The organism is Streptomyces acidicola, from assembly GCF_009377235.1.
GTDB lineage: Bacteria > Actinomycetota > Actinomycetes > Streptomycetales > Streptomycetaceae > Streptomyces > Streptomyces acidicola.
Genome location: NZ_VMNX01000029.1, coordinates 1 through 56,603, shown reverse-complemented (window position 1 = coordinate 56,603; position 56,603 = coordinate 1). Strand labels below are relative to the sequence as shown.

The 56,603-nt window shown below is 70.1% G+C and carries 50 protein-coding genes and 1 pseudogene; 28 read left to right on the top strand and 23 right to left on the bottom strand.

Annotated elements, in window-relative coordinates; all coding sequences use genetic code 11:
* Positions 1 to 124: 124 nt before the first annotated feature.
* Together FPZ41_RS48160 and FPZ41_RS11360 are read right to left on the bottom strand one after the other, a co-directional pair.
* Positions 125 to 433 (bottom strand): annotated as a pseudogene (locus FPZ41_RS48160) (hypothetical protein); the annotation flags it as partial.
* Positions 434 to 450: 17 nt separating this feature from the next.
* Positions 451 to 1,176, bottom strand: coding sequence for an ATP-binding protein (locus FPZ41_RS11360; protein WP_322620095.1), 726 nt, complete (start codon positions 1,174 to 1,176; stop codon positions 451 to 453).
* Between the two features lie 246 nt (positions 1,177 to 1,422).
* Between FPZ41_RS11360 and FPZ41_RS11355 the strand changes: the two genes are divergently transcribed.
* The 3 genes from FPZ41_RS11355 to FPZ41_RS11345 all read left to right on the top strand — a co-directional run bounded on the left by FPZ41_RS11355 (position 1,423) and on the right by FPZ41_RS11345 (position 3,464).
* Positions 1,423 to 2,283: a helix-turn-helix domain-containing protein gene (locus tag FPZ41_RS11355; RefSeq protein WP_131570166.1), complete on the top strand. Its 861-nt coding sequence runs from the start codon at positions 1,423 to 1,425 to the stop codon at positions 2,281 to 2,283.
* Complete coding sequence (locus FPZ41_RS11350; protein ID WP_131570168.1) at positions 2,284 to 2,559, top strand: DUF397 domain-containing protein; 276 nt, start codon at positions 2,284 to 2,286, stop codon at positions 2,557 to 2,559.
* A 101-nt stretch (positions 2,560 to 2,660) separates the two neighbouring features.
* Entirely contained in the window at positions 2,661 to 3,464 is an 804-nt protein-coding gene (locus FPZ41_RS11345) for an SAM-dependent methyltransferase (protein ID WP_152861623.1), read from the top strand.
* Between the two features lie 268 nt (positions 3,465 to 3,732).
* Here the strand turns inward: FPZ41_RS11345 and FPZ41_RS11340 are convergent, their stop codons facing one another.
* From FPZ41_RS11340 to FPZ41_RS11330, 3 genes are all read right to left on the bottom strand, one after another.
* On the bottom strand, positions 3,733 to 5,220 hold the full coding sequence (locus FPZ41_RS11340) for a glutamate synthase subunit beta (RefSeq protein WP_152861621.1): 1,488 nt from the start codon (positions 5,218 to 5,220) through the stop codon (positions 3,733 to 3,735).
* A gap of 286 nt (positions 5,221 to 5,506) precedes the next feature.
* Positions 5,507 to 5,986 (bottom strand): anthrone oxygenase family protein, encoded by a 480-nt coding sequence (locus FPZ41_RS11335; RefSeq protein WP_152861619.1) that lies wholly within the window; start codon positions 5,984 to 5,986, stop codon positions 5,507 to 5,509.
* Between the two features lie 105 nt (positions 5,987 to 6,091).
* Positions 6,092 to 6,814 carry a DUF2293 domain-containing protein gene (locus FPZ41_RS11330; RefSeq protein WP_152861617.1) on the bottom strand — a complete coding sequence of 241 codons (723 nt, stop codon included), beginning with the start codon at positions 6,812 to 6,814 and terminating at the stop codon, positions 6,092 to 6,094.
* Here FPZ41_RS11330 and FPZ41_RS49410 point away from each other — a divergent pair.
* The 3 genes from FPZ41_RS49410 (at position 6,805) to FPZ41_RS11320 (ending at position 8,256) form a co-directional block, all read left to right on the top strand.
* On the top strand, positions 6,805 to 6,933 hold the full coding sequence (locus FPZ41_RS49410) for a hypothetical protein (protein ID WP_265584212.1): 129 nt from the start codon (positions 6,805 to 6,807) through the stop codon (positions 6,931 to 6,933). The genes FPZ41_RS11330 and FPZ41_RS49410 overlap by 10 nt on opposite strands.
* A gap of 34 nt (positions 6,934 to 6,967) precedes the next feature.
* Positions 6,968 to 7,609: a nucleoside/nucleotide kinase family protein gene (locus FPZ41_RS11325; RefSeq protein ID WP_152861615.1), complete on the top strand. Its 642-nt coding sequence runs from the start codon at positions 6,968 to 6,970 to the stop codon at positions 7,607 to 7,609.
* 218 nt (positions 7,610 to 7,827) lie between these two features.
* On the top strand, positions 7,828 to 8,256 hold the full coding sequence (locus FPZ41_RS11320) for a CBS domain-containing protein (protein ID WP_131570179.1): 429 nt from the start codon (positions 7,828 to 7,830) through the stop codon (positions 8,254 to 8,256).
* Positions 8,257 to 8,391: 135 nt separating this feature from the next.
* Here FPZ41_RS11320 and FPZ41_RS11315 read toward each other — a convergent pair whose 3' ends face one another.
* A complete protein-coding gene (locus FPZ41_RS11315) occupies positions 8,392 to 9,519 on the bottom strand; it encodes a magnesium and cobalt transport protein CorA (RefSeq protein ID WP_152861613.1) in 1,128 nt (375 codons plus the stop codon).
* A gap of 275 nt (positions 9,520 to 9,794) precedes the next feature.
* Here FPZ41_RS11315 and FPZ41_RS11310 point away from each other — a divergent pair, with 275 nt between their 5' ends.
* Positions 9,795 to 10,589: a methyltransferase domain-containing protein gene (locus FPZ41_RS11310; protein ID WP_152861611.1), complete on the top strand. Its 795-nt coding sequence runs from the start codon at positions 9,795 to 9,797 to the stop codon at positions 10,587 to 10,589.
* Positions 10,590 to 10,613: 24 nt separating this feature from the next.
* Here the strand turns inward: FPZ41_RS11310 and FPZ41_RS11305 are convergent, their stop codons facing one another.
* Positions 10,614 to 11,609, bottom strand: a complete 996-nt coding sequence (locus FPZ41_RS11305; protein WP_407698773.1) for a carbohydrate kinase family protein — start codon at positions 11,607 to 11,609, stop codon at positions 10,614 to 10,616.
* A 47-nt stretch (positions 11,610 to 11,656) separates the two neighbouring features.
* The gene (locus tag FPZ41_RS11300) at positions 11,657 to 12,565 is read right to left on the bottom strand and encodes a pseudouridine-5'-phosphate glycosidase (RefSeq protein WP_322620094.1); all 909 of its coding nucleotides are present in this window, start codon (positions 12,563 to 12,565) and stop codon (positions 11,657 to 11,659) included.
* A 99-nt stretch (positions 12,566 to 12,664) separates the two neighbouring features.
* Here FPZ41_RS11300 and FPZ41_RS11295 point away from each other — a divergent pair, with 99 nt between their 5' ends.
* Positions 12,665 to 13,093, top strand: coding sequence for a VOC family protein (locus tag FPZ41_RS11295; RefSeq protein ID WP_152861649.1), 429 nt, complete (start codon positions 12,665 to 12,667; stop codon positions 13,091 to 13,093).
* Positions 13,094 to 13,164: 71 nt separating this feature from the next.
* Here the strand turns inward: FPZ41_RS11295 and FPZ41_RS11290 are convergent, their stop codons facing one another.
* Together FPZ41_RS11290 and FPZ41_RS11285 are read right to left on the bottom strand one after the other, a co-directional pair.
* Positions 13,165 to 13,719, bottom strand: coding sequence for a methylated-DNA--[protein]-cysteine S-methyltransferase (locus tag FPZ41_RS11290; RefSeq protein WP_152861607.1), 555 nt, complete (start codon positions 13,717 to 13,719; stop codon positions 13,165 to 13,167).
* Between the two features lie 97 nt (positions 13,720 to 13,816).
* The gene (locus FPZ41_RS11285) at positions 13,817 to 14,689 is read right to left on the bottom strand and encodes a glycerophosphodiester phosphodiesterase (protein WP_152861605.1); all 873 of its coding nucleotides are present in this window, start codon (positions 14,687 to 14,689) and stop codon (positions 13,817 to 13,819) included.
* Positions 14,690 to 14,968: 279 nt separating this feature from the next.
* On the opposite strand from FPZ41_RS11285, the gene FPZ41_RS11280 reads away from it, so the two are divergent.
* The 5 genes from FPZ41_RS11280 to FPZ41_RS11260 all read left to right on the top strand — a co-directional run bounded on the left by FPZ41_RS11280 (position 14,969) and on the right by FPZ41_RS11260 (position 22,223).
* Positions 14,969 to 15,850, top strand: a complete 882-nt coding sequence (locus tag FPZ41_RS11280; protein WP_152861603.1) for an MHYT domain-containing protein — start codon at positions 14,969 to 14,971, stop codon at positions 15,848 to 15,850.
* A gap of 40 nt (positions 15,851 to 15,890) precedes the next feature.
* On the top strand, positions 15,891 to 18,020 hold the full coding sequence (uvrB, locus tag FPZ41_RS11275; RefSeq protein WP_152861601.1) for an excinuclease ABC subunit UvrB: 2,130 nt from the start codon (positions 15,891 to 15,893) through the stop codon (positions 18,018 to 18,020).
* 181 nt (positions 18,021 to 18,201) lie between these two features.
* A complete protein-coding gene (locus FPZ41_RS11270; protein WP_131562268.1) occupies positions 18,202 to 18,780 on the top strand; it encodes a TerD family protein in 579 nt (192 codons plus the stop codon).
* A gap of 46 nt (positions 18,781 to 18,826) precedes the next feature.
* Positions 18,827 to 20,911, top strand: a complete 2,085-nt coding sequence (locus FPZ41_RS11265) for a TerD family protein (RefSeq protein ID WP_152861600.1) — start codon at positions 18,827 to 18,829, stop codon at positions 20,909 to 20,911.
* A gap of 286 nt (positions 20,912 to 21,197) precedes the next feature.
* On the top strand, positions 21,198 to 22,223 hold the full coding sequence (locus FPZ41_RS11260) for a TerC/Alx family metal homeostasis membrane protein (RefSeq protein WP_322620093.1): 1,026 nt from the start codon (positions 21,198 to 21,200) through the stop codon (positions 22,221 to 22,223).
* Between the two features lie 221 nt (positions 22,224 to 22,444).
* Here the strand turns inward: FPZ41_RS11260 and FPZ41_RS11255 are convergent, their stop codons facing one another.
* Positions 22,445 to 23,728, bottom strand: a complete 1,284-nt coding sequence (locus FPZ41_RS11255) for an MFS transporter (protein WP_152861646.1) — start codon at positions 23,726 to 23,728, stop codon at positions 22,445 to 22,447.
* Positions 23,729 to 24,080: 352 nt separating this feature from the next.
* Between FPZ41_RS11255 and aroQ the strand changes: the two genes are divergently transcribed.
* Positions 24,081 to 24,554, top strand: coding sequence for a type II 3-dehydroquinate dehydratase (gene aroQ / locus FPZ41_RS11250; RefSeq protein WP_322620092.1), 474 nt, complete (start codon positions 24,081 to 24,083; stop codon positions 24,552 to 24,554).
* Between the two features lie 32 nt (positions 24,555 to 24,586).
* On the opposite strand, the gene FPZ41_RS11245 is transcribed toward aroQ, so the two are convergent.
* From FPZ41_RS11245 to FPZ41_RS11225, 5 genes are all read right to left on the bottom strand, one after another.
* On the bottom strand, positions 24,587 to 25,351 hold the full coding sequence (locus FPZ41_RS11245) for an amino acid ABC transporter ATP-binding protein (RefSeq protein ID WP_194236061.1): 765 nt from the start codon (positions 25,349 to 25,351) through the stop codon (positions 24,587 to 24,589).
* Positions 25,348 to 26,256 (bottom strand): amino acid ABC transporter permease, encoded by a 909-nt coding sequence (locus tag FPZ41_RS11240; protein ID WP_322620091.1) that lies wholly within the window; start codon positions 26,254 to 26,256, stop codon positions 25,348 to 25,350. Before FPZ41_RS11240 ends, FPZ41_RS11245 begins: the two co-directional genes overlap by 4 nt.
* Positions 26,253 to 27,149 (bottom strand): ABC transporter substrate-binding protein, encoded by an 897-nt coding sequence (locus FPZ41_RS11235; RefSeq protein ID WP_152861596.1) that lies wholly within the window; start codon positions 27,147 to 27,149, stop codon positions 26,253 to 26,255. Before FPZ41_RS11235 ends, FPZ41_RS11240 begins: the two co-directional genes overlap by 4 nt.
* Before the next feature lie 365 nt (positions 27,150 to 27,514).
* A complete protein-coding gene (locus tag FPZ41_RS11230; RefSeq protein ID WP_152861594.1) occupies positions 27,515 to 28,171 on the bottom strand; it encodes an MBL fold metallo-hydrolase in 657 nt (218 codons plus the stop codon).
* A gap of 10 nt (positions 28,172 to 28,181) precedes the next feature.
* Positions 28,182 to 28,910, bottom strand: coding sequence for a maleylpyruvate isomerase family mycothiol-dependent enzyme (locus FPZ41_RS11225; RefSeq protein ID WP_152861592.1), 729 nt, complete (start codon positions 28,908 to 28,910; stop codon positions 28,182 to 28,184).
* A 223-nt stretch (positions 28,911 to 29,133) separates the two neighbouring features.
* Between FPZ41_RS11225 and uvrA the strand changes: the two genes are divergently transcribed.
* Complete coding sequence (uvrA, locus tag FPZ41_RS11220) at positions 29,134 to 32,163, top strand: excinuclease ABC subunit UvrA (RefSeq protein WP_322620090.1); 3,030 nt, start codon at positions 29,134 to 29,136, stop codon at positions 32,161 to 32,163.
* A gap of 125 nt (positions 32,164 to 32,288) precedes the next feature.
* Here the strand turns inward: uvrA and FPZ41_RS11215 are convergent, their stop codons facing one another.
* From FPZ41_RS11215 to FPZ41_RS11205, 3 genes are all read right to left on the bottom strand, one after another.
* A complete protein-coding gene (locus tag FPZ41_RS11215) occupies positions 32,289 to 33,200 on the bottom strand; it encodes a carbohydrate kinase family protein (RefSeq protein WP_322620089.1) in 912 nt (303 codons plus the stop codon).
* Positions 33,197 to 34,264 (bottom strand): LacI family DNA-binding transcriptional regulator, encoded by a 1,068-nt coding sequence (locus FPZ41_RS11210; protein ID WP_152861588.1) that lies wholly within the window; start codon positions 34,262 to 34,264, stop codon positions 33,197 to 33,199. The genes FPZ41_RS11215 and FPZ41_RS11210 overlap by 4 nt, the downstream gene beginning before the upstream one ends.
* A gap of 153 nt (positions 34,265 to 34,417) precedes the next feature.
* The gene (locus FPZ41_RS11205; RefSeq protein WP_152861586.1) at positions 34,418 to 35,386 is read right to left on the bottom strand and encodes a hypothetical protein; all 969 of its coding nucleotides are present in this window, start codon (positions 35,384 to 35,386) and stop codon (positions 34,418 to 34,420) included.
* 226 nt (positions 35,387 to 35,612) lie between these two features.
* Here FPZ41_RS11205 and FPZ41_RS47005 point away from each other — a divergent pair, with 226 nt between their 5' ends.
* The 13 genes from FPZ41_RS47005 to pgi all read left to right on the top strand — a co-directional run bounded on the left by FPZ41_RS47005 (position 35,613) and on the right by pgi (position 51,566).
* Complete coding sequence (locus tag FPZ41_RS47005; RefSeq protein WP_194236060.1) at positions 35,613 to 35,777, top strand: hypothetical protein; 165 nt, start codon at positions 35,613 to 35,615, stop codon at positions 35,775 to 35,777.
* Positions 35,778 to 35,866: 89 nt separating this feature from the next.
* Positions 35,867 to 37,936: an excinuclease ABC subunit UvrC gene (gene uvrC, locus FPZ41_RS11200; protein ID WP_152861584.1), complete on the top strand. Its 2,070-nt coding sequence runs from the start codon at positions 35,867 to 35,869 to the stop codon at positions 37,934 to 37,936.
* Entirely contained in the window at positions 37,933 to 38,955 is a 1,023-nt protein-coding gene (gene rapZ / locus FPZ41_RS11195; RefSeq protein WP_152861582.1) for an RNase adapter RapZ, read from the top strand. Before uvrC ends, rapZ begins: the two co-directional genes overlap by 4 nt.
* A complete protein-coding gene (locus FPZ41_RS11190) occupies positions 38,952 to 40,022 on the top strand; it encodes a gluconeogenesis factor YvcK family protein (RefSeq protein WP_131562299.1) in 1,071 nt (356 codons plus the stop codon). Before rapZ ends, FPZ41_RS11190 begins: the two co-directional genes overlap by 4 nt.
* Positions 40,013 to 41,002, top strand: a complete 990-nt coding sequence (gene whiA / locus FPZ41_RS11185) for a DNA-binding protein WhiA (RefSeq protein WP_152861580.1) — start codon at positions 40,013 to 40,015, stop codon at positions 41,000 to 41,002. Before FPZ41_RS11190 ends, whiA begins: the two co-directional genes overlap by 10 nt.
* Before the next feature lie 211 nt (positions 41,003 to 41,213).
* Positions 41,214 to 44,165, top strand: a complete 2,952-nt coding sequence (locus tag FPZ41_RS11180) for a M14 family metallopeptidase (RefSeq protein ID WP_152861578.1) — start codon at positions 41,214 to 41,216, stop codon at positions 44,163 to 44,165.
* A gap of 224 nt (positions 44,166 to 44,389) precedes the next feature.
* Entirely contained in the window at positions 44,390 to 45,394 is a 1,005-nt protein-coding gene (gap, locus tag FPZ41_RS11175; RefSeq protein WP_322620088.1) for a type I glyceraldehyde-3-phosphate dehydrogenase, read from the top strand.
* Between the two features lie 126 nt (positions 45,395 to 45,520).
* A complete protein-coding gene (locus FPZ41_RS11170; protein WP_152861576.1) occupies positions 45,521 to 46,732 on the top strand; it encodes a phosphoglycerate kinase in 1,212 nt (403 codons plus the stop codon).
* A gap of 38 nt (positions 46,733 to 46,770) precedes the next feature.
* Positions 46,771 to 47,526, top strand: coding sequence for a triose-phosphate isomerase (gene tpiA, locus FPZ41_RS11165; RefSeq protein ID WP_228022678.1), 756 nt, complete (start codon positions 46,771 to 46,773; stop codon positions 47,524 to 47,526).
* Positions 47,527 to 47,640: 114 nt separating this feature from the next.
* A complete protein-coding gene (secG, locus tag FPZ41_RS11160; RefSeq protein ID WP_009300451.1) occupies positions 47,641 to 47,871 on the top strand; it encodes a preprotein translocase subunit SecG in 231 nt (76 codons plus the stop codon).
* Between the two features lie 227 nt (positions 47,872 to 48,098).
* Positions 48,099 to 48,434: an RNA polymerase-binding protein RbpA gene (locus tag FPZ41_RS11155; RefSeq protein WP_003957010.1), complete on the top strand. Its 336-nt coding sequence runs from the start codon at positions 48,099 to 48,101 to the stop codon at positions 48,432 to 48,434.
* 163 nt (positions 48,435 to 48,597) lie between these two features.
* Entirely contained in the window at positions 48,598 to 49,860 is a 1,263-nt protein-coding gene (locus FPZ41_RS11150; RefSeq protein WP_407698772.1) for an MFS transporter, read from the top strand.
* Between the two features lie 53 nt (positions 49,861 to 49,913).
* A complete protein-coding gene (gene pgi / locus FPZ41_RS11145; RefSeq protein WP_152861572.1) occupies positions 49,914 to 51,566 on the top strand; it encodes a glucose-6-phosphate isomerase in 1,653 nt (550 codons plus the stop codon).
* Between the two features lie 249 nt (positions 51,567 to 51,815).
* On the opposite strand, the gene pgl is transcribed toward pgi, so the two are convergent.
* From pgl to tal, 4 genes are read right to left on the bottom strand one after another with little or no spacing between them, the layout of a single operon-like run.
* Positions 51,816 to 52,598, bottom strand: a complete 783-nt coding sequence (gene pgl / locus FPZ41_RS11140) for a 6-phosphogluconolactonase (RefSeq protein ID WP_131562315.1) — start codon at positions 52,596 to 52,598, stop codon at positions 51,816 to 51,818.
* Entirely contained in the window at positions 52,595 to 53,782 is a 1,188-nt protein-coding gene (gene opcA, locus FPZ41_RS11135; protein WP_152861570.1) for a glucose-6-phosphate dehydrogenase assembly protein OpcA, read from the bottom strand. Before opcA ends, pgl begins: the two co-directional genes overlap by 4 nt.
* Positions 53,779 to 55,317, bottom strand: a complete 1,539-nt coding sequence (gene zwf / locus FPZ41_RS11130) for a glucose-6-phosphate dehydrogenase (protein WP_152861568.1) — start codon at positions 55,315 to 55,317, stop codon at positions 53,779 to 53,781. Before zwf ends, opcA begins: the two co-directional genes overlap by 4 nt.
* Before the next feature lie 4 nt (positions 55,318 to 55,321).
* Positions 55,322 to 56,440, bottom strand: a complete 1,119-nt coding sequence (gene tal / locus FPZ41_RS11125) for a transaldolase (protein ID WP_152861566.1) — start codon at positions 56,438 to 56,440, stop codon at positions 55,322 to 55,324.
* Positions 56,441 to 56,603 lie beyond the last annotated feature (163 nt).

Below are 56,603 nucleotides of genomic sequence, written 5' to 3'. Positions count from 1 at the left end.
TCTGGTCCCCCGCGGTCCGCCCCGCGATAGTGGCCGTTCGTCGACGATCGGGGGAGGCCCAGGGTGGGGAAAGCGCCCGGCTCGGACAAACGCGCGACGCGCACAGGTGGCAAGAACGGCCGGCCGGGGTGTCGGGCAGGACCGCGCCCGTGGTGTACCGGGCGGGTTCCGGCCACGTCAGGGCGTAGTCGGAGTCGGAGGGCACGAGCCACCACCAGCGCGTCCCGTCGGCGTACACGCATCCCACGCGCGGCAGCCGGGGCAGCACCTCGGGGCCCAGTTCCGCGGGCACCCCGACCGCGTCGCAGCCCATGGGGGCGGTCATGCCCTCGGGCAGGACGAGCCGCCGGAGCGCCTCGGGGGGCCGCTGAGAGCGCCGGAGGCGGACCAGGGTGTCCAGGCATACCACCGGGGCCGTACGACCCGCCGAAATCGCACCGGTCGACGTCGTCACACAGTCCCCCGCTCTCGGCCTCGCCGGGCCGCGGGGACCCCCACGGTCCCCGTCCCCGTCCTGTGCGCAGCCTCCGCCCCGTTGCCGCGGTCCTCGGCCGGTGGCTTCTTCGCGCTCCAGCCCAGGTCGGACCGGGCGGCCGTGTCCTGGCTGCGGCGGTCAGCCGGGGGCGGCACCGTGTTCAGGGGGAGCGCGGAGTCCGCCGGGTGCGACGCCTCCGAGGAGTGCTGAGCCGGGATGACACCACGGGGCACATCCGCCCAGACCAGCAGCCCAGGGCCCGCGTCCTGCGCGCCCCAGGCCCGGCACATGGCCTCGATGAGAAGAAGACCCCGTCCGTGCTCCTCCTCCGGTCGCTGCGACGCGGGGTGCGGCTCACCCGGAGCGCGCCCCTCGTCACGTACGGCTATCCGGACGAGGTCGTCACGGTCGTGCAGCTCGCAGACGACCCGACGGCCGGCCGCGTGCACGATGGCGTTGGTGACCAGCTCGGAGACGACCAGTGTGGCCGTGTCGCAGGTGTCCTCGCAGAGGGCCCAGCCGGACAGCCGGGCGCGCGTCAACCGCCGGGCGTGAGCCACGGAACCCGGGTGTGCGGCCAGCTCGAAGCGGAACCGGCGCCCGGCGGCCGTGCCGGGGTGCACCAGGGCCGCCGGTCCGGGACCGAACCGGTCCCGGGCGGCTTCTATTCCTAAGGGCGCAGGCGGAATCACGCTTGCCACTATCTCCTCGCCTCGAACACTTGGCAAGTGTCACTTTGAAAATTGCAGAGTGCGGTGTGACTCTCTGAACGGTCGTGGCACACTGCTCGGTAACAGCACGTGACGCGGCGCCAGTTGGATCCCTGCACGAGTGCACAGGTGTGTGAGCACGTCGACACACACGGGCACGGCAAGGCTTCGGACGGGCGCCGCAGGGCTGTCGAGACCAGGAGGAGCAGGGCTTACGGGGCCAGGAGGAGGTGCGCGGTGAGCGAGCCAAGGTCCGCACCGACGGTCGGTCAGGTCGTCCTCGGCCGACGCCTGTTGGATCTGCGGGAGCGGGCGGGCCTGAAGCGCGAGGAGGCCGCAGGCATCCTGCGTGTCGCACCCGCCACGGTCCGCCGTATGGAGATGGCGGAGGTCGCGCTCAAGATCCCGTACCTCCAGCTCCTGTTGAAGGCGTACGGCATCTCCGACGAAGAGGCCGAGGGCTTCGTCCAGTTGGCCGAGGAGGCCAACAGACCCGGCTGGTGGCAGCGGTTCCACGACATCCTGCCGGGCTGGTTCTCGATGTACGTCAGCCTGGAGGGCGCGGCGAGCACCATCCGCTCGTACGAACCCCACTTCGTGCCCGGACTGCTGCAGACGGAGGAGTACGCCCGTGGCGTCCTGGAGTCGGGCGCCATCGGGCAGACCAGCCCCGAGGACATCGAGCGTCATGTGGCGCTGCGGATGCAGCGGCAGGGACTGCTGACGCGTGAGGACGCGCCCCGCTTCTGGGCCGTGATGGAGGAGACGGTCCTGCGCCGTCCCGTCGGCGGCCCCGAGGTCATGCGTGCCCAGATCGACAGGCTGCTCGACGCCACGAGGTTGTCCAACGTGACGTTGCAGATCGTGCCGTTCGACCGGGGGCCGCACCCGGGCACGTACGGGCCCTTCGTGCTGTTCCGATTCGCCGTGCCGGAGCTTCCCGACATGGTTTACAGCGAGTACCTGACCGGCGCCGTCTATCTGGACGCGCGCCACGAAGTGGCAACCCACCTCGAAGTCATGGACCGCATGGCGGCCCAGGCCGCCACAGCACATCGCACGAAGGAGATCCTCCGGGATCTCCGCAAGGAGCTGTGAATGGATCGCATCAAGCCCCAGTCCCGCAAGCAGCAGTCGCACATGCGCGCCTACAACGGCATGCCCGCCCGGGAACTGGGCAGTGAGGGCTGGCACAAGCCCTGGAGCGGGGGCAACGGCGGCAACTGCCTGGAGGCGATGAAGCTCGCCGACGGCCGGATCGCCGTACGCCAGTCCACCGACCCCGATGGTCCGGCGCTGATCTACACGCCCGACGAGATGAACGCGTTCATCGAGGGTGCGAAGGCGGGGGAGGCCGACTTCCTGCTGTCTTGAGTCCTTTGTTTACTCAACTTTCCTAATTTTGATAGTGAATTGAGCGTGGGATTGGTGGAATTGATCACCAACTGCCGCACCGACAACTTATGGAGTGCCTCATGACCGGGCAGGGCCCCCTGAAGCTCGACACGAGCAAGCCACATCCGGCACGGACGTACGACTGGTTCCTCGGCGGCAAGGACAACTACCCCGTCGACGAGGAACTGGGCCGCAAGATGCTCGCCCTCGACCCGCGGACACCGGTGATGGCCAGGGTCAACCGCGCGTTCATGCACCGCGCCACGCGCTGGCTGGCCGAGAGCGGGATCCGCCAGTTCCTGGACATCGGCACGGGCATCCCGACCGAGCCCAACCTGCACCAGATCGCCCAGCAGGTCGCGCCCGACGCCCGCGTCGTGTACTGCGACAACGACCCGATCGTGCTGGCCCATGCGGCGGCCCTGCTGCGCGGCACGCCCGAGGGCGTGACCGAGTACGTACAGGGTGACGTGCGGGAGCCGGACGCCATCGTGGAGCGGGCCAAGGAGGTCCTGGACTTCAGCCGGCCCGTGGCGCTCTCGCTCGTCGCGCTGCTGCACTTCGTCACCGACGAGGACGGCGCGTACGACCTCGTGGAGCGACTGATGTCCCAGCTGCCCCCGGGTAGCTGTCTGACGGTGTCGCACGCCACGGCGGACTTCACCCCGGAGAAGTCGAAGGCGGCGGTCGAGACCTACCGGGCCGGTGGCATCAACCTGGCGCTGCGCTCCCGCGACGAGGTCGGCCGTTTCTTCCAGAACCTCGAACTCGTCGATCCCGGTGTCTCGCTGGTCACCGACTGGCACCCCGAGCTGGGCGAGCCCGTGCCGGGGCAGGACGACGACGTCATCCCGGGCTACGGGGCGGTGGGCCGCAAGGCGTGACGTCGGGCCCGCGCCGTATGCGGAGTCGGCTCTGAGGGCTCTGTGTACGGCGCGGTGCGTTCCGCCGGGCAACCGAGCGTGATCACCGTGGGTGGCGGTCGGGGCGGCAGTGGGCGGTAGTGCTCCCGGGGCGGTCGGGGACGGCCGGGACGGCTGGGGCGACCCGGCGAAGGGTGCGCACAGTTCCTTCCACTACTGCCTCCACCGCTCCTTCCACCAGTCCTGGCACGGTCCGCGCGATCCAGCAGCCCTGGCACGGTCCTCGGGGCTACGCCGTCATGGGCCGGTCATACGGCCCGATCGGCGCCGGAAGCCTCATCGCGCCCGTCAGCTGGCGGTCCACGGCAGCTGCCACCGCCCGCCCCTCAGCGATCGCCCACACGATGAGGGACTGCCCACGGGCGGCGTCGCCGGCGGCGTACACGCCGGGCACGCCGGTCGCGAAGTCCGCGTCGCGGGCGATCAAGCCGCGCCGGTCGAGCGCAAGACCGAGCTGGTCGATCAGCCCGTCCGCCCGGTCGGGCCCGGAGAAGCCGAGGGCGAGCAGGACGAGGTCCGCCGGGAGCGTGCGCGCGGTGCCCGGCACCTGGCGTCGCTGCGCGTCCACCTCGACCAGGTGCAGCGACCGCACATGCCCGTCCGGGTCCCCCGTGAAGCGGAGTGTCGACGCCGCGAACAACCGCGCGTCGGCGTCCGCCGCGGGCGCCGTCCTCAGATCGCGCGCCTCCTCGTGCGCCGCCGAGAGCCGGTAGATCTTCGGATACGTCGGCCATGGCTCGGCGTCCTCGTCGCGCTCGGCCTCCGGCAGCGGGTAGATGTCCAGCTGGGTCACCGACGCCGCGCCCTCCCGCACGGCCGTCCCCAGGCAGTCCGCCCCGGTGTCACCGCCCCCGACGATCACCACGTGCTTGCCGGCGGCCGACAGCGGTGACACCTCCAGGTCCCCCTCGCACACCCGGTCGGCCAGCGGCAGGTACTTCATCGCCTGATGGACACCGTCCAGTTCCCGCCCCGGCACGTCCAGCTCCCGCCACGCGGTGGCCCCGGTGGCGATCACCACCGCGTCGTACCGTGCCCGCAGCTCGGCCGCCCCGATGTCCCGCCCGACCGCGGTCGATGTACGGAACTTCGTCCCCTCGGCCCGCATCTGCTCCAGCCGACGGTCCAGGTGCCGCTTCTCCATCTTGAACGCAGGGATGCCGTACCGCAGCAGCCCGCCGATCCGGTCGGCCCGCTCGAACACCACCACGGTGTGCCCGGCCCGCGTCAACTGCTGGGCCGCCGCGAGTCCGGTGGGCCCCGAGCCGATCACCGCGACCGTCCGCCCCGTGAGCCGGTCCGGCGGCCTGGGCGGCGCGAAGCCCTCCTCCCAGGCACGGTCGGCGATGGCGACCTCGACGTTCTTGATGGTGACCGCGGGCTGGTTGATCGCCAGCACGCACCCGGCCTCGCAGGGCGCGGGGCACAACCGCCCGGTGAACTCAGGGAAGTTGTTCGTGGCGTGCAGCCGGTCGCTCGCCGCCCGCCAGTCCTCCCGCGCGACCAGGTCGTTCCACTCGGGTATCAGGTTCCCCAGCGGACAGGCGTCATGGCAGAACGGTATGCCGCAGTCCATGCAGCGGTCGGCCTGCTTGCTGATGATCGGCAGCAGGGCCCGGGGAACGTACACCTCGTCCCAGTCCCGCACCCGTTCCTCGACGGGCCGACGAGGCCATTCCTCACGTGGGGTGTTCATAAAACCTTTGGGATCGGCCATGGCCGTGTCCCCTTACATCACATACGTGTACGGCATGGCCGTATGACCTGCGGACTGCGGACTGCGGACTGCGGACTGCGGACTGCGGACTGCGGACTGCGGACTGCGGACTGCGGACTGCGGTCTCCGGTCTGCGCGAGGCCGTACGCCTTCGGGCGGCACTCTCTACTTCCCGCCACGATACGTCGCGGTCGTCGCATACGCCCCGGCCGGGTGCAGGCCTGTTCGCTCCAGGCACGCGAGCCTGTCCCTCTCAGGCCGCCCGGGTGGCGCCCGCGTATCCGAATCAGGTCAGGGCGAGTATGTACGAGATCGCCGCGGCGGCGGAGGCGATGCCCCGGACGTGGTTCCACGTCGACCACTCGCTCACGTACGTCGGCCAGTACGCTGCGGCCTCCGGTGTGCCCGCGTCCAGCTTGGCGAGGGCGTCGTTGCGCGGGACGTTCGCCACCACCGTGACCCCGAAGCACCCGAACAGATACAGCACACTCCCCAGCAGCAACTCCACCGTCCCCTCATCCGGCCACAGCACGAACGTGACCACCGCCAGCACGGCGCAGAGCACGGCCGACCCGACGAACACGAGCATGAAGCCCGGCCTCAGCGCCGCGACGTTGATCGACTGCATCGCTGCCACCCCCTGCGCGGGCGGCAGCGCGGCGATCCCTCTCATCACGAACGTCGAGAACCCGCAGAACACCCCGGCGACCAGACCCGTACCGAGCACCCCCAGCACCGTCAGCACAAAGTACGGTCCATCGATCATGTCCATTCCTGCCTCATCCCCCGAATCGCTCCCGCCTCATCCCCCGAATCCAAGAGCCTGACCGGCCCTTGGCGTCACTCCCCGTACTCCTCTTGCTCCCCATACTCACTCCCCGTTATCCCTTTCATCCCTGGCCTCCTTGCCCTCTCCGGCCTCCCGCCACTCCCGCAAAGTCATCTCCACCACCGGCGCGATCCGCCGACGTGCCTCGTACCGGGGCACCCCGCTCATCAGGAACTGGTCGTACGGCGTGTCCAGATGCCGCACGGAGGCGATGACCGCCGAGGTCACGGCCGCCTCGGACAGCGCCTGCCCTGCGGCGCTCCGCCCGACCCGCCCGCTGCCGCGCAGCGAGGCGTGCGCCGCGATGGCCCCCGCCCGCCCGGCGGGGCACCCGGGAAACAGCCGCCGGATCTCCGCCGCGAACGCGTCCGTGAACCGCACGTCCTCCTCCGCCCGCCGCCGCGCGTCCCGCACCCGACGCCGTCGCCTCGCCTCCGCGTCCGCCAGGCACCGATCCTCGGCCCGGGCGAGCGCGGCCTCCTCGACGAGGACACCCTGCCGCTCGTACCGGCTCCTCCGCCGGTCGAACCGCACCACCACCGCGGACAGCGAGCTCTCCTCCCGCGACCTCCGCGTCAGCGCGATGTCACCCCGCGGCAGGAACACCAAATGCCCGAGGTCGACGCAGTCGAGACACCGCGGCACACCCTCCTCCAGCACCAGCAACGCCAGCGGCCCGCTGCGGCACTCTGCGCAGTGTTTCTTCCTGAGCGCCTGGATCACGACAAGGCCGGTGCGATACAGGGGAGTTGCTGGTGCTGCCATATGCAGTTCCTTCCCGGCTCGACCTGCACGTCACCAGGTTCGCGCCCCCTTGGCGCGTCTCCGTTCCCCGGCTCCTCTCCGCCCATGCCGCACCCGAGGAGTCCGTCTTCCGCCCCTGACCGTTCTCAGGGCTGGATGGCCTCGCGGGGCATCATGGGCCGTGTGCGACTCGAAGCGATCACCTGGGAGCGGCTCGGCGACCTCCTCGCCGACCGCCTGCTCGACCTGAAGCCGGACGACGGCAGCCCCTGGCCCCGCATCGCCTTCGACGGAGCCCCCGCCGCAGGCCCCGGCGATCTCGCCCAGCGTGTTTCCGATGCACTGCGCGTGCGCGGTCGGCCCTCGCTCGTCGTGGGCGCGCAGGGTTTTCTGCGCCCCGCGTCCCTCCGGTTCGAGTACGGGCACGAGGACGTGGAGTCGTACTACGGCGGCTGGTTCGACACGGCCGCCCTCTGGCGCGAGGTCTTCGGTCCCCTCGAACCCGGTGGTGACGGCCGTGTCCTGCCCGACCTCTGGGATCCCACGACGGACCGCGCCTCCCGAAGTCCCTACGTCCAACTCCCACCTGGCGGGCTCCTGTTGCTGCACGGTCCCCTCCTTCTGAAGCATTGGTTCCCCTTCGACCTGTCGGTCCACGTCCTCCTCTCGGCGGGCGCCCTTCGCCGCCGTACACCCGAGGCCGAGCACTGGACCCTCCCCGCCTACGAGCGCTACACGGCGGAAACCGACCCGGCGGCGACGGCCGATGTCCTGGTACGCGCCGACGACCCACGACACCCCGCATGGAGCGGCTGAGCCCGGGCGCGGCACTCCGCATCGGTTTCTCGGCCTGACTCCTCGGGCCGGTTGAGGCCCCCAGCCCTGGCCCGAGGGGGTCCTGCGGGGTGCGGGGGGTCGGCCGGAGCCGTGACGCTCCGGGTGCGTCCCCCCGGCGGCGCGGCGAGAATGTAGGGGGTCGGGACTAGCGGTGCGTCCCCGCACCGCGCCGGCCGTCCGGCACCGGGAGGTACTTCATGACCACCGCCGGAGACATCATGCACCGTGGCGCCCAGTGGATTCCCGCCCACGAGACCCTGGACCGTGCCGCGCAGCTGATGCGCGAGCTCAATGTCGGAGCCCTGCCCATCAGCGACGAGAACGAACGGCTCTGTGGCATCCTGACCGACCGCGACATCGTCGTGGGCTGTGTGGCCATGGGACATGACCCGTCACGCGTCACGGCGGGCGAGATGGCCAAGGGCACGCCGCGCTGGATCGACGCGAACGCCGATGTCAGCGAAGTGCTCCGGGAGATGACCGGGCATAAGATCCGCCGGCTTCCGGTCATCGAGAACAAGCGCCTCGTCGGCATGATCAGCGAGGCCGACCTGGCCGAGCATCTGCCCGAGGAGCAGATCGGGGTCTGGGTCGAGAGCGTCTACGCGAAGGGCGCCCCGGGCTGACTCCGCCGGTTCGCCCCGGGCTGACTGAGTCCGTCAGTTCACGTCAGTTCGGTCCATGTCGGTCCACTGAGGGCGCGCCCTCGCTCGGTCTCCGGACGGGTCGAGGTACGACCCCTCCGCTCCGGGCGGGGGAGATCACAGCCAGCCGTTGCGCTTGAAGCCCCGGTACAGGGCGGTGCAGGCGACGGCTATGACCACCAAGACCATCGGATAGCCGAGCTTCCACCGCAGCTCCGGCATGTAGTCGAAGTTCATTCCGTACACCCCGCACACCATCGTCGGGACGGCGATGAGTGCCGCCCACGCCGTGATCTTCCGCATGTCCTCGTTCTGCGCGACGCTGACCTGCGCGAGATGTGCCTGCAGGATCGAGTTCAGCAACTCGTCGAACGCGGCTATCTGCTCGGTGGCCCGCAGCAGGTGGTCTGAGACGTCCCGGAAGTAGGCCTGAATCTCCGGGGCGACCACCCGCTCGGGCCGGGTGGCGAGCTCCAGGACCGGGCGGGCGAGTGGGGCCACCGCCCGCTTCAGCTCCAGCAGTTCGCGCTTGAGCTGGTAGATGCGACCAGGGTCCACCCGCGCGCCGTTCTCCGCGAACACGTCCGTCTCGACCTGGTCGATGTCCGCCTGGACCGAGTCCGTGACGGTCAGATAGTCGTCCACCACGTGGTCCGCGATCGCGTGCAGCACCGCGGCCGGTCCCTTGGTGAGCTGCTCGGGGTTCGACTCCAGTTCCTCGCGCAGCGGTCCGAGTGAGCCGTGCCGGCCGTGCCGCACCGTGATCACGAAGTCAGTGCCGACGAAAACCATGATCTCGCCGGTGTTCACCACCTCGCTGGTCGCCGTCAGCTCCTTGTGCTCGACATAGCAGACGGTCTTGAACACGGCGAACAACGTCTCGCCGTAGCGCTCCAGCTTCGGGCGCTGATGGGCCTCGACCGCGTCCTCGACCGCCAGCGGGTGCAGCCCGAACAACTCGGCGATGCTCGCGAACTCGCGCGCCGTCGGCTCGTGCAGCCCCAGCCAGACGAAGCCTTCGTCCGTCTTGCGGACATGCTCGACGGCGTCGACGAGGTCACGGCTGCCGGGTACACGTACCCCGTCCTGGTACGTCACACAGTTGACCACCGCGGAGCCCAGCGGGGAGCGGGCCGGGTGGCTGAGATCGACACGGACGCGGCGCCGTGTCAGCCGTGCCACCCCGCGCAGGCCGCCGACCTTGTCGAGGCCCGTGACCTTCCGCAGATTCCCTGCCATGGACATCTGGATCTCCTCGCGTGGATCTCCCCTTGTGTGCGCAGTTCGCCCCCGGGACGCGCCGCACTCCGTGCCTTGCCGTGGCCAGTCTGCCAGCATGAATCGAGTGACGCGTAAGCCTGTGGGAACGGAACATTCCGCTCCGCTTCCAGGCTGGCCGGCTGGTCGTGCCGCTGGTTTCCGGCGTGTGTGCGTGCCTGCCGAGTTGCTGCCGGGGCGGGGGACGGGAGTCGTGTGGGCGTCAATGTGCTGACATGGCAGTCAAATGGGATGATCGCGCCATGACGCGAACCGACGGGTATCTTCTCGACAACCAGCAGGCCGAGGCGGGCGAGCGTTTCGATGCCTTTGCCACCCTTTTCGATCCCATCACGTTCCGGCACCTCCAGGGCTTTGGCATCGGGTCGGGCTGGCGCTGCTGGGAGGTCGGCGCGGGCGGCACCTCCGTGATCTCCTGGCTCGCCAAGAAGGTCGGTCCGACCGGCAAGGTCCTCGCGACCGACATCGACACCTCGTTGATGGCCTCGGCAGCCCGCCCGCCGGTCGAGGTGCGCGTCCACGACGTGGGCGCGGACGAAGCGCCGGGGGAGGGCTTCGACCTCGTGCACGCCCGGCTGGTCCTGGTCCATGTGCGGGACCGGGAGCGAGCTTTGCGTTCCATGATCAACGCGCTGCGGCCCGGTGGGCGGATCCTGATCGAGGACGCCGACCCGGCCCTGCAGCCCCTGCTCTGCCCCGATGAGTACGGCCCGGAGCAACAACTGGCCAACCGGCTGCGCCAGGGCTTCCGCAGCCTGCTCTCCGAGCGCGGCGCCGACCTCGGGTACGGCCGCACACTGCCCCGGCTGCTCCGGGAGGCCGGTCTGCGCTGCGTCCAAGCCGACGCGTACTTCCCGGTTGCCTCGCCGGCCTGCGCCGCCCTGGAGTCCGCGACGATCCGGCAGGTCCGCGACCAGCTCGTTTCGTCGGGCCTCGCTACCGAACAGGAGATCGACCAGCACCTCGCGAACGTGGCCACCGGCACGATGGACCTTGCCACGGCGCCGATGATCTCCGCGTGGGGAAGGAAGGCATAGGGCCGGGGCGGGAGCCGGAGCCCCTCAAGCCATGGGCCCGGTGGGTCTCGCGTGTCGCTGCCGGTTCGCCACGGGCGGCCGCCCGCCCACTCGTTGCACCGCCAGCGCCCCGGCGCGGCACCCCTCGCCCGCTGCTTCCTCGGGCCCGGCGCCCGCGAGCAGGGCCGCGAGGAAGGCGCCCGTGAAGGCATCGCCGGCGCCCGTGGTGTCGCGGGGCGTAGCAGGGGCGACCTGCACGCGCGCGTGGACAGTGCCGGACCGGGCCACCAGCGCACCGTCAGCCCCCTGCTTGGCGACCACCAACGGAACGTGGCGGCTCAGCTTGGCCGCCGCGTCCGACGGATCGGGCAGGCCTGTGAGCAGACACGCCTCGTCGCGGCTGGGCAGCAGTACCTCGATCCCCTCGACGAGCTCCAGGAAGCGGTCCACACCCAGCTCCGTGAGAAAACCTGCCGACGCCGGATCCAGGCTCACCGGCACGCCACGCGCACGTGCCGCGTCCAGAGCGGCCGCCACCAGCGCCCGGCTCGGCTCGGAAAACAGCAGATAGCCCGACAGATGCAGCCGGGCGACCCCGTTGAGCAGGGTGTCCGACCAGTCGCCGGGGTCGAGCCGCAGGGACGCCCCGCTGTCCGTCAGAAACGTCCGCTCGGCCGCCGCGTCCGTGTCGACCAGGCAGATCACAGTCCCGGTCGGCGCCACCGGATCGACGACGAGGAGCGGCCGTACCCCACAGGCCGTCAGCTCCTGTTCGTGCCACGCGGCCGCATCCGTGCCCGCCCGCCCGAGCAGCCGTACCTCCGCACAGCCCCAGTAAGCCGCCCAGCACGCCACGTTGGCGCCCGCACCACCGGGAAGGGTCCGCACCGACGCGGCGGTGTCGGTCCCGGACGCGAGCGGTCCACGGTGCCGGGCGACGATGTCGGTGACGACGTCCCCTACGACCAGCAGAGCGCCACCGGAAGGAGACGTGCCCGTACCTGACGGCTCCTCGCCCCGGTCGGCAGGCGCCGGAACCACTCCAGGCCCTTCCCCGCCCCGTCTCCCCTCCTGCCCGCCGGGACCGGTCACACCCCGGCCCAGGCCGCCGCGATGCGGGCCGCGAGACGGACGTTCCCGCGCACCGCCGCCAGGTTCGCGCTCAGCGACGCGCCGTCGGTGTGCCGCACCAGATAGTCGAGCAGGAACGGCGTGACGGCCTGCCCCGTGACGCCCTCCTCCTCGCACGCGTGCAGTGCGTCGGCGAGCACGCGCGCGTGGAGTCCGGGATCGAGCTGCTCCTCCTCGGGCACGGGGTTGGCGACGATGAGCGCCGACTCCGGCCCGCGGAGCGCGTCCTGAGCGCGCATGACCTCCGCCACCTGCTCCGGTGACTCCAGCGTCCAGTCCACCGGATGCCCCGAGTCGGACAGGTAGAAGCCGGGAAAGCGGTCCGTGCCGTACCCGGCGACGGCGACCCCCAGCGTCTCCAGTCGCTGCAGTGTCGCCGGCACGTCCAGAATCGACTTCACGCCCGCGCACACCACGGTGATCCGGGTACGCGCCAGCAACCCCAGGTCGGCGGACTCGTCCTGGGTCACCGTCCACTGCCGGTGCACCCCGCCCAGCCCACCTGTCGCGAACACCCGTACGCCCGCGAGGGCCGCGAGCTGCGCGGTCGCCGACACGGTGGTGGCACCGCTCACCTCCGAGGCCACGGCGAGCGGCAGGTCCCGATGGCCCAGCTTGCGGATCCCGTCCTCGTTCGCGACCCGCTCCAGCTGGACCTTGTCCAGGCCGACGTGGGGCCGCCCGTCGAGCACGGCGATCGTCGCCGGGACGGCGCCCTCCCGTCGCACGACCTCCTCCAGCTCCAGCGCGACCTGCAGGTTGCGCGGGCGAGGCAGCCCGTGCGCGATGATCGTGGACTCCAGGGCCACCACGGGACGGCGCGCGTAAAGCGCCTCCCGCACCTCTTCGGACACCACCAGCACCACGTGCCTGCCTCCTGTCTTCCGGTTCTCCCTCATCTCTGGCGGGCGACGCGCCCGGCCAAACCCTTGCGGCTCGTGGGGGACACCACCAGCCTGGCCCACATGACGGACGACACGACACGTCTCGACCATGTGGTCCTCTGGGTCCGCGACCCGATCGCCGCGGCCCACTTCTACGAGAAGGCGATCGGACTGCGGCCAGTGAGGCTCACCGAGTACGCCGCGGGCCAGGTGCCGTTCCCCTCGGTGAGGGTCAACGAGGAGACCATCCTCGACCTCATGCCGCGCACGGTGGCCGGGCACATGACCATGGTGCCCGGGGCGGCCGACAGCGCCGGCCACCCCGTCAACCACGTGTGTCTCTCCTACAAGGCCGACGGCTTCGAGGCCCTGAGGGGCCGGCTGGAGGAGCGGGACGTTCCCGTTTCGGACTTCTCGTACGACGCGTTCGGCGCCCGTGGCATGGCCCGCCGCAGCTTCTACTTCCGCGACCCGGACGGCAATGTGTTCGAGGCGCGGCACTACGAGTAGGTCACGCGGTGCCAGGGCGCGCGAAAAAGGGTGCCCACGCGTGCGCGGGTACTCCTCCACCCTGCGGAACCTCAGAACAACGGCTCCGGGAGCACCCCTTCCAGTGCCAGCAGCTGCCGCTTGGTCTCCAGACCCCCTCCGAACCCGCCGATCCCACCGTCGCTCTCGACGACTCGGTGGCACGGCACCACGACCGGCAGTGGGTTCGAGCCCATGGCCACGCCCACCGCCTGGGCCGCGCCCGGCTGTCCCACCCGCCGGGCCAGGTCGCCGTAGCCGACGACCGCGCCGTACGGCACGCCGGACGCCAGCTCACGCAGCACCTGGCGGTTGAAGCCGGAGATCAGCGACCAGTCCAGGGGCAGGTCGAAGTCGTGCCGCTCGCCCGCGAAGTAGGCCGCGACCTGATGTATCGCCTCGGTCAGCAGCGGGGAGTCCGGCACCTCGGCGGGCTCGGTGCCGAGCCGGGACGCGAGCCGGTCGAGCGCCTTGTCCCGGACCGCCTCCGTGGCGTGGAACACGACGTTCACCAGGCCGTCGCGGGTCGCGGCCAGCAGCAACGGGCCGATGTCCGTGCCGACCACGGCCCACACGACCTGCTGTTCGTTCTGCCCATGGCTGTTCATGCGACCCACCGTACGGCGCGCCACTGACAACGCCCGGGGCAAGGACGCACGCGCACATCCACGCCCCGGGCGGGAACCCGGTCCCAGGGGCCTTCCGTCAGCTCTCCGTCGCCGCCCGGACCACGTCGGGCTTGTTCGTGATGATGCCGTCCACGCCGTACCCGGCGACGCGGCGGGCGTTGTCCGCGTCGTCCACGGTCCAGGTGAGGATCTCCATCGGCTTGCCGTGCGGTCCGTTGAACGCCTGGATGGCGGCGACGTAGCCGCGGGAGATCGTGGTGTACGACGCGTTGATCTGGTCGGCGAACGCCGCGTACTCGGACAGGTCCGTGACCGCGGGAGTGCCCAGGAAGGCGGTCTTGACGCCCGGACGCAGCTGGTGGACGGTCCGCACGGTGTCGGCGCTGAAGCTCTGGACGACCAGACTGTTCTTGAGGTGCGCCGGGCTGAGCCAGCCCTCGTTGCTCAGCACCTTGAGGGTCTCCCGCTCGATACCGGGGTAGAGGGCGGGATTCTTGATCTCCAGGACGAGCTTCTGGTGGTTGTGCGACACACGGTTCATGTACTGCTTCAGCGTCGGTACGCGCGCGCCGGCGTACCTGGAGTCGAACCAGCTGCCCGCGTCGAGCCGCGCGACCTCCGCCGCGGTGAAGTCCCGCACGTTCCAGGGCGCCCGGCCGGGGAAGACCTCCTCCACGTTCGTCGTGCGGGCCAGTGAGGCGTCGTGGAGGACGACGAGTTCGCCGTCCTTGGTGCGCTGGACGTCGTTCTCGACCCAGCGGAAGCCCATTTTGGCCGCCTTGTCGACGGCTGCCAGGGTGTTTTCGGGCGCGTAGGCGGAGGCTCCCCGGTGGGCCACCACGAGCGGGTTGTCGCTCGCGTTGGAGGCCTGGGCGGGGGAGGTGGGGAGAAAGAGGACGGTGGCCCCCATGAGCGCGGTGCTCGCGGTGGCAACAGCGCGCATGTGCATGCGTACTCCTCGCGTCGAGCGATCACGGACAGCTCCAGAGTGACAGCAGAGGGTCAACGAGAGGGGGGTGCAGAATGGCCACGAATTGAATGGAGTTGCCCAAGTCCGCTCACCAGCACCGCACAAGTGGGGCAGAGCCGTGTTTCTTTGCCGGAAAATCGTTCGACCATTCCGGTGGGGGTCATACTCTCTGCCACACCCCTGACTGCTGTCGGCGGTCTCGGGGCGGGGGGTATTTCAGGGAACTCGTGATCCAACAGGGTGGGAGGGCAGCCGCGCATGCAGGGCACGGTCGACGGCTTCAGCTACGGACTTGTCACGCCGCTGGTGGCCTACCTCATGGCCTGCCTCGGTGGTGCGCTGGGCCTGCGCTGCACCACCAGATCCATGCTCGTCGCCGGCCGCTGGCGGGCCGGATGGCTAGCCATGGGAGCGACGGCGATCGGGTCCGGCATCTGGACCATGCACTTCATCGCGATGATGGGCTTCACGGTCCGGGAGACCCCGATCCACTACGACATGCCGACCACGTTCGCGAGCCTGGCCGTCGCGATCGTCATGGTCGGTATCGGGATCTTCATCGTCGGCTACAAGAGGGCGACCGGAACGGCCCTCTTCACCGGCGGCACCATCACCGGCCTGGGCGTCGCCTCCATGCACTACCTGGGCATGGCGGGCATGCGCCTCAACGGAAAGCTCACGTACAACACCTTCACCGTGTCCGTCTCGGTCGTCATAGCCGTCGTGGCCGCCACCGCCGCCCTGTGGGCGGCCGGACAGGTCCGCGGTTTCCTGTGGAGCGTGGGCGCCAGCCTCGTCATGGGGCTCGCCGTCACCGGCATGCACTACACGGGCATGGGCGCCCTCAGCGTCCACCTGCACGGCGCCGCCGGCGGTACCCCTGCGGGCGAGTCTCCCGCCACCCTGCTCGCACCGATGATGATCGGCCCGCTCGCCTTCCTGCTCCTCGCCGGTGTCGTCGTGATGTTCGACCCGCTGATGGTCATGGGCAAGCCCACCGCCTGGAACTCCACCGAGCAGCGCCCCGGTATCCCGGCCCACGCCACCGCCGCCCACCTCGGCCGGCGCCCCACCTCCAGCTCCCGCCAGCACCACCGGCGCCCCCGGCGGTCGAGCCCCCGCACCCCGCAGAACTGGTGATCAGGGCCCGTTGTCAGTGCGGGGTCGTACGGTGGATTCCATGCGGCCCGTATCAAAGATCGAACGCACGGTGGCGCCCTTCGAGGTCGTCAGCCCCTACCAGCCGAGTGGCGACCAGCCCGCGGCCATCGCCGAGCTCGCCCGGCGTATCGAAGCAGGTGAGAAGGACGTCGTCCTGCTGGGCGCGACCGGCACCGGTAAGTCCGCCACCACCGCGTGGATGATCGAGAAGCTTCAGCGCCCCACCCTCGTGATGGCGCCGAACAAGACCCTGGCCGCCCAGCTGGCGAACGAGTTCCGCGAGCTCCTGCCGAACAACGCCGTCGAGTACTTCGTCTCGTACTACGACTATTACCAGCCAGAGGCGTACGTCCCGCAGTCGGACACGTACATCGAGAAGGACTCCTCGATCAACGAGGAGGTGGAGCGCCTGCGCCACTCCGCGACCAACTCGCTGCTCACCCGCCGCGATGTCGTCGTGGTCGCCTCGGTGTCCTGCATCTACGGCCTCGGTACTCCACAGGAGTACGTGGACCGGATGGTCCCCCTCAAGGTCGGCGACGAGATCGACCGTGACGACCTGCTGCGCCGCTTCGTGGACATCCAGTACACGCGCAACGACATGGCGTTCACCCGCGGCACCTTCCGGGTCCGGGGCGACACGATCGAGATCTTCCCGGTCTACGAGGAGCTGGCCGTCCGCATCGAGATGTTCGGCGACGAGATCGAGGCGCTCTCCACACTGCACCCCCTCACCGGCGAGATCATCAGCGACGACCAGCAGCTGTACGTCTTCCCGGCTTCCCACTACGTCGCGGGCCCCGAGCGCATGGAGCGCGCGGTCAACGACATCGAGAAGGAACTGGGGGAACGCCTGGCCGAGCTGGAGAAGCAGGGCAAGCTCCTGGAGGCCCAGCGCCTGCGCATGCGCACCACGTACGACCTTGAGATGCTCCGCCAGATCGGCTCCTGCTCCGGCGTGGAGAACTACTCGATGCACTTCGACGGCCGCCTCCCCGGCTCCCCGCCGAACACGCTGCTGGACTACTTCCCGGACGACTTCCTCCTCGTCATCGACGAGTCCCATGTCACCGTGCCCCAGATCGGCGCGATGTACGAGGGCGACGCCTCCCGCAAGCGCACCCTCGTGGACCACGGTTTCCGGCTGCCCTCCGCCCTCGACAACCGCCCACTCAAGTGGGAGGAGTTCCAGGAGCGCATCGACCAGACGGTCTACCTGTCGGCGACCCCCGGGCAGTACGAGCTGTCCCGCTCGGACGGCCCGGTGGAGCAGATCATCCGCCCCACCGGCCTCGTCGACCCCGAGGTAGTCGTCAAGCCCACCGAGGGCCAGATCGATGACTTGGTGCACGAGATCCGGGAGCGCACCGAGAAGGACGAGCGCGTCCTGGTCACCACGCTCACCAAGAAGATGGCCGAGGACCTCACCGACTACTTCCTCGAACTCGGCATCCAGGTCCGCTATCTCCACAGCGACGTCGACACCCTGCGCCGCGTCGAGCTGCTTCGGGAGCTGCGCTCCGGCGAGTTCGACGTCCTGGTCGGCATCAACCTCCTGAGGGAGGGCCTCGACCTTCCGGAGGTCTCCCTGGTGGCGATCCTCGACGCCGACAAGGAGGGCTTCCTGCGCTCCGGCACCTCCCTCATCCAGACCATCGGCCGCGCGGCGCGCAACGTCTCCGGCCAGGTCCACATGTACGCCGACAAGATCACCCCGGCGATGGAGAAGGCCATCGAGGAGACCAACCGCCGCCGGGAGAAGCAGATCGCGTACAACAAGGAGAAGGGGATCGACCCCCAGCCGCTCCGTAAGAAGATCAACGACATCGTGGCGCAGATCGCTCGCGAGGACGTCGACACGGAGCAGCTGCTCGGCACCGGCTACCGCAAGGGGGCGGACGGCAAGGGCGCCAAGACCCCCGTCCCGGGCAAGGCGGCCAAGGGTGCCAAGTCCGCCAAGGGCAAGCGCAAGGAAGCCGTGCCGACTGACCGTCCGGCGGCCGAACTTGCCGAGCAGATCGAGGAGATGACCGAGCGGATGCGTGCGGCGGCCGCCGACCTCCAGTTCGAGATCGCCGCCCGGCTGCGCGACGAGGTGTCCGAGATGAAGAAGGAGCTGCGGCAGATGCAGGAGGCAGGTCTGTCCTGAGAGCCCGCCAGAGGCGGGAAGGGTACCGGGAGAGGGCCCCGCGCCACCGGCATGGGCGCGCTGTGTTGCAAGACCGACACAAAGTGCGACCCAGGGTTCGGCACTGTCCGCGCCGAACAATAGGGTGCTGGACAACCGCGGACTCCGCGGCAACAGGGGAAAGTTCGAGAGGGGACAGCGCGTGACGGTCAACATGACCAAGGGGCAGGCCATCAGCCTGCAGAAGAACGACGGGGGCACGCTGACCGCAGTGCGCATGGGGCTCGGCTGGCAGGCAGCCCCGCGGCGTGGGCTGTTCGGTTCCCGTACCCGGGAGATCGACCTCGACGCCTCGGCCGTGCTGTTCGCGGACAAGCAGCCGGTCGACGTCGTCTTCTTCCGCCACCTCGTCAGCGATGACGGCTCCGTGCGTCACACCGGTGACAACCTCGTCGGCGGTGTCGGTCAGGGCGGCGACGACGAGGCCATCCTCGTCGACCTCGCGCGTGTCCCGGTCCACATCGACCAGATCGTCTTCACCGTGAACTCCTTCACGGGCCAGACCTTCCAGGAGGTGCAGAACGCGTTCTGCCGCCTGGTCGACGAGACCAACGGCCAGGAGCTGGCGCGCTACACGCTGGACGGCGGCGGCAACTACACCGCCCAGATCATGGCGAAGGTGCACAGGGTGGGCCAGGGCTGGAACATGACGGCCCTCGGCTCCGCGGCCAACGGTCGCACCTTCCAGGACCTGATGCCGGCGATCCTGCCGGTCCTGTAGGCAGCCCGACGCACAGCGCACACAGCGACACAGGGGGACGAAGGCGATGACGGCCGAGCTGGTCCGGGGGCAGAACCATCCGCTCCCCGAGGTCCGACTGGAGGTCCGCGTCTCGGCCGGCAAGCCGATCGTGGCCGGTGCCACGCTCAGCGACGAGCACGGCAAGGTGCACGGAGCGGACTGGGTGGCCCACCCCGGCGCACCCACGCTGCCCGGCCTCAAGGTGTCCAGGCAAGCGGCGGCGGACCACCGACTCGCCGTCGACCTGGACGCCATACCGCAGGCCGTGCACCGGGTGAGCGTGCTGCTCGCCCTGCCGTCCGGGGTCGGGGGCCCGGTCCGGTTCGGCACGGTCGCCGCTCCCTTCCTCGCCGTCACCGGCCTGGACGGCACCGAGGTCGCCAGTTACACCATCACCGGTCTGGACTCCGAGTCGGCCGTGGTGGCCCTGGAGCTCTACCGTCGGCAGGACGCCTGGAAGGTTCGCGCGGTCGGCCAGGGGTACGCGGGCGGCCTCGCCGAACTCCTCACCGACCAGGGCCTGCCGGAAGCCCGGCAGCTCGCGGGCAGCATCAACGAGGCAGTGGCCCAGGGGCTCGCCCGCTCGGTGGCGGCACCCCCACCGCGGACGCCCGACGCCGACCGCCACCGGCACGCCGCCGCACCCGCGCAGGGCCCTGACCAGACCCACGGCGGCACCGCACCCCAGGGCGCTCCCGGGAACGCATCGCCGCAGCAGAGCCCCTACGGCAACTCGGACCCCCAGGGCGCCACCTCCCCCTACTCGGCGGCGGCCGCCCAGGACCCCTCGTCGCCCTACGCGGCCGGCCCACAGGGCACACGATCCGATCACGGTGCGGGAGCGCAGCAGGGCCCCGCGCCGACGGACCCGCCCGCCGCAGCCACCGCGGGCGGCGGCCCCATCAACTACACGCACCCCGGCCGACGGACCGCGGCGCCCCCGCCGACCGCGCCTGTGGCCCAGCCGGGACAGTCCGCGCAGCCCGTCGCCGGCGACGCCACCGGCTGGTCCATGGAGGAGCGGCTCTACAACCAGGTGTGGGGCATGTTCGAGGACCTGGCCCGCACCACGGCCGCCTACCGCAGCGCCGTCGACTTCGCCGACTCGCGCATGGAGCAGGAGCTCGACACGGTCCTGTCCGATCCGCGCAGCCGCATCGGCGGTCAGGGCGACGCCGCGCGCGAGACGGCCCGGGCCAAGCACACCCAGCTCGTCGACCGCGCCAGGGAAGCCTTCGACCGGGACCTCACCCAGCTCAGGGCCGAGGCGGACGTCGTCGAGCCCGCGCTGCCCCCGGCGTACGCGCGCTGGGACAACCCCGCCTGGCACGCCTACCGGGTCCCGATGGAGATCCCCATGGCCCTGCGTCTGGGCGACCTCCACCTGCCCGAGAGCGAGAACGTGAGAATCCCGATGCTGGTCCGCCTGCCCCTGGAGCGGGGCCTGTGGATCGACAGCGGCTACTCGGAGTCCGGCCACGCATCGCTCGTCGACTCCGGTGAACTGCGCGCCCTCGCCCTGGAGACGGCGGCCGCACTCGCCGCGCGGATCCTCGCGGTCCACCCGCCGGGCGAGTTCTCGGTGCACGTCATCGACCCCGCCGGTACGGGCGCGTCCGCGCTCGCGCCGCTGGTGCAGACCGGTGTGCTCGCGGCTCCGCCCGCCGCCGGCGCCGCGGGCGTCGCCGACGTTCTGGCGCGGCTCACCCAGCGTGTCGACCTGGTGCAGATGGCGGTGCGCGGCGGCGCACCCGACGCGCTGCCCCCGGGTATCGACGTGTCCGAACAGCTGTTGATCGTCAACGACTTCCCGCACGGCTTCGACGACCGGGCCGTCACACAGCTGCGCTACCTCGCGGACGAGGGCCCGGCCGTGGGGGTGCATCTGATGATGGTCGCCGACCGTCAGGACGCCGCCGCGTACGGACCGTTGCTCGACCCGCTCTGGCGTTCGCTACTGCGACTCACTCCCGTGCCCGACGACCACCTCGCCGACCCCTGGGTGGGGCATGCGTGGACGTACGAGCCCGCGCTCGTCCCGCCCGGCAGCCAGGTCCTGCAGCACGTCCTCACCCAGGTCGCGACGGCTCGCCGCTCCTGGAACCGTTGACCCGACCGAGTGATGCGGCAAGCCTGAGCAATCCCCGCTGACCAGCGGTTTTTGATCTTCTTTTACTCATCACTTTACCTTTCCTTGGTGATTCGAGTACTGTTTTCCGTACGGAGGGGAGTACTCCCTACCAGTTGCGGCGTACCCGTCAATACGGATCTGGCCAGATCCCGGGGCGTCGGCCCGGCGGCACCAGGCGTGTCAGACGCCAGCGGTGGCACGGGTGGAAGAGACCTCCGGCAGCGACGACGCTGACTTTTTGCCGTTACGTACTGCCGGAGGCGCAGTGGATGTTTCCACGACCCTGTGGGTCCTGACCATCGTGGGCCTTGCCGCCCTCATCGCGGTCGATTTCTTCATCGGCCGCAAACCCCACGACGTATCGATCAAGGAAGCCGGGATCTGGACGGTTGTCTGGATCGTCCTGGCCGCGCTCTTCGGGCTCGGCCTGCTCGTCTTCTCCGGCGGTCAGCCCGCCGGGGAGTTCTTCGCCGGCTTCATCACCGAGAAGTCGCTGAGCGTCGACAACCTCTTCGTCTTCGTCCTGATCATGGCGAAGTTCTCGGTGCCCTCGCAGTACCAGCAGCGGGTACTGCTCGTCGGTGTGCTGATAGCCCTCGTGCTCCGCGCGATCTTCATCGCCGCGGGCGCGGCGATCATCTCCAGCTTCGCCTGGGTCTTCTACATCTTCGGCGCCTTCCTGATCTACACCGCCTGGAAGCTGATCCAGGAGGCCAGGGCCGATGAGGCCGAGGAGGATTGGGAGGAGAACAAGCTGCTCAAGGCCGCCGAGAAGCGCTTCGGCGTGGCCGACCGCTACCACGGCACCAAGCTGTGGATCGAGCAGAACGGCAAGCGCGTCATGACGCCGATGCTGGTCGTGATGCTCGCCATCGGTACGACGGACGTGCTCTTCGCGCTCGACTCGATCCCGGCGATCTTCGGTCTGACCCAGGACCCGTACATCGTGTTCACGGCCAACGCGTTCGCGCTGATGGGCCTGCGCCAGCTGTACTTCCTCATCGGCGGCCTGCTGAAGAAGCTCGTGCACCTCTCCTACGGCCTGTCGGTGATCCTCGGCTTCATCGGCGTGAAGCTGGTGCTGCACGCCCTGCATGAGTCCGGCGTCCACGTCCCCGAGATCTCCATACCGGTCTCGCTCGGCGTGATCTGCGGCGTCCTGATCGTCACCACGATCACCAGCCTGATGGCCTCCAAGAAGCAGGCGGCGGCCGAGGCTGCGCAGACGGCGCAGAAGGAGACCGAAGGCACTTCGCAGGACAGCGTCGAGGCCGGGCGGCCTCAGACGTAGCGACCACCAGCACCGGGAGCACCGGGAGCGCCGTTGGGCGAATGCCGATCACCGCTCCCGGTGCTTGCCGGTCTTCGAGTCGTACGAGGCCACCAGGTGCCACGACGTCAGGCGCAACAGCGAGGCCTCCGAGACGGCCAAGCTGGCGGCTGCGTCGGGGCACCTGAGCCGTTGCTGAGGGTGCTCGCGTCAGCCGACAGCCGCGGCAGTCCGCGCCTGTGTCAGCCGGCCGCCGCCTCACCGGCGGTGGTTTCTGCCGCGACCACCCGCACCGGCCGCGTCTCCGGCAGCAGCGCGAAGCAGCCCAGGCTCAGCAGAGCGATCCCCGTCAGATACGCGGCCACACCCCAGGGAACCCCCTCGCCCTGGGCCACGGCAGTCGCCACGATCGGCGTCAGCGCACCCCCGAGCACTCCGCCCAGGTTGTAACCCACGGCGGCCCCCGTGCAGCGCACACGGGGCTCGTACAGCTCCGGCAGATACGCGGCGATCACGGCGAACATGGTGATGAACGCGAGCATCGCCACCAGGAAGCCGAAGAACATCAGCAGCGGCTCACCGGTCGACAGGAGACCCACCATGGGGAACATCCACAGCGCGCACGCCGTACAGCCGATAAGGCACATCGGCCGCCGGCCGAACCGGTCACCGAGGACTGCCGCCAACGGCGTCAGCGCGCCCTTCACGACCACGGCGGCCATGATGCAGGCCAGCATGACCGTACGGTCCACGCCGAGCCGTTCGGTGGCGTACGCGAGGGACCAGGTCGTCACCGCGTAGAACACGGCATACCCGACCGCGAGCGCCCCCGCCGTCAGCAGCACCAGCCGCCAGTGGCCGCGCGCCACTTCGGCGAGCGGCACGCGCGCGCGGTCGTCGATACCGAGGAACTGAGGGCTCTCGGCCAGCGAGGAGCGCAGCCACAGTCCGGCGAGAGCCAGCACTCCCGCCGCACAGAACGGCACCCGCCAGCCCCAGGCCGCGAACTGGGCGTCCGACAGCGTCGCCGACAGCAGCAGCATCACACCGTTGGCCAGCAAGAACCCCACCGCCGGGCCGATCTGGGGGAAGCTCGACCACAACCCGCGCCGCTCGGCGGGCGCGTGCTCCGCCGTCAGCAGCACGGCGCCGCCCCACTCCCCGCCGAGGCCGAGCCCCTGCAGGAAACGCAGGCCGAGCAGGAGCGCGGGAGCGGCCACACCGATCGAGTCGTACGTCGGGACACAGCCGACGGCGACCGTCGCCGCGCCGGTCAGCAACAGCGAGGCGACGAGGACCGGCCGTCGCCCGTGCCGGTCCCCGATGTGCCCGAACAGCACCGATCCCAGGGGGCGTGCCACGAAGCCGACGCCGAAGGTCGCGAAGGCCGCCAGCATGCCCGCCACTGGCGAGAACGTGGGGAAGAACAGCGGCCCCAGGACCAGTGCGGCCGCGGTGCCGTACACGAAGAAGTCGTAGAACTCGATGGCCGTCCCGGCCAGTGAGGCGGACGCGATCCGCAACATGGAGGGCGGTTTCACGGTGTGTGCATGGCGCATGCCGCGACAACTACCCACGGTGATCGGCGGTTACGGGGGCGCACGGTGGCCCGTACGACGTGCGTACGTCTCAGTACGTCATCGTGATGCGCCGGGCGGACCGGTCCACGCGAATCGCGCCCCCATAGAGGATGACGATCGGTCATGTCGGGGGCGTAGATCCGCTGCGCGCGCAGGACGGCCTCCCGCTGACTGCTCGGGAACGGTGAGCGGTTGTCGGCATGTGGTCCGGGCCCGTGGCGTGTCAGCGCACCGTGATAAACCGGGTCTGAGCAGTGGCCTTCACCGGGTCGCTCCCGCCCACCGGACCGGAGGAACCGTGCCCCGCACCCTCGCCAACGCCCCGATCATGATCCTCAACGGGCCCAACCTCAACCTCCTCGGCCAGCGCCAGCCCGAGATCTACGGCTCCGACACGCTCGCCGACGTGGAGGCCCTGTGCGCCAAGGCCGCGGCCGCGCACGGTGGCACGGTGGACTTCCGGCAGTCCAACCACGAGGGCGAGCTGGTCGACTGGATCCACGAGGCGCGCCTGAACCACGCCGGCATCGTCATCAACCCCGGCGCCTACTCGCACACCTCGGTCGCGATCCTCGACGCGCTCAACACCTGTGACGGCCTGCCCGTGCTGGAGGTCCACATCTCCAACATCCACAAGCGCGAGGAGTTCCGGCACCACTCGTACGTCTCCCTCCGCGCGGACGGGGTCATCGCGGGCTGCGGGGTCCAGGGGTACGTTTTCGGGGTGGAGCGCGTCGCGGCGCTGGTGGGGGCGGGGCAGGCGGACACCTGAGCCGGCCCCGGACAGCGCCCTCAGGCCCCGCCTCAGAGACGTCCGGCGTTCACGATCCGTCGCAGGAAGCGCCGTGTGCGCTCCTGTCGCGGCTCCCCGAAGACCAGCTCGGCGGTGCCGCGCTCCAGGACCACACCACCGTCCAGGAAGCACACCTGGTCCGCGACCTCGCGGGCGAAACCCATCTCGTGTGTCGCCAGCACCATGGTCATGCCCTCGTCCTTCAGATCCCGGACGACGGTGAGGACCTCGCCCACGAGTTCGGGGTCGAGGGCGGCGGTGATCTCGTCGAGGAGGAGCAGCCGGGGCCGCACGGCCAACGCGCGGACGATCGCGACCCGTTGCTGCTGCCCGCCGCTCAGCCGGTCGGGATACTCGCCCGCCCTGGCGCCGAGCCCGAGCCGTTCCAGCAGCTCCCGGGCACGCTCCTCGGCCTCCGCGCGGGCCACACCGTGGACGCGGCGCGGGGCGAGGGTGATGTTCTCCAGGACGGTCATGTGCGGGAAGAGGTTGTACGCCTGGAAGACGACGCCGATCCGACGGCGCACGGCGTCCTGGTCGGCCCGTGGGTCGGTGATCTCCTCGCCGTCCAGCCAGATCGCCCCGTCGTCGATCTCCTCCAGGAGGTTGGCGCAGCGCAGCAGTGTCGACTTGCCGGACCCGGAGGCGCCGATCAGCGCGGTCACCGTGTGCGGGGCGACCTCCAGATCGACGTCACGCAGGACGACCGTACCGCCGAAGGTCTTGCGGACGGACTCCATCCGCAACACCGAGGACTGCTCCGGGAACTCACTCATGGCGTGCCTCCCTGGGCCCGGCGCCGGTCCATGCGGGCCGTGACCCAGTCCGTGAAGCGGGTCATCGGGATGGTCAGTGCGACGAAGACCAGCCCGGCGACGATGTACGGCGTGTAGTTGAGGCTGCGGCCCACGATGATGTCGGCCGCGCGCACGGCGTCGACCGCGCCGCCGATCGACACGAGCCCGGTGTCCTTCTGCAGCGACACCAGGTCGTTGAGCAGCGGCGGCACCTGGCGGCGCACGGCCTGAGGGAGGACGACGTGCCGCAGTGCCTGCCGGTTGGTCAGGCCGAGGGAGCGTGCCGCCGCCCGCTGCGAGGGGTGCACGGACTCGATGCCGGCGCGGAACACCTCGGCGACGTACGCCGAGTACGTCAGCGTCAGTGCGGTACCGCCCAGCAGCACCGGATCGACGGTCACGCCCTGCAGCCGCAGAGCCGGGACGCCCAGGACGACGATCATCAGAGTGATGATGAGCGGCAGTCCGCGGAAGAAGTCGGTGTACGCGGCGGCCAGCGCCCGCACGGGGAAGAAGACCGGGCCGGGCAGGGTGCGCGCGATGGCGATGAGCATGCCGAGGACGAGCACCGCGGCACCGCACACCAGGAGCAGCCGGACGTTGAGCCACAGTCCTTCGAGGACCTGGGGGAACGCCTCGCGCGCGTACCCCCAGTCGAAGAACGTCTCCCTGGTGCGCGGCCAGCCGGGCGCGTTGACGACGATCAGGTAGAGCAGCGCACCTGTGCCCAGGGTCGAGAGCGCGGCGATCGCCGTCGCACGGCGGGCACGCGCACGCTTGTAGGCCTCCCGCTCGATCCGCCGCTGCGAGGGGACGTACGCGTCGTGCCCGTCCCGGATGTCGCCCGGGTCGTCCTGCCCGGACTCCTCCTTCACGACCGTCACTTGAGCACCGGGGCGCCGACGGCGTCGGACAGCCACTGCTTCTCGATCCGCGCCAGTGTGCCGTCCTCGCGGAGGGCGTCCACGGCGTCCGTCACGCACGGAGTGAGCGCGCTGCCCTTGTCGAGGACGAGGCCGAACTGCTCCGGCGTGCCACCCTGGTTCTCGAACTGCCCCACGATCTTCGCGTCCGTCACCTCGGCCGCGGTCATGTAGAAGGCGGTCGGCAGGTCCACCACGATGGCATCGACCTGGCCGTTCTTCAGCGCGGACTTGGCCTGGTCGTTCTTCGCGAAGGCGGCGGCGTCCTGACGGGGCTTCACCACGTCGTTGATGTAGGCGAGGCTGGTGGTGCCGACCTGGGCACCCAGCTTCACGTCCTTGAGGCCGTCGATGCTCGTCGCCTTCGCGGCCTGGGAGTCCTTCAGGGCGACGACGGCCTGGCGCACGTCGTAGTAGCCGGACGAGAAGTCCACAGCCTTCTTGCGCTCGTCGCTGATGGACACCTGGTTGATGTCGAAGTCGAACGTCTTCTCACCCGGCGCGAAGGCCTTGTTGAAGGGCACGGTCTGCCAGACCACGTCGGCCTTGTCGTACCCGAGTTGCTTCGCCACGGCGTACGCGACCGCCGACTCGAAGCCCTCGCCGCCCGCCGGATCGTCGTCCTTGAACCAGGGTTCGTACGCCGGTTTGTCGGTCGCGATCGTCAGCTTGCCGGACGTCTCGGTGCTCAACTCGCCCTTGGCACAGGACTCCTGGGCGGATCCGGAGGCCTTGTCGGAGGCGTTGTCCTCCGGCTGCGGGGCGCAGCCTACGGCGACGGCGAGCAGGGCGACAGCAGCGGCGGCGTACGGGGCGCGGCGCAGGGCGCGAGACGTTCCAGGGACGGCATGCATGGCGGGAGAGTGACAGCGCGGCCTCCCGTTTGTCGAGATCACGGAGGCGTTTGTCCGTATATCGGGAACGGGTGTTGCCGTTTCGTGAACGCTGGACGAGAACCCCGAGGGGCCACCGGCCGAGGGCGGGGATTGAACGGCCGGCGGCCCATACCGCGCAGGAGCCGTCATCCTGTGCGGGACCACTTCCAGTGGACTGCGCCATTGACTGCGCCGGGAGCGCGCGAATGGCACCGGCGTGTGTGTTCGGTTCACACGGGGCGCGTGCGGCGTGTGCTCAACAGCGCGGCCGGGGCGGCGCATCAACTGCTGCCCCGGCACCGGGGACTTCAGGGAGGGACTTCAGGAGGTGGGACTGCCGGGGGTCACCAGCCCCGTGCGTGCCACTCCGGAAGGTGCGGACGCTCCGCGCCCAGCGTCGTGTCGTTGCCGTGGCCCGGGTAGACCCATGTCTCGTCCGGGAGCGCGTCGAAGATCTTCGTCTCGACGTCGTGGATCAGGCTGGCGAACGCCTTCGCGTCCTTACGTGTGTTGCCCACACCTCCCGGGAACAGGCAGTCCCCCGTGAACACATGGGGGTGCCCGTGCGGGTCGTCGTAGACCAGCGCGATCGAACCCGGAGTGTGGCCCACCAGATGGCGCGCGGTCAGCTCGACGCGGCCCACCCGGATCGTGTCGCCGTCGTCGACCGGGACGTCGGTCGGCACCGGGATGCCGTCGGCGTCGTCCCGGCCCGCGTACGTACGCGCGCCCGTGGTCGCCACGACCTCGGCGAGCGCCTGCCAGTGGTCGCCGTGCTGATGGGTGGTGACGACGGACGCGATGCCGTCGCCGCCGATCAGCGTGAGCAGCGTGTGCGCGTCGTTCGCCGCGTCGATCAGCAACTGCTCGTCGGTGGCCCGGCAGCGCAGCAGGTACGCGTTGTTGTTCATCGGGCCCACCGCGACCTTGGAGATCATCAGGTCCTGCAGTTCGTGCACATCCGCAGGGCCGCCGACCGTCACCGCTCCGCTGTACGTCATGGCTGCAAGCCTATAGCGGGGGCAGCGACGGGAGCGTCCCTCCCTCAACGTGCAGCGCGGAGCCGTCGCGGCGGCCCGCCAGCCACCCGAGCAGTTCGGCCCGTTGGCCGCTGACCGTGAGCGCGGGAAGTGGTGGCTCGTAGCCGCCGGCGAGCTGCTGCGCGGAGACGGACTCGACGGCTCCGCTGGGGATCATGCTCCCGTCGTCCTGCTTGATCAGCAGTCCGGGGACATCGGGGTGACCGCGGAACCGGGCGGCCAGGAAGTCGATCTCCCGCTGTGTGAATTCCTCCGGCAGGTCCTCCAGCTCGTACCCGATCCCGAGGTCCACATGGTGGAGCTCCACCTCGATCCAGCGCCGGAACGGCACCCTCGCGGCCTGGTCGGTCACGCCGTTGCGCAGCTCCACGGTGCGCGACCAGTCCACGAAGACCGCGGCGACGTCCTGGAAGCGGTCCGCGCTCTCGCGTACGTCGGCGAGCTGGACGTCCAGGGGGCGCGGTGCGTCCCGCTCGATGTCGGCGTCCCGGGCGGCCCCGGAGGCGTACATGGGGCGCCCCTGGAGGACGTTCACGAGCGCGTCCGCGTTACGGGCGAGGTGGGCGAGGATGTGGCCCCGGGTCCAGCCGGGCAGCCGTGACGGCTCCGGGGCACGGGCGTTGTGCAGTTCGGCGGCTGCGGTGAGGAGCCGCTTGGTCGCGTCACGTACAGATGCCAGGTCGCGCGCGTGATCCATCATGAGGCCGACCCTAGCCCCGCCACTCGATGGGGTGAAGAAGGTGGGCCGCCCCCGCAAATCGAATGCACGTGCTATATGGTCGGGTGCGGCGTCGGGCATGCTGGAAGGCCCGGGATTGTTGTTCAACAGGGAAACAGGACCGGCGCTGTCAGTGGCTCCCCCTAGTCTGTGAAGGGCGGGGGCTTCGCCCCTGCTACTTCACTCAAGAAAGGTGCGGACCGGCGTGGCCGACCGTCTCATCGTCCGTGGCGCGCGCGAGCACAATCTGAAGAACGTCTCGCTCGACCTGCCGCGTGACTCGCTCATCGTCTTCACGGGCCTGTCGGGGTCGGGCAAGTCCTCGCTGGCCTTCGACACCATCTTCGCCGAGGGACAGCGTCGCTACGTGGAGTCACTGTCCTCGTACGCACGGCAGTTCCTCGGCCAGATGGACAAGCCGGACGTGGACTTCATCGAGGGTCTGTCCCCGGCTGTCTCCATCGACCAGAAGTCGACCTCGCGCAACCCGCGCTCGACGGTCGGCACCATCACCGAGGTCTACGACTACCTGCGCCTGCTCTTCGCGCGCATCGGCAAGCCGCACTGCCCCGAGTGCGGCCGCCCGATCTCGCGCCAGTCGCCGCAGGCCATCGTCGACAAGGTCCTGGAGCTTCCGGAGGGGAGCCGCTTCCAGGTGCTGTCGCCGCTGGTCCGCGAGCGTAAGGGCGAATTCGTCGACCTCTTCGCGGACCTCCAGACCAAGGGTTACTCACGCGCGCGCGTGGACGGTCAGACGATCCAGCTGTCGGAGCCGCCGACGCTGAAGAAGCAGGAGAAGCACACCATCGAGGTGGTCGTCGACCGCCTCACGGTGAAGGACTCCGCCAAGCGCCGCCTCACCGATTCCGTGGAGACCGCCCTCGGCCTGTCCGGTGGCATGGTCGTGCTCGACTTCGTCGACCTCCCCGAGGACGACCCCGAGCGCGAGCGCATGTACTCGGAGCACCTGTACTGCGCGTACGACGACCTGTCCTTCGAGGAGCTGGAGCCCCGTTCCTTCTCCTTCAACTCGCCCTTCGGCGCCTGCCCGGACTGCACCGGCATCGGTACGCGTATGGAGGTCGACCCCGAGCTGATCGTCCCGGACGAGGACAAGTCCCTCGACGAGGGCGCCATCCACCCCTGGTCGCACGGGCACACCAAGGACTACTTCGACCGCCAGATCGGTGCCCTCGCGGACGCCCTCGGATTCCGGACGGACATCCCCTACGCGGGCCTGCCGCAGCGCGCCAAGAAGGCCCTGCTCCACGGCCACAAGACGCAGATCGAGGTCCGCTACCGCAACCGGTACGGGCGTGAGCGCGTGTACATGGCGTCCTTCGAGGGTGCCGTCCGCTTCATCAAGCGCCGGCACAGCGAGGCCGAGAGCGACGCGAGCCGTGAGCGCTTCGAGGGCTACATGCGCGAGGTGCCCTGTCCCACCTGTGAGGGCACGCGCCTGAAGCCGATCGTCCTCGCGGTCACCGTCATGGAGAAGTCGATCGCCGAGGTCTCCGCGATGTCCATCAGCGACTGCGCGGACTTCCTGGGCGAGCTGAAGCTCAACGCCCGCGACAAGAAGATCGCCGAACGGGTGCTGAAGGAGGTCAACGAACGGCTGCGGTTCCTGGTCGACGTCGGCCTGGACTACCTCTCGCTGAACCGCGCGGCCGGCACCCTCTCCGGCGGCGAGGCCCAGCGCATCCGCCTGGCCACCCAGATCGGCTCCGGCCTCGTGGGCGTGCTGTACGTCCTCGACGAGCCGTCCATCGGCCTGCACCAGCGCGACAACCACCGGCTGATCGAGACCCTGGTCCGCCTGCGCGACATGGGCAACACGCTCATCGTCGTCGAGCACGACGAGGACACCATCAAGACCGCCGACTGGGTCGTCGACATCGGCCCCGGCGCCGGCGAGCACGGCGGCAAGGTCGTGCACAGCGGTCCACTGAAGGAGCTGCTGGCCAACGCCGAGTCGATGACCGGGCAGTACCTGTCCGGCAAGAAGGAGATCACGCTCCCGGACATCCGCCGCCCCGTCGACCCGGGCCGGGGACTCACCGTGCACGGCGCCCGCGAGAACAACCTCCAGGACATCGACGTGTCCTTCCCCCTGGGCGTTCTCACGGCCGTCACGGGCGTGTCGGGCTCCGGCAAGTCGACGCTGGTCAACGACATCCTGTACACGCACCTGGCCCGCGAGCTGAACGGCGCCCGGACCGTGCCCGGGCGGCACACGCGCGTGGACGGCGACGACCTCGTCGACAAGGTGGTCCACGTCGACCAGTCGCCCATCGGCCGGACCCCGCGGTCCAACCCGGCGACGTACACCGGAGTCTTCGACCACGTCCGCAAGCTGTTCGCCGAGACGACCGAGGCGAAGGTGCGGGGCTACCTGCCCGGTCGCTTCTCGTTCAACGTCAAGGGCGGCCGCTGCGAGAACTGCTCCGGCGACGGCACCATCAAGATCGAGATGAACTTCCTGCCGGACGTGTACGTCCCCTGCGAGGTCTGCCACGGGGCGCGCTACAACCGGGAGACCCTGGAGGTCCACTACAAGGGCAAGTCCATCTCCGAGGTCCTGGACATGCCGATCGAGGAGGCCCTCGGCTTCTTCGAGGCCGTGCCCGCGATCGCCCGCCACCTGAAGACGCTCAACGACGTCGGCCTCGGCTACGTCCGGCTCGGCCAGCCCGCGCCGACGCTGTCCGGCGGCGAGGCGCAGCGCGTCAAGCTCGCGAGCGAGCTGCAGAAGCGGTCCACCGGGCGCACGGTGTACGTGCTCGACGAGCCGACCACCGGTCTGCACTTCGAGGACATCAGCAAGCTCATCACGGTGCTGTCGGGCCTGGTCGACAAGGGCAACACGGTCATCGTCATCGAGCACAACCTCGACGTCATCAAGACCGCCGACTGGATCGTCGACATGGGCCCCGAGGGCGGCAGCGGCGGCGGACTCGTCATCGCCGAGGGCACGCCCGAGCAGGTCGCCGGGGTCCCGGCCAGCCACACCGGCAAGTTCCTCCGGGAGGTCCTGGGTGCCGAGCGCGTCAGCGACGCCGCCCAGGTGAAGGTCCCGCGCAGGGCCTCGGCCAGGAAGACGGTCGCGGCCACGCAGCCGGCCAAGAAGACGGCGACGGCGAAGACCGCCAACAGCACGGCGAGCAAGAAGGCCGCCGCGGCCACGAAGAAGACGTCGCCTGCGAAGAAGACCACGCGGGCACGCAAGGCCTGACGGGGCTCACCGGGACGCGTGAGGCGGACGAGACGCACACACAGGGGCGGCGTCCCGCGGGAACTCCCCGCGGGACGCCGCCCGTTGCGCTGACGCCCACCTGCGGTGCGGCAGCGTGGTGACGGTTAAAGATCGCCCAGTTCCGTGGCGTACGGCGGTTCCGCGCCGGCCCGGGAGCAGGTGATCGCAGCCGCACGCGCCGCGAACCGCAGGAGTCGCCTCCAGCCGTCGGCCCCCAGTCCCGCCAGCGCCTCCGAGGACAGGGCGTCCCACGCGGACAGGCCGTGCAGCAGGGCCGCGTTGACCGTGTCGCCCGCACCGATGGTGTCCACGACGTCGACGCGTTCGCCCGGTACGGAGTGCTCGGCGCCGTCGCGGGTGAAGACCGTCAGCCCGTCGCCGCCGTGGGTGACCACGACGGCCGAGGGACCGGACGCCAGCCACTCGCGGGGGGTGCCGCCGAGCCATCTGGCGTCCTCTTCGGAGAGCTTCAGCAGGGACACCGACGGCAACCAGCTCTTGAACCGGGCGCGGTAGGCGTCCGCGTCCGGGATCAGCCCTGCCCGGATGTTCGGGTCGAGCGCGGTGAACACCCCCTGCGCGGCAGCGGTCCGCATCAGCTCCTCGTACGCGCTTGCGCCGGGCTCCAGGACGAGCGAGCAGGTGCCGAAGGACACCGCCCTCGTGCCGGCGGGCAGGCGATCGGGGGCCTCGAACAAACGGTCCGCGGTGCCCTCCACGTAGAAGGAGTACGCGGCCGAGCCGCTGGCGTCTATCGAGGCCACGGCGAGGGTCGTCGGCTCCGTGCCGCGCTGCACGGGGGTCACGTCGACACCCGCCGCGCGCAGCCCGTCCAGCAGCGCCTCACCGAAGGCATCGCGCGAGACACGGGAAGAGAAGGCGGTGGGCGAGCCGAGGCGGCCGAGGGCCACCGCCGTGTTGTAGGGCCCGCCGCCGCGAGCGGGCTGCAGGCCCACGAGGGCGCCCGCGCCCTGCGGCACCAGGTCGATCAGGGCCTCACCGGCGACGACGATCACGAGAGGGATCCTTTCTCGGGACTCTCCGGACGGGTGGTGCGCTCGCGGTTCTCCGGACAGCCGCACGAACTGCGGTGGACGAACGTGGAGGGGAGGCGGACGGTGCGGGCGTCCTGCTCCGGCGTGGCCAACCGCTCCAGCAGCAGCCGCACGGCCTGCCCGCCGATCTCCTTGCTGGGCTGGGCGATGGCGGTGAGCCGTGGGTGGAACAGATCCGCCCACGCGAAGTCGTCGAAGCAGCACAGCGCGACATCGTCCGGAACGGAGACGCCCAGCTCGCCCAGGGCACGAAGGGCGCCGATGGTCATGGCGTTGTTGCCGGTGACGAGCGCCGTCGGAGGGCTCGACCGGGTGAGCAGCTCACGGGTGACCCGCCGGGACACCTCCGCGTCGGAGTCGCCTCGGGCCACGAGCCACTCGTCGTAGGGGAGTCCGGCGGTCCGGAGGCCGAGCCGGTAGCCGGTGGTCCGCTCGTCCGTGGTGCTGAGGCCGGACAGACCCGCGACCAGCCCGATGCGCCGGTGACCGAGGCCGGCGAGATGCCTGACCAGCTGTGCCATGGGCTCGGTGTTCTCGGTGCAGACCTGGTCGAAGCGGAACGGGTCGCCCTCGGGTGCGGTGACCAGCCGGTCCAGGAACACGGTCGGGACGTCGTGTCGGCGGAGGTGGTCCAGGAGCCCCTCCGGCCGTGCCGAGGGCGCGACGATCATGCCGTCCACCCGCCGCTCGTGCAGGAGCTGGACGACCTTCCGCTCGTGCTCCGGGTCGTCGTGCGGGTCGGCGATCAGCAGGCTGTAACCGTGCTCCAGCGCGCCGGCCTCGACGCCCTGGAGGATCTCCGTGAAGTACGGGTTGCTGACCGCCGACACGGCGAGCCCGATGGACCGCGTCCGCGAGGTCACCAGGGAACGGGCCAGCGTGTTGGGCGTGTAGCCGAGCGCCTCGATGGCGTCGAGGACCAGTTGGCGGGTGCGCGGTCGCACCGCGCGCGTGTTGTTCAGCACGTGCGAGACGGTCGCCACGGACACACCCGCGTGCTGTGCGACGTCGACCATCGTGGCCAAGACCGACCCCTTCCCGGACTCAGTGGGCTGCCTGGGCGGGAAGCTATCGCATTCGGAGAGGGACGTAAACGTTTACGCAAGCGTTTACGTCTCCGGGCGCAGGTGCCCGCGCATCCAGACGGCTACAGGGGGAGGAGGGGGTGCTGGGACAGATCACTCCCAGTCCCAGCCGATGCCCAGGATCCCGGAGCGGACGCGGGGCTCGACCAGGTGGACCGAGCGGTGCCGATGGCTCAGGGGCAGCTCGTGGTGGCCGCTTCGCGGGGCTGCCGCCGTGTGCTGGGTGAAGCGGTGGCAGCGCTCGGGCAGGGCCCGCTCGTCGAAGCCGACCTGGAGCGCGTACTGCCCGCCCGAGCAGCCGAACCCGCGGACGTACTCGTGGGACACCCCGGCCGTGCCGTCCTCGACCCGGTACCGGAACAGGCAGGTGTCCCCTGTGCGCAGCCGGATGTCGAAGAGCAGCTCCGCGACGAGCACTCCGGTGTCGTGGTGCCACCGCACACGTCCGGTGCGGCAGTTCTCCAGGGCGCGCACGGCCATGCGCTCCGGCGCGCATCCCGGGTCACCGTGGTGTACGGCCACATAGCGGTCCACGCCGTCCTTATGGGCCCGGACTATGTGGTGGGACTCGCGGGCCAGCAGTTCACGGCTCGGCCCGATCCGTACGCGTTCGTGGTGGCCGAGGGTGTGCAGGCCGCCGTCGAGCGGCGCCTCCAGCTCGGCCAGGAGCTGCTCCAGTACGCCCGACGCCTCCACGAGGGAGCGGTACGAGCGGCCCGCCGGACGTTCCGGGCCCAGGCGCTCCTCTGTCTCGGCGAGCAGCCGGATCAGTGACTCGTCGGGGACGTGGAGGATCTCCTCCAGGGCGCGCACGGCACGCAGGGACTCGGGGCGCTGGGGCCGACGGGCACCCTGCTGCCAGTAGCTCAGGCTGGTCACGCCGACCTTGACCCCGTAGCGCGACAGATGGTGCTGGACGCGTTGCAGTGGCAGTCCGCGCGCGGCGATGGCGGCGCGCAGGGCCACATGGAAAGGGCCGCATCGCAAGGCCGTCTCCAGTTCCGCCGCGGTGAGGTCCGCCTCCGTCGTGACGACGTCCGCGTGCTCTGTGCCGTGCCGCATGCAGGGGCCTCTCTGTCCGGGGGTTCGACGGCTGCTCGGACCGTTCGCGTGCGCCGGCCGGGCGCCCGGTGGGCGCCGGGGCTCGGTGTACCGGCACTTCGTGCCCTCATGTGGGCTGTTCACCGCGCCGGGCCACCCCGCATTGAAGCGTGTTGACCATGCTCCGACAACACCTGGTGCGCAATACCCGCTCACTCGTCAGGCGGTCGGCGACCCCGGACCGGTGGTGGCGAGCGGCCAGGCCCCCCAACTCCGTGTCGGACGAAGCGGTTCGAGCGGAGGCGAGAACACGGACGGCGCCGACGACCACCGCCGCGTCCCGGCTGCCCTGGCTGTCGCGGCCGTCCTGACCGCCCCGACCCACCCGGAGCCGGGCCGGCACGGGGTGTGAGCGAGACGGGTGAGCGGGGTTCGCGGGGACGGTGGGGCTCTGTCCACAGGCCCGCCGCGATGTCGGTCCCCGCCAGTAGGGTGTGGAACATGGCCGACCCCTCCAGCTACCGCCCCAAGCCGGGACAGATTCCCGACTCACCCGGGGTCTACAAGTTCCGTGACGAGCACCGCCGGGTGATCTACGTCGGGAAGGCAAAGAGCCTGCGCCAGCGCCTGGCGAACTACTTCCAGGACCTGGCGGGCCTGCACCCGCGCACCCGCACGATGGTCACCACGGCCGCGTCCGTGGAGTGGACGGTGGTGTCCACGGAGGTGGAGGCTCTTCAGCTGGAGTACTCCTGGATCAAGGAGTACGACCCCCGATTCAACGTCAAGTACCGCGACGACAAGAGCTACCCGTACCTCGCGGTCACCATGAACGAAGAGTTCCCGCGCGTGCAGGTGATGCGCGGTCACAAGAAAAAGGGCGTGCGCTACTTCGGGCCGTACGCGCACGCGTGGGCGATCCGCGACACCGTGGATCTGATGCTGCGCGTCTTCCCCGTCCGCACCTGCTCGGCGGGCGTGTTCAAGAACGCGGCCCGTACCGGCCGGCCCTGCCTCCTCGGCTACATCGGCAAGTGCTCGGCCCCCTGCGTCGAGCGGATCTCCCCCGAGGACCACCGCGAACTGGCCGACGAGTTCTGCGACTTCATGACCGGCCGCACCGGCACATACATCCGCCGGCTTGAGAAGCAGATGATGGAGGCGGCCGACGAGATGGAGTACGAGCGGGCCGCCCGCCTGCGCGACGACGTCGAGGCCCTGAAGAAGGCCATGGAGAAGAACGCGGTCGTGCTCGCCGACGCGACCGACGCGGACCTGATCGCGGTCGCCGAGGACGAGCTGGAGGCGGCCGTGCAGATCTTCCATGTGCGCGGCGGACGCGTCCGCGGCCAGCGCGGCTGGGTCACCGACAAGGTCGAGGCGGTCACCACGGGTGATCTGGTCGAGCACGCCCTCCAGCAGCTCTACGGCGAGGAGACCGGCGACGCCGTCCCCAAGGAGGTGCTGGTCCCCGCGTTGCCCGACCCGGTGGACCCCGTCCAGCAGTGGCTGACGGACCGCCGCAGCTCGGGCGTGTCGTTGCGCATCCCGCAGCGCGGCGACAAGAAAGCCCTCATGGAGACCGTGCAGCGCAACGCCCAGCAGGCGCTCGCGCTGCACAAGACCAAGCGCGCCTCCGACCTGACCACCCGCTCGCGAGCCCTGGAGGAGATCGCCGAGGCCCTGGACCTGGACAGCGCGCCCCTCAGGATCGAGTGCTACGACATCTCGCACCTCCAGGGCGACGACGTCGTGGCCTCCATGGTCGTCTTCGAGGACGGCCTGCAGCGCAAGAGCGAGTACCGCCGCTTCCAGATCAAGGGCTTCGAGGGCCAGGACGACGTCCGCTCCATGCACGAGGTGATCACTCGGCGCTTCAAGCGGTATCTCGCCGAGAAGGAGAAGACCGGCGAGTGGGCCGACGGTGAGGACGCCGACACCACCGAGCAGCTCAAGGACGAAGAAGGCCGCCCCAAGCGCTTCGCCTACCCGCCCCAGCTCGTCGTCGTGGACGGCGGGCAGCCGCAGGTCGCCGCCGCCCGCAGGGCCCTCGACGAGCTCGGCATCGACGACATCGCCGTGTGCGGACTCGCCAAGCGCCTGGAGGAGGTCTGGGTACCCGAAGAGGAGGACCCGGTCGTCCTGCCTCGTACCAGCGAGGGCCTGTACCTGCTCCAGCGCGTCCGCGACGAGGCCCACCGCTTCGCCATCACCTACCAGCGCACCAAGCGGGCCAAGCGCTTCAGGGCCGGTCCGCTGGACGAGGTGCCGGGCCTCGGCGAGACCCGCAAACAGGCACTGGTCAAGCACTTCGGCTCGGTGCGGAAGCTGCGGTCCGCGACGATCGACCAGATCTGCGAGGTCCCCGGCATAGGTCGCAAGACGGCCGAGACGATCGCCGCGGCCCTGGCAGCCGCCGCGCCGGCCGCACCCGCCGTGAACACGGCGACCGGAGAGATCATGGAATACGAAGCAGACGAGGCAGACGGGATGCCCGAGACGACGGCGGGCCCCTCGGGGGAGCCCGTGACCGCGGGCGCCCCGGACGAACGACGGGGGCAGGAGACATGACCGAGCACGACACGCGCGAACAAGAACACCAGGAACACACGGCACGGCGCGAGGAAGCCCCCACGGAAGCGGGTGAGCACGCCTCCCAGCACCCAGCGCCCCAGGAAGACGGAGCAGACGTGAGTACGGGCATCGAATCGGCCGCGGTCCCCGAGGCGGCCATCCCCGAGCTGGTCATCATCTCCGGCATGTCCGGCGCCGGACGGTCGACGGCCGCCAAGTGCCTGGAGGACCTCGGCTGGTTCGTCGTCGACAACCTGCCGCCCGCGCTGATCCCCACCATGGTGGAGCTCGGCGCCCGCTCCCAGGGCAATGTGGCGCGGATCGCGGTCGTCGTGGACGTCCGCGGCCGCCGCTTCTTCGACAACCTTCGCGAGTCCCTCGCGGACCTGGCGGCGAAGCACGTCACCCGGCGGATCGTGTTCCTGGAGTCCTCCGACGAGGCCCTGGTCCGCCGCTTCGAGTCCGTACGGCGACCGCACCCCCTCCAGGGCGACGGCCGCATCGTCGACGGCATCGCCGCCGAGCGCGAGCTGCTGCGCGAGCTGCGCGGCGACGCCGACCTGGTGATCGACACCTCCAGCCTGAACGTGCACGAGCTGCGCGCCAAGATGGACGCCCAGTTCGCCGGCGAGGAAGAGCCCGAGCTGCGGGCCACCGTCATGTCCTTCGGCTTCAAGTACGGCCTTCCGGTGGACGCCGACCTGGTCGTGGACATGCGCTTCCTGCCGAACCCGCACTGGGTCCCCGAGCTGCGCCCCTACACCGGGCTCAACGAGGAGGTGTCCAACTACGTCTTCAACCAGCCCGGAGCCAAGGAGTTCCTCGACCGCTACGCGGAGCTGCTGCAGCTCATCGCCGCCGGCTACCGCCGTGAGGGCAAGCGGTACGTGACCGTCGCGGTCGGCTGCACCGGCGGCAAGCACCGCTCGGTCGCCACCTCCGAGAAGCTCGCCGCCCGCCTCGCCTCCCAGGGCGTGGAGACCGTGGTCGTGCACCGCGACATGGGCCGCGAATGACGGGACGTGCCGCTCTGCGGCTGAGCAGACTGCGGAGGGTCAGCCAGGACGAGCGAGGGGGCAGACCCGCCGCTGCCCGCGGCGGGCGGGTACGCCGCCGGGGCGCCCAGCCCAAGGTGGTCGCACTCGGCGGCGGCATGGGCCTGTCCGCCTCGCTCGCCGCACTGCGCCGGATCACCGGAGACCTCACGGCCGTCGTCACCGTGGCCGACGACGGTGGCTCCAGCGGGCGCCTGCGTGACGAGCTGGGTGTGCTCCCGCCCGGCGACCTGCGCAAGGCGCTGGCCGCGCTGTGCGGCGACGACGACTGGGGGCAGACCTGGGCCCGTGTCATCCAGCACCGCTTCCAGAGCAAGGGCGACCTGCACGAGCACGCGGTCGGCAACCTGCTGATCGTCGCCCTGTGGGAGCAGCTCGGCGACCACGTCCAGGCCCTCGACCTGGTCGGCCGGCTCCTGGGCGCCCACGGCCGGGTGCTGCCCATGTCCGCCGTACCCCTGGAACTCCAGGCGCTGGTCAAAGGCCACGACCCGCAGCGCCCGGACGACGTCGACACCGTACGGGGACAGGCGACCGTCGCGCTCACGCCCGGCGAGGTGCAGTCCGTGCACCTCGTGCCGCACGACCCGCCCGCGGTCCCCGAGGCCGTCGAGGCGGTCATGGACGCGGACTGGGTGGTGCTCGGACCGGGCTCCTGGTTCTCGTCGGTCATCCCGCACCTCCTCGTGCCCGAGCTGCTCGGCGCCCTCACCCAGACGAAGGCGCGCCGGGTGCTGTCCTTGAACCTCGCACCGCAGCCCGGAGAAACCGAGGGCTTCTCCCCGCAGCGTCATTTGGAGGTTTTGGCACGACACGCCCCTAAACTCGCCCTGGACGTGGTGCTGGCCGACACGGCCGCCGTGCCCGACCGCGCGTCGCTCACCGACGCGGCCAAGCGGTTCGGTGCCGCGGTCGAGCTGGCCCCGGTGGCCCGGACCGACGGCTCGCCGCGGCACGACCCGGAGCTGCTGGCCGCCGCGTACGACCGTATTTTTCGGATGCATGGAAGGATCGGCCCATGGCGATGACGGCAGCGGTGAAGGACGAGATCTCCCGGCTACCCGTCACCCGGACCTGCTGCAGAAAGGCGGAGGTCTCGGCGATCCTGCGGTTCGCGGGCGGGCTGCACCTGGTGAGCGGCCGCATCGTGATCGAGGCGGAGCTTGACACCGCGATGGCGGCGCGCCGGCTCAAGCGGGACATCCTGGAGATCTTCGGCCACAGCTCCGAGCTGATCGTGATGGCACCCGGCGGACTGCGCCGCGGCTCCCGCTACGTGGTGCGCGTGGTCGCGGGCGGCGACCAGCTGGCCCGCCAGACCGGACTCGTCGACGGCCGGGGCCGCCCGATCCGGGGCCTGCCCCCTCAGGTCGTCTCCGGGGCGACCTGTGACGCGGAGGCGGCCTGGCGCGGGGCGTTCCTGTCGCACGGCTCGCTGACCGAGCCCGGCCGCTCGTCCTCCCTGGAGGTGACCTGCCCGGGCCCGGAAGCCGCGCTCGCCCTGGTCGGCGCGGCCCGCCGACTGTCGATCGCCGCGAAGGCCCGCGAGGTACGGGGCGTGGACCGGGTAGTCGTCCGGGACGGCGACGCGATCGGCGCGCTTCTCACCCGTCTCGGCGCCCACGAGTCCGTGCTGGCCTGGGAGGAGCGGCGGATGCGCCGCGAGGTCCGCGCCACGGCGAACCGCCTCGCCAACTTCGACGACGCCAACCTGCGCCGTTCGGCCCGCGCGGCCGTGGCCGCCGGAGCCCGGGTCCAGCGCGCCCTGGAGATCCTGGCCGACGAGGTGCCCGAGCACCTCGCGGCCGCCGGCCGCCTCCGCATGGAGCACAAGCAGGCCTCCCTGGAGGAGCTGGGCGCGCTCGCCGACCCGCCGCTGACCAAGGACGCCGTCGCGGGCCGTATCCGCCGGCTGCTGGCCATGGCCGACAAGCGGGCCGCCGATCTCGGCATCCCCGGCACCGAGTCCAACCTCACCGAGGAGATGGCCGACAACCTGGTGGGATGACTACCGTCGGCCTGATGGGATGACTGCCCGTCAGACGAGATCTCGGGTTCGCCGACACGCCGGTGCCCGTCGCCCGCATGGGGCGTTCGGCACCGGCGTTCGTCGTTCTTGGGAACTCCATTGCGCCTTCCTGACGCACCCTTGACTCGATCATGAACTGTCATGAGCCTGGCATGGTTCGCCGCGTGGCGAACCACTGCAAGGGGGGCTTATGAGACGAAAAGCGAGACCGATCCTCGCTGTTGGCGCGCTCCTGCTCGGCGGCGCGGGACTCGCACCCATCGCCCACGCCGCGGAGACGAGCGGTTCTCCCGACGGGGACGAGGTCAAGGTCTACCGAGCCGAGGTCACCCGGCAGCAGATACCCCTGCTGCTCGCGGCCGGCCAGGACAGTCACGAACTCGGCGAACAGGCACCCGACAAGGGCAGGGCCACCGTCGAGGTCTACCTGACCGACAAGCAGGCCGAGGGGCTGGCACAAAAGGGCGTCGACCTCAAGGAGCACACGCTCACGGCGAAGGCACGCGCGCGCGTGGCCGCCGCCGGGGAGGGGGTCTACCGGCCCTACAGCGGGGCGGGCAACCTCAAGGAGGAGATCATCCGGACGGGCCAGGAGCACCCGTCCCTCACCAAGGTGGTCTCCATCGGCAAGACCCTCCAGGGACAGGACATCCTGGCCCTCAAGCTCACCAAGAACGCCAAGAACGCCAAGGACGGCGCCAAGCCCTCCGTCCTGTACATGTCCAACCAGCACGCGCGCGAGTGGATCACGCCGGAGATGACCCGGCGCCTGATGCACCACTACCTGGACAACTACGGGACCGACAAGCGCATCAAGAAGATCGTCGACTCGACCGAACTGTGGTTCGTGCTCTCCGCCAACCCGGACGGCTACGACTTCACCCACCAGGCCGACGGCGACCGCCAGTGGCGCAAGAACATGCGCGACAACAACGGCGACGGCCAGATCGCCATCGGCGACGGCGTCGACCTCAACCGCAACTTCGCCTACAAGTGGGGCTACGACGACGAGGGTTCGTCCCCCTTCCCCACTAGCCAGACCTACCGCGGCGCCGGCCCGAACTCCGAGCCCGAGACCAAGGCCCTCGACGCCTTCGAGAAGCGCATCGGCTTCAAGTACGGCATCAACTACCACTCGGCCGCCGAACTGCTCCTCTACGGAGTCGGCTGGCAGGTGGCCACTCCCACCCCGGACGACGTGCTCTACAAGTCCCTCGCCGGCACACCCGAGAACTCGGCGATCCCGGGCTACCACCCGCAGCTCTCCTCCGAGCTCTACACGACCAACGGCGAGGCGGACGGCCACGCGGCCAACGTCAACGGCACGGCGATGTTCACCCCGGAGATGTCGACCTGTGAGACGGCGTCCAACGCCGACCCGGACGACGCCTGGGAGGCCAGGGACTGCGGGTCGATCTTCACCTTCCCGGACGACGAGAAGCTGATCCAGCAGGAGTTCGAGAAGAACATCCCGTTCGCGCTCTCCGTCGCCGAGTCCGCCGCGAAGCCCGACCAGCCGAAGTCCTCGGTGGGGATCGACGCCCCCGACTTCACCCCGGCGCCCTTCACCACGTCGTACTCGCGCGGCGCCGACCAGGAGGTCTCCGTCGTCGTACGGAAGTCCGTGCGCGACAAGGAGCTCAAGTACCGCGTCAACGGCGGCCGAACACACGACATGGCGCTCATGCCCTGGAAGGGCGGCGAGACCTACGGCGGTGAGGACAACCTGTACTTCGACGAGTACCGGGCCAAGGTCGCGGACGGCGACCCCGGCGACAAGGTCGAGGTCTGGTTCACCGGCGAGACGAAGAGCGGCAGGCCCACCTTCAGCGAGCACTTCACGTACACGGTCGCCGAGCGGCCCAGGGCGGACACCCTCGTGGTCGCCGAGGAGGGCGCGGCCGCGACCCAGGCACAGACCTACGTGGACGCGCTCAAGGCGAACGGCAAGAAGGCGGTCGTCTGGGACGTCGCCACCCAGGGCGCCCCCGACGCCCTCGGCGTCCTCGGCCACTTCACGACGGTCGTCCACTCCACGGGCGCCGCCCGCCCGGGCAACGCCACCCAGCTCGAACTGCGCGCCTTCCTCAACGAGGGCGGCAAGCTGATCGAGGCGGGCGAGAGCGCCGGCGGTTCCGTCGACCTCGGCGGGGGCACCCTGTCGAACGACTTCAGCCAGTACTACCTGGGCGCCTACACCCGTACGTCCCTGTCGAACGCCACCGCCTTCGCGGGCAGCGGCAAGCTCGGGGGCGCCACGGCAACGCTCGGCGACGCGCCCGGCAATCCGCTGAACTCGGCCGGATCGTTCAGTGTCACCTCGGACATCCTGCCCCTGGAGACGTTCCCGCAGTTCGAGAGCGCCGGCGCGGGCCAGTACCCCGGGACCGTCAACCCGTTCGGCCCGTACGAGGGCGCGTCCATGGCGGCCGCCACGCACAGCGACTACGCCTGGAACCGCCTCACCCGCACCATCGACCTCACCTCCGTGAGCGCCACCGACAAGCCCGCCCTGCGCACCCAGCTCCTGTGGGACACCGAGGAAGGCTACGACCACGCGGTACTGGAGGCGCGCACGGCGGGGGCAGACGACTGGACCACGCTCCCGGAGGCGGGCGGCGCCACCTCCACGGCCGTGCCCGCCGAGTGCGGGGCCGGGTTCTTCATCCAGACGCACCCGGCTCTGAAGCGCTATCTGACACTCGGCGACAGCGGCTGCACGCCCACCGGCACCAGCGGCACCTGGAACAGCTTCACCGGAGCCTCCGACGGCTGGCAGCAGGTCGAGTTCGACCTGTCCGCGTATGCCGGGAAGACGGTCGAGGTCTCGATCGGCTACATCACGGATCCCGGTTCCGGCGGCCGCGGCGTTCTCGCCGACAACGCGTCCGTCGTCATCGGCGGCACGGCCGGTCAGACCGAGGGCTTCGAGACGTCCCTGGGCGCGTGGAGCACACCCGGACCGCCCGCGGGCAGCCCGGCGGTCGTCAAGGACTGGGGCCTGTCCGGCGAGTTGTTCAAGACGTACGGAGCGGTCACCACCGGGGACACCGTCCTGCTGGGCTTCGGCCTGGAGCACGTCAGCGCGGCCGCCGACCGCACGGCTCTGCTGCGCAGGGCGCTGGACGCACTGAAGGGCTGACACCGAAGGTCACCGACCAGAGGCCGGTGTCCGATATCTGGTAATCAGCCTGCAAAAACAGGGCGGTCCGTACCTCTACTGACAGGTACGGGCCGCCCTGTCGTGTATAGGGCGTGCTTGATGCCACTCCCGCCGCCTCAGGGAGGTAGGGTCGTATGCGGTCGGGGACATCCCATTACAGCTCGCCGGTCTCGTAACCGGCGTACCAACGAGGAGATCGGTTCGTGACGATCCGCGTAGGCATCAACGGCTTTGGCCGCATCGGTCGTAACTACTTCCGCGCGCTGCTGGAGCAGGGTGCAGACATTGAGATCGTGGCTGTCAACGACCTGGGTGACACCGCGACCACCGCGCACCTGCTGAAGTACGACACCATCCTGGGCCGTCTGAAGGCCGAGGTGTCCCACACCGAGGACACCATCACCGTCGACGGCAAGACGATCAAGGTCCTGTCCGAGCGCAACCCCTCCGACATCCCCTGGGGCGAGCTGGGCGTCGACATCGTCATCGAGTCGACCGGCATCTTCACGAAGAAGGCCGACGCCGAGAAGCACATCGCCGGCGGCGCCAAGAAGGTCCTCATCTCGGCTCCGGCCAAGGACGAGGACATCACCATCGTGATGGGCGTCAACCAGGACAAGTACGACCCGGCGAACCACCACGTCATCTCCAACGCCTCCTGCACCACCAACTGTGTGGCTCCGATGGCGAAGGTCCTCGACGAGAACTTCGGCATCGTCAAGGGCCTGATGACGACGGTGCACGCGTACACGAACGACCAGCGCATCCTGGACTTCCCGCACAAGGACCTGCGCCGCGCCCGTGCCGCCGCCGAGAACATCATCCCGACCACCACCGGTGCCGCCAAGGCCACCGCCCTGGTTCTGCCGCAGCTCAAGGGCAAGCTGGACGGCATCGCGATGCGCGTCCCGGTCCCGACCGGCTCGGTCACCGACCTCGTCATCGAGCTCGACCGCGAGGTCACCAAGGACGAGATCAACACCGCCTTCCAGAAGGCCGCCGAGGGTCAGCTGAAGGGCATCCTCGAGTACACCGAGGACCAGATCGTCTCCTCGGACATCGTCAACTGGCCGGCCTCCTGCACCTTCGACTCCTCCCTGACCATGGTCCAGGGCAAGCAGGTCAAGGTCGTCGGCTGGTACGACAACGAGTGGGGCTACTCCAACCGCCTCGTCGACCTCACGGTCTTCGTCGGCGGCCGGCTCTGAGGCCCGGAGCAGGCACTTCGATGTGAGGCAGGGCTCGGTCAGCGCACCGCCGCGCTGACCGAGCCCTGCTGTACGTACGGATCGATCAGCCCTCCGGCCACAAGAGCCCTCCCTCAGGAGTCCCCCATGAAGACAATCGACGAACTCCTCGCCGAAGGCGTCGGCGGCAAGCGGGTCTTTGTCCGCGCCGACCTCAACGTGCCGCTCGACGGCACCGTCATCACCGACGACGGCCGCATCCGCGCCGTCGTGCCCACCGTCAAGGCCCTCGCCGAGGCGGGTGCCCGCGTGGTCGTCGCCTCGCACCTCGGCCGTCCCAAGGGCGCCCCGGACCCGGCCTTCTCGCTCGCCCCGGCCGCCGCCCGGCTCGGTGAACTCCTCGGCACCGATGTGGAGTTCGCGACCGACACGGTCGGCGAGTCCGCCAGGACCACGGTGGCGGCCCTGACCGGCGGCCAGGTCGCGGTCATCGAGAACCTCCGCTTCAACCCCGGCGAGACCTCCAAGGACGACGCCGAGCGCGGCGCCTTCGCGGACCAGCTGGCCGCCCTCGCCGACGTCTACGTGGGCGACGGCTTCGGCGCCGTGCACCGCAGGCACGCCTCCGTGTACGACCTCCCGGCCCGGCTGCCGCACGCCGCCGGCTACCTGATCGCGAACGAGGTCACCGTCCTCAAGAAGCTCACCGAGGACGTCCAGCGCCCTTACGTCGTCGTGCTCGGCGGTGCCAAGGTCTCCGACAAACTCGCCGTCATCGACCAACTGCTCGGCAAGGCCGACCGCATCCTCATCGGCGGCGGCATGGCGTACACCTTCCTCAAGGCCAAGGGGTACGAGATCGGCACGTCGCTCGTCCAGGAGGACCAGATCCCGGCGGTCATCGAGTACATCGAGCGCGCGGAGAAGACCGGCGTCGAGCTGGTCCTGCCGGTCGACACGCTGGTCGCGCCCGCGTTCCCGGACCTGAAGACCAAGGCTCCCGCCCACCCCACCGCCGTCGCCGCGGACGCCATCCCGGCCGATCAGCTGGGTCTCGACATCGGTCCGGAGACCCGCAAGCTCTACACCTCGAAGATCACCGACGCGGCCACCGTCTTCTGGAACGGCCCGATGGGCGTCTTCGAACACCCCGATTTCGCCGAGGGCACCAAGGCGGTCGCCCAGGCACTCGTCGATTCCAAGGCCTTCACGGTCGTCGGCGGCGGTGACTCCGCCGCGGCTGTGCGCATCCTGGGCTTCGACGAGGCCGCATTCGGCCACATCTCGACCGGGGGCGGCGCCTCCCTCGAATACCTCGAGGGCAAGACGCTCCCCGGCCTCGCCGCACTGGAGGACTGAACCACATGACTGCCACTGCCCAAGGGCGAACGCCGCTGATGGCGGGCAACTGGAAGATGAACCTCAACCACCTTGAGGCCATCGCCCACGTCCAGAAGCTCGCCTTCGCCCTGGCCGACAAGGACTACGAGGCCGTCGAGGTCGCCGTCCTGCCGCCCTTCACCGACCTGCGCTCCGTGCAGACCCTGGTCGACGGCGACAAGCTCAAGATCAAGTTCGGTGCCCAGGACATCTCGGCCCACGACGGTGGCGCCTACACCGGCGAGATCTCCGGCTCGATGCTGGCCAAGCTCAAGTGCACCTTCGTGGCCGTCGGCCACTCCGAGCGCCGCCAGTACCACAACGAGACCGACGAGCTCTGCAACGCCAAGGTCAAGGCCGCCTTCAAGCACGGCATCACCCCGATCCTGTGCGTCGGCGAGGAGCTGGAGATCCGCGAGGCGGGCAACCACGTCACGCACACGCTCGCCCAGGTCGAGGGCGGCCTGAAGGGTGTCCCCGCCGAGCAGGTCGAGTCGATCGTGATCGCGTACGAGCCGGTCTGGGCCATCGGCACCGGCAAGGTCTGCGGCGCCGCGGACGCCCAGGAGGTCTGCGCGGCCGTCCGCGGCAAGATCGCCGAGCTGTACTCGCAGGAGGTGGCCGACCAGGTCCGCATCCAGTACGGCGGCTCCGTCAAGGCCGGCAACGTCGCGGAGATCATGGCGCAGGCCGACATCGACGGTGCCCTGGTCGGGGGCGCCTCCCTGGACGCCGACGAGTTCGTCAAGATCGTGCGGTTCCGCGACCAGTAAGTGTGCGGTGGGGGCGATCCGTCGTACCCTTGCGGGGGCCGACAGGTATGAAGGACCATGCCGCCCGGCCCCCGTCGTCGATATCAGTCCGAGGAAGTTGGTCCAGCCGTGGTTATGGGGTTCTCGATCGCCCTGATCGTCTTCAGCCTGCTGCTGATGCTGCTGGTGCTGATGCACAAGGGGAAGGGCGGCGGCCTCTCCGACATGTTCGGTGGCGGCATGCAGTCGTCCGTCGGCGGCTCCTCGGTCGCCGAGCGCAACCTCGACCGGATCACCGTGGTGGTCGGTCTGCTGTGGTTCGCGTGCATTGTCGTACTCGGCATCCTGATGAAGGTCAACAACTGACCGACAGGCCCCCGGTACGGCACCGCGTCACAGACGCACCAATCCGCACGTAAAGCCCCATGCTCGGTACGCGCCCAACCGCGCGGCCTATCATGGGGCTTGCGTCTTGGGTGCGGGGTGTAACTCCAATCACTGGACGCGCGTTGGGCCTTACGTAGACTGAGGCGCTCGCGGCGAAGCGTCACGCCGACTCGCTTCGCGGCACCATCACGCAGGGAGTTACGACCGTGGCAAGTGGCAACGCGATCCGAGGAAGCCGGGTCGGGGCGGGGCCGATGGGCGAGGCCGAGCGCGGCGAGTCCGCTCCCCGGCTGCGCATCTCCTTCTGGTGCTCCAACGGGCACGAGACCCAGCCCAGCTTCGCCAGCGACGCGCAGGTTCCCGACACCTGGGACTGCCCCCGCTGCGGCTTCCCCGCAGGACAGGACCGGGACAACCCGCCGGACCCGCCGCGCACCGAGCCGTACAAGACGCACCTCGCGTACGTACGGGAGCGGCGCAGCGACGCCGACGGCGAGGCCATCCTCGCCGAGGCGCTCGCCAAACTGCGAGGCGAGATCTAGGAGTTGAGAACCGGCCGGGCACCCTCAGGTGCCTGGCCGGAGGCGTTCGGCGCGAGGCCGGGCGTACCGGTCACACGCACCCCCGAACTCTTGTTTCCCCAGCTCAGCCCCGTTGTCAGTGGCACCCTCTAGGGTTTGTGCATCGATGACGTGAGGGGGACACGTGACGACGGGTGGGCAAGGGGCCACGGCGCCCTGGAGCGGAGCGTTCACGCGGCTGTGGAGCGGCGCTGTGCTCTCCAGTTTCGGTGACGCACTGCGTGCGGCCGCGCTGCCGCTGGTCGCCGTGACGCTGACCGACGAGCCGCTGCTCATCGCGTCCATCACGGCCTGCGGCTATCTGCCCTGGATCATCTTCGGGCTGCTCGGGGGCGCCGTCGCCGACCGCGTGGACCAGCGGCGCGCGATGTGGACGGTGGACGCGGTGCGCGCGCTGCTGGTCGGCGCCTTCGCAGTGGCCGTCGCGCTCGGGCACGCCTCGATCGCCCTGCTCATCGCGCTGGCCTTCACGCTGACCGCTCTCCAGACGCTCTTCGACAACGCCTCCACGGCCCTCCTGCCCGCCGTGGTGGACCGCGATGCCCTGGGCAGCGCGAACGCCCGGCTCATGACCGGCCAGCGGATCGCGGGCGGCCTGCTGGGCGGACCGGTCGTGCCGTTACTGATGGCGGCGGGGGCCGCCGTCCCCTTCGCGGCCAACGTCGGCACCTTCCTCGTGGCGGCCGCGCTGGTGGCCTCGCTGCCGGCCGCCGCATCCGACCGGAAGCCGAGACGGGCGGGCAGCACCCTGCGCCGCGAGATCGCGGACGGGCTCCGCACCCTGTGGCGCGACCACGCCCTGCGCGGCCTGTGCGCCGCCACGGCCCTCTGCAATGTCGGTATGGGCGCACAGCTCGCCACCCTGGTCGTCCTCGTCACCGGCTGGCTGGGGGCGGGCCCCGCGGGCTACGCGGCGGCGGGCACCGCTGTCACCGTGGGCAGCCTGGCCGGGGGAGCGGTGAACGGGCGGCTGGTGGCGCGCCTCGGCCGGATGAGGGCCGTGCTGCTCGCCGGCTCCGTGCAGATCGCCGCCCTCGTCGTCATGGGCACCGTGCGCAGCATGATCGTGCTGGTGGGCGCACTGGCCGTCTTCGGGCTCATGGGCATGGTGTGGAACGTCAACACGACGACGCTGATGCAGGAGCGCAGCCCCGCCGAGCTCCTGGGCCGGGTCAGCTCAGCCTTCCGGACCCTGTCCTTCGCCGGAGTGCCCCTCGGCGCCCTGCTGGGCGGAGCCGTCGCCACCGCGTGGGGGCTGAACACCCCGCCCCTGCTCACGGCCGCATTCTTCGTCCTCGCCGTCATCGCGCTGATACCCACGCTCAAGGCGAACGTACTAGTTGTTGAGCCGAATGACGGCGGGACGACGGCTCGTGTTCCGCTGTGATCAATTAGGTTCGAGGTACGCCGGCAGGACACGAAAGAAGGCTGAAGTCCGAGATGAACGCAGACAGCCGTACCAGGCTCAATCAGACGCCCGAGTGGCAGGCACTGGCCAGGCACCGGGAGGAGCTGGGCGACGTCCAGCTGCGCGAGCTGTTCGCCGCCTCCCCCGGCCGCGGCGCCGGGTACACGCTCGCGGTCGGCGATCTGCACGTCGACTACTCCAAGCACCTGGTCACCGATGACACCCTGCGGCTGCTGAGGGAGCTGGCCGCCGCGACCGACGTGTTCGGTCTGCGCGACGCCATGTTCCGTGGCGAGAAGATCAACACCACCGAGAACCGGGCCGTGCTGCACACCGCTCTGCGCGCCCCGCGCGACGCGGTGATCGAGGTCGACGGGGAGAACGTCGTACCCGGGGTGCACGCCGTGCTCGACAAGATGGCGGCCTTCTCGGAGAAGGTCCGCTCCGGAGAGTGGACCGGGCACACCGGCAAGCGCATCAAGAACATCGTCAACATCGGCATCGGTGGCTCCGACCTGGGCCCGGCGATGGCGTACGAGGTGCTGCGCTCCTACACCGACCGCGACCTCACCGTCCGCTTCGTGTCGAACGTGGACGGCGCCGACCTGCACGAGGCGGTGCGCGACCTCGACCCGGCCGAGACGCTGTTCGTCATCGCCTCGAAGACGTTCACGACGATCGAGACGATCACGAACGCGACCTCGGCACGCGACTGGCTGCTGACCGAGCTGAAGGCCGGCCAGGAGGCGGTGGCCAGGCACTTCGTGGCGCTGTCGACGAACGCCGAGAAGGTGTCGGACTTCGGCATCGACACGGCCAACATGTTCGAGTTCTGGGACTGGGTCGGCGGGCGGTACTCGTACGACTCGGCGATCGGCCTGTCCCTGATGATCGCCGTCGGGCCGGACCGCTTCCGGGAGATGCTCGACGGGTTCCGGCTGGTCGACGAGCACTTCCGCACGGCTCCCGCCGAGTCCAACGTGCCGCTGCTGCTCGGCCTGCTGGGTGTCTGGTACGGCAACTTCCACGACGCGCAGTCGCACGCGGTACTGCCCTACAGCCACTACCTGTCCAAGTTCACGGCGTACCTGCAGCAGCTGGACATGGAGTCCAACGGCAAGTACGTGGGCCGGGACGGGCAGCCCGTGGAGTGGCAGACCGGACCGGTGGTGTGGGGGACGCCGGGGACGAACGGGCAGCACGCGTACTACCAGCTCATCCACCAGGGCACGAAGCTGATCCCGGCGGACTTCATCGGTTTCGCCGAGCCGGTGGCCGACCTGCTGCCGGGTCTGGTCGCCCAGCACGATCTGCTGATGGCCAACTTCTTCGCACAGACCCAGGCGCTGGCCTTCGGCAAGACGCCGGACGAGGTGCGGGCCGAAGGGGTCCCGGAGGAGCTGGTGCCGCACAAGACGTTCAAGGGCAACCACCCGACGACCACGATCCTCGCGAAGGAGCTCACCCCGTCGGTCCTCGGGCAGCTCATCGCGCTGTACGAGCACAAGGTGTTCGTCCAGGGCGCGATCTGGAACATCGACTCCTTCGACCAGTGGGGCGTCGAACTCGGCAAGGTCCTCGCCAAGCGCGTCGAACCCGCCCTCACCGAGGGCGCGGAGGTGCCGGGCCTGGACGCGTCGACGACGTCGCTGGTCGCCAAGTACCGGCAGCTGCGCGGCCGGTAGACGGATCGGTGACCGTGTGAAGCGGTGGGCGGCGTCGTCCCGGCGGCGCCGCACTCCGCCGCGCGGGACGCCGGCGTCGCACTCCTCCGTGCGGCATGCCCGCGCCGCACTCCACCACGCGGGGAACGCCGACGTCGCCGTGAGAGGCCCGGGCCACGGGGAGCCCGAGGCAAACGAAGAGCCCCAGGCACTCGGCCTGGGGCTCTCCTGAGCAGCCACCCCGAACAGCGGGGCACGGGGCAGCGGTGCTCAGGGTGACGCCGGCGGATACAGCGACCGCGGCAGCTGCGACGCCGCCGCCGCGTCCAGCAGCCACAGCGTGCGGGAGCGGCCGTACGCCCCCGCCGCAGGGGCCTGGATCTCGCCCGCGCCCGAGAGGGCGATCGCCGCGGCCTCGGCCTTGTCCTCGCCGGCGGCCAGCAGCCACACCTCACGTGCCGCACGGATCGCGGGGAGCGTGAGGGTGGTCCGGGTGGGCGGTGGCTTGGGGGCCCCGTGCACGCCGACCACTGTCCGCTCGGTCTCCCGTACCGCGGGCAGCTCCGGGAAGAGGGACGCCACATGGGTGTCCGGGCCGACACCCAGCATCAGCACGTCGAAGGTGGGGACGGCCCCGTGGTTCTCGGGCCCCGCGTCCCGCGCCAGCTCCTCCGCGTAACCGGCGGCCGCCGCGTCCACGTCGGCGCCGTACAGACCGTCCGACGCGGGCATGGCGTGCACGCGCTTCGGGTCCAGCGGCACCGAGTCCAGAAGCGCCTCGCGGGCCTGGGTGACGTTGCGGTCCGGGTCGCCCTCGGGCAGGAACCGCTCGTCGCCCCACCACAGGTCCAGGCGGCCCCAGTCGATCGCGTCCCGGGCGGGGGCGGCCGCGAGGGCGGCCAGCAGGCCGTTGCCGTTGCGGCCGCCCGTGAGGACCACCGATGCGTAACCGCGCGAGGCCTGGGCGTCCACGACCTTCGTGATCAGCCGGGCCGCGGCGGCCTGCGCCATCAGTTCCTTGTCGTGGTGCACGACCAGCTGGGGAGTGCTCATTTCGAGGTCGCCTTCTTGACTGGGGGCATCTGCGAGGGCGACGGCCGGTCGCCGTCGTCGTCCCCCGAGGACGACAGAGAGGCGGGCGGCAGGGCCGGCGCGGACGTCCGGGCGGAGGACGCCGTCTCCGACGCGGACGCGACCGGGTCCGCGCGCTCCGACAGCGGACCGGACGAAGAGGCCGAGTCCGACACCGACAGACGCGCGGCGGACACCGCGGGCGATGCAGGAGCCGGGATCCTCGGCACGCTTGACGGGCTCCCGCCCAGCCGGTCCACACCGAACCGCAGCGCCGACGCGTACGTGTCGTCCGGGTCGAGCCGCCGCAGCTCCTCCGCGATCAGCTCGGACGTCTCGCGCCGCTTGAGCGCCACCGCGCGGTCCGGCTGGCCCTGCACGGCCAGCGTGGCCATCGCCCCGTCCGGCCGGTGCAGCGAGATCGGACCGCAGGTCGTCTCCAGCTGCACCCCCGTCAGACCGGGGCCGGAGGAGACCCCGCGCCGGACGTGCACGTGGAGCCGGTCGGCGAGCCACATGGCCAGCAGCTCGACGCTCGGGTTGAACTCCTCGCCCGTCACCTCCGCGGAGATGACCTCGCAGGAGACCTGGTCGAGGGCGGCCGCCAGCACGGAACGCCACGGCGTGATCCGGGCCCACGCGAGGTCGGTGTCGCCGGGCTCGTAGCTCTCGGCCCGGGCCCGCAGCTCGTCGATGGGCTTCTCCGTCGAGTAGCTGTCGGTGACCCGGCGCTGGCCCAGGGCGCCCAGCGGGTCCTTGGCCGGGTCGCGCGGTGCGCCCACGGGCCACCAGACCACGACCGGGGCGTCCGGCAGCAGCAGCGGGAGCACGACGGACTGGGCGTGGTCCGACACCTCGCCGTACAGCCGCAGCACGACCGTCTCGCCGGTGCCCGCGTCCGCGCCCACCCGCACCTCGGCGTCGAGCCGCGACGACGTACGGTCGCGGGGCGAGCGCGAGACGCGCCGAATGACCACGAGGGTGCGCGAGGGGTGCTCGCGCGACGCGTCGTTTGCGGCCTTGAGGGCGTCGTAGGCGTCCTCCTCGTCGGTGACGATGACCAGGGTGAGCACCATGCCGACGGCGGGTGTGCCGATGGCGCGGCGGCCCTGCACCAACGCTTTGTTGATCTTGCTGGCCGTGGTGTCGGTGAGGTCTATCTTCATGGCCGGCGCCAGCTCCGTCCGTCTCGCTGAAGCATCTGGTCCGCCTCGACCGGACCCCAGGTGCCCGCCGGGTACTGCGCGGGCCTGCCGTTCTTCTCCCAGTAGTCCTCGATCGGGTCGAGGATCTCCCAGGACAGCTCGACCTCCTCGGTGCGCGGGAAGAGGTTCGAGTCCCCGAGCAGGACGTCGAGGATGAGGCGCTCGTACGCCTCCGGGCTGGACTCGGTGAAGGACTCGCCGTACGCGAAGTCCATCGACACGTCCCGGATCTCCATGGAGGTGCCGGGCACCTTCGACCCGAAGCGGACCGTGACGCCCTCGTCGGGCTGGACCCGGATGACGACCGCGTTCTGGCCGAGCTCCTCCGTGGCGGTGGTGTCGAAGGGGGAGTGCGGGGCGCGCTGGAACACGACCGCGATCTCCGTCACCCGGCGGCCCAGGCGCTTGCCCGTCCGCAGGTAGAAGGGGACGCCCGCCCAGCGGCGGTTGTCGACCTCCAGCTTGATCGCCGCGTAGGTGTCGGTCTTCGAGTTGCGGTCGATGCCGTCCTCTTCGAGGTAGCCGATGACCTTCTCGCCGCCCTGCCAGCCGGCCGCGTACTGACCACGCACGGTGTCCCGGCCCAGGTCCTTGGGCAGCCGCACCCCGCCGAGCACCTTGGTCTTCTCGGCGGCGAGCGCGTCCGCGTCGAAGGACGCGGGCTCCTCCATGGCGGTCAGCGCCATCAGCTGGAGCAGGTGGTTCTGGATGACGTCACGGGCGGCGCCGATGCCGTCGTAGTAGCCGGCGCGGCCACCGATACCGATGTCCTCGGCCATCGTGATCTGGACGTGGTCGACGAACGACCGGTTCCAGATCGGCTCGAACATCTGGTTGGCGAAGCGGAGCGCCAGAATGTTCTGGACGGTTTCCTTGCCCAGGTAGTGGTCGATGCGGAAGACCTGGTCCGGGGCGAAGACCTCGTGGACGATCGCGTTGAGCTCCTTCGCCGACTCCAGGTCGTGACCGAAGGGCTTCTCGATGACCGCACGCCGCCAGGAGTCGCTCGTCTGGTCGGCCAGCCCGTGCTTCTTCAGCTGCTGGATGACCACGGGGAACGCGGACGGCGGCACGGAGAGGTAGAACGCGAAGTTGCCGCCCGTGCCCTGCGCCTTGTCCAGCTCGTCGATCGTCTCGCGCAGCCGCTCGAACGCGTCGTCGTCGTCGAACGTGCCCTGGACGAAGCGCATGCCCTGGATGAGCTGCTGCCAGACCTCCTCGCGGAAGGGGGTGCGGGCGTGCTCCTTGACCGCGTCGTGGACCTCCTGCGCGAAGTCCTCGTTGGCCCACTCGCGGCGGGCGAAACCGACGAGCGAGAAGCCCGGCGGCAGCAGTCCGCGGTTGGCGAGGTCGTACACGGCGGGCATCAGCTTTTTGCGTGACAAATCACCGGTGACGCCGAAGATGACCAGGCCCGACGGCCCCGCGATACGCGGGAGCCGTCGGTCTGCGGGGTCACGAAGCGGATTCGCTCCGGTACCGGAAAGCGGGGCCAAGGTCTCAGCCCTCCGAGGGGGCGAGGCGCTCAAGCTCCGCCTCGGTCGACTTCAGCAGGTCGTTCCAGGACGCCTCGAACTTCTCGACGCCCTCGTCCTCCAGAAGCTGGACCACGTCGTCGTAGCCGATCCCGAGCTTCTCGACCGCGTCGAGGTCGGCGCGGGCCTGCTCGTACGTGCCGGCGATGGTGTTGCCGGTGATCTCGCCGTGGTCCTCGGTGGCGACGAGGGTGGCCTCCGGCATGGTGTTCACCGTGTTCGGGGCGACCAGGTCGTCGACGTACAGGGTGTCCTTGTACGCCTTGTCCTTCACACCGGTCGAGGCCCACAGCGGACGCTGCTTGTTGGCGCCCCCGCTCTCCAGGGCGCTCCAGCGGCCGGAGGCGAAGACCTCCTCGTACGCCTGGTAGGCGAGCCGCGCGTTGGCGACGGCGGCCTTGCCGCGGGCGGCCTTCGCCTCGGGCGTGCCGAGCGCGTCGATCCGCTTGTCGATCTCGGTGTCCACGCGGGACACGAAGAACGACGCGACCGAGTGGATCTTCGAGAGGTCCAGGCCGCGCTCCTTGGCCTTCTCCAGGCCCGCGAGGTACGCGTCCATGACCTCGCGGTAGCGCTCCAGCGAGAAGATCAGTGTCACGTTGACGCTGATGCCGAGGCCGATGACCTCGGTGATCGCGGGCAGACCCGCCTTCGTCGCCGGGATCTTGATGAGCGTGTTCGGGCGGTCCACCAGCCAGGCGAGCTGCTTGGCCTCGGCGACCGTCGCCCGGGTGTTGTGCGCCAGGCGCGGGTCGACCTCGATGGAGACCCGGCCGTCCTGGCCGCCGGTGGCGTCGAACACCGGGCGCAGGATGTCCGCGGCGTCCCGGACGTCCGCCGTGGTGATCATGCGGATGGCCTCGTCGACGGTGACCTTGCGGGTGGCGAGGTCCTGGAGCTGCTGCTCGTAGCCGTCACCGCCGGCGATCGCCTTCTGGAAGATCGAGGGGTTGGTGGTGACGCCCACGACGTGCTGCTGGTCGATCAGCTCGGCGAGGTTGCCGGACGTGATCCGCTTGCGCGACAGGTCGTCCAGCCAGATCGCGACGCCTTCCTCGGAGAGGCGCTTCAGTGCGTCTGTCATGGAAAATGCATCTCCTACGTGTCGTATACGGGCGTCAGCGCTGGGCGGCGGCGAGGGATTCCTGGGCTGCCGCCGTGATGTTGTCGGCAGTGAAGCCGAACTCGCGGAAGAGGACCTTGCCGTCGGCCGAAGCGCCGAAGTGCTCCAGCGAAACGATGCGGCC

Excerpts from the sequence above, each read along its gene's own strand:
- FPZ41_RS11350 (WP_131570168.1), top strand. The coding sequence starts at position 2,284 with ATGGATCGCATCAAGCCCCAGTCCCGCAAGCAGCAGTCGCACATGCGC.
- FPZ41_RS11345 (WP_152861623.1), top strand. The coding sequence starts at position 2,661 with ATGACCGGGCAGGGCCCCCTGAAGCTCGACACGAGCAAGCCACATCCG.
- FPZ41_RS11340 (WP_152861621.1), bottom strand. The coding sequence starts at position 5,220 with ATGGCCGATCCCAAAGGTTTTATGAACACCCCACGTGAGGAATGGCCT.
- FPZ41_RS11335 (WP_152861619.1), bottom strand. The coding sequence starts at position 5,986 with ATGATCGATGGACCGTACTTTGTGCTGACGGTGCTGGGGGTGCTCGGT.
- FPZ41_RS11330 (WP_152861617.1), bottom strand. The coding sequence starts at position 6,814 with ATGGCAGCACCAGCAACTCCCCTGTATCGCACCGGCCTTGTCGTGATC.
- FPZ41_RS11325 (WP_152861615.1), top strand. The coding sequence starts at position 6,968 with ATGGGCCGTGTGCGACTCGAAGCGATCACCTGGGAGCGGCTCGGCGAC.
- FPZ41_RS11320 (WP_131570179.1), top strand. The coding sequence starts at position 7,828 with ATGACCACCGCCGGAGACATCATGCACCGTGGCGCCCAGTGGATTCCC.
- FPZ41_RS11315 (WP_152861613.1), bottom strand. The coding sequence starts at position 9,519 with ATGTCCATGGCAGGGAATCTGCGGAAGGTCACGGGCCTCGACAAGGTC.
- FPZ41_RS11310 (WP_152861611.1), top strand. The coding sequence starts at position 9,795 with ATGACGCGAACCGACGGGTATCTTCTCGACAACCAGCAGGCCGAGGCG.
- FPZ41_RS11295 (WP_152861649.1), top strand. The coding sequence starts at position 12,665 with ATGACGGACGACACGACACGTCTCGACCATGTGGTCCTCTGGGTCCGC.
- FPZ41_RS11290 (WP_152861607.1), bottom strand. The coding sequence starts at position 13,719 with ATGAACAGCCATGGGCAGAACGAACAGCAGGTCGTGTGGGCCGTGGTC.
- FPZ41_RS11285 (WP_152861605.1), bottom strand. The coding sequence starts at position 14,689 with ATGCACATGCGCGCTGTTGCCACCGCGAGCACCGCGCTCATGGGGGCC.
- FPZ41_RS11280 (WP_152861603.1), top strand. The coding sequence starts at position 14,969 with ATGCAGGGCACGGTCGACGGCTTCAGCTACGGACTTGTCACGCCGCTG.
- uvrB (WP_152861601.1), top strand. The coding sequence starts at position 15,891 with ATGCGGCCCGTATCAAAGATCGAACGCACGGTGGCGCCCTTCGAGGTC.
- FPZ41_RS11265 (WP_152861600.1), top strand. The coding sequence starts at position 18,827 with ATGACGGCCGAGCTGGTCCGGGGGCAGAACCATCCGCTCCCCGAGGTC.
- FPZ41_RS11255 (WP_152861646.1), bottom strand. The coding sequence starts at position 23,728 with ATGTTGCGGATCGCGTCCGCCTCACTGGCCGGGACGGCCATCGAGTTC.
- FPZ41_RS11245 (WP_194236061.1), bottom strand. The coding sequence starts at position 25,351 with ATGAGTGAGTTCCCGGAGCAGTCCTCGGTGTTGCGGATGGAGTCCGTC.
- FPZ41_RS11235 (WP_152861596.1), bottom strand. The coding sequence starts at position 27,149 with ATGCATGCCGTCCCTGGAACGTCTCGCGCCCTGCGCCGCGCCCCGTAC.
- FPZ41_RS11230 (WP_152861594.1), bottom strand. The coding sequence starts at position 28,171 with ATGACGTACAGCGGAGCGGTGACGGTCGGCGGCCCTGCGGATGTGCAC.
- FPZ41_RS11225 (WP_152861592.1), bottom strand. The coding sequence starts at position 28,910 with ATGATGGATCACGCGCGCGACCTGGCATCTGTACGTGACGCGACCAAG.
- FPZ41_RS11205 (WP_152861586.1), bottom strand. The coding sequence starts at position 35,386 with ATGCGGCACGGCACAGAGCACGCGGACGTCGTCACGACGGAGGCGGAC.
- uvrC (WP_152861584.1), top strand. The coding sequence starts at position 35,867 with ATGGCCGACCCCTCCAGCTACCGCCCCAAGCCGGGACAGATTCCCGAC.
- rapZ (WP_152861582.1), top strand. The coding sequence starts at position 37,933 with ATGACCGAGCACGACACGCGCGAACAAGAACACCAGGAACACACGGCA.
- FPZ41_RS11190 (WP_131562299.1), top strand. The coding sequence starts at position 38,952 with ATGACGGGACGTGCCGCTCTGCGGCTGAGCAGACTGCGGAGGGTCAGC.
- whiA (WP_152861580.1), top strand. The coding sequence starts at position 40,013 with ATGGCGATGACGGCAGCGGTGAAGGACGAGATCTCCCGGCTACCCGTC.
- FPZ41_RS11180 (WP_152861578.1), top strand. The coding sequence starts at position 41,214 with ATGAGACGAAAAGCGAGACCGATCCTCGCTGTTGGCGCGCTCCTGCTC.
- FPZ41_RS11170 (WP_152861576.1), top strand. The coding sequence starts at position 45,521 with ATGAAGACAATCGACGAACTCCTCGCCGAAGGCGTCGGCGGCAAGCGG.
- tpiA (WP_228022678.1), top strand. The coding sequence starts at position 46,771 with ATGGCGGGCAACTGGAAGATGAACCTCAACCACCTTGAGGCCATCGCC.
- secG (WP_009300451.1), top strand. The coding sequence starts at position 47,641 with ATGGGGTTCTCGATCGCCCTGATCGTCTTCAGCCTGCTGCTGATGCTG.
- pgi (WP_152861572.1), top strand. The coding sequence starts at position 49,914 with ATGAACGCAGACAGCCGTACCAGGCTCAATCAGACGCCCGAGTGGCAG.
- pgl (WP_131562315.1), bottom strand. The coding sequence starts at position 52,598 with ATGAGCACTCCCCAGCTGGTCGTGCACCACGACAAGGAACTGATGGCG.
- opcA (WP_152861570.1), bottom strand. The coding sequence starts at position 53,782 with ATGAAGATAGACCTCACCGACACCACGGCCAGCAAGATCAACAAAGCG.
- tal (WP_152861566.1), bottom strand. The coding sequence starts at position 56,440 with ATGACAGACGCACTGAAGCGCCTCTCCGAGGAAGGCGTCGCGATCTGG.